Origin of the sequence: Pedobacter sp. MC2016-14, from assembly GCF_020991475.1 — a bacterium.
Classification (GTDB): Bacteria; Bacteroidota; Bacteroidia; order Sphingobacteriales; family Sphingobacteriaceae; genus Pedobacter.
Genome location: NZ_JAJMPA010000001.1, coordinates 519,043 through 576,713, shown reverse-complemented (window position 1 = coordinate 576,713; position 57,671 = coordinate 519,043). Strand labels below are relative to the sequence as shown.

Annotated in this window: 48 protein-coding genes and 1 pseudogene (2 of these 49 only partly in view); 21 read left to right on the top strand and 28 right to left on the bottom strand. The window is 40.5% G+C overall.

Annotation, left to right across the window (positions count from 1 at the left end; genetic code table 11):
• From LPB86_RS02350 to LPB86_RS02320, 7 genes are all read right to left on the bottom strand, one after another.
• On the bottom strand, positions 1-75 hold the beginning of the coding sequence (locus LPB86_RS02350) for a DUF47 domain-containing protein (protein ID WP_230640937.1). The gene continues 567 nt to the left of window position 1, outside the view; 75 of the gene's 642 nt are visible here — the first part of the coding sequence; the start codon lies at positions 73-75; the stop codon falls past the left edge of the window.
• An 84-nt stretch (positions 76-159) separates the two neighbouring features.
• Positions 160-1,185, bottom strand: a complete 1,026-nt coding sequence (locus LPB86_RS02345; RefSeq protein WP_230640936.1) for a cell wall metabolism sensor histidine kinase WalK — start codon at positions 1,183-1,185, stop codon at positions 160-162.
• Positions 1,186-1,206: 21 nt separating this feature from the next.
• A complete protein-coding gene (locus LPB86_RS02340; protein ID WP_230640935.1) occupies positions 1,207-1,977 on the bottom strand; it encodes a TIGR03915 family putative DNA repair protein in 771 nt (256 codons plus the stop codon).
• The gene (locus LPB86_RS02335) at positions 1,978-3,234 is read right to left on the bottom strand and encodes a putative DNA modification/repair radical SAM protein (RefSeq protein ID WP_230640934.1); all 1,257 of its coding nucleotides are present in this window, start codon (positions 3,232-3,234) and stop codon (positions 1,978-1,980) included.
• 51 nt (positions 3,235-3,285) lie between these two features.
• Positions 3,286-3,936, bottom strand: a complete 651-nt coding sequence (locus LPB86_RS02330) for an HD domain-containing protein (protein WP_230640933.1) — start codon at positions 3,934-3,936, stop codon at positions 3,286-3,288.
• Positions 3,914-4,189 (bottom strand): helix-turn-helix domain-containing protein, encoded by a 276-nt coding sequence (locus tag LPB86_RS02325; RefSeq protein WP_230640932.1) that lies wholly within the window; start codon positions 4,187-4,189, stop codon positions 3,914-3,916. The genes LPB86_RS02330 and LPB86_RS02325 overlap by 23 nt, the downstream gene beginning before the upstream one ends.
• Positions 4,190-4,376: 187 nt before the next feature.
• Entirely contained in the window at positions 4,377-5,573 is a 1,197-nt protein-coding gene (locus LPB86_RS02320; RefSeq protein ID WP_230640931.1) for a class I SAM-dependent RNA methyltransferase, read from the bottom strand.
• A 68-nt stretch (positions 5,574-5,641) separates the two neighbouring features.
• Here LPB86_RS02320 and LPB86_RS02315 point away from each other — a divergent pair, with 68 nt between their 5' ends.
• The 4 genes from LPB86_RS02315 (at position 5,642) to LPB86_RS02300 (ending at position 11,098) form a co-directional block, all read left to right on the top strand.
• On the top strand, positions 5,642-6,010 hold the full coding sequence (locus tag LPB86_RS02315; RefSeq protein ID WP_230640930.1) for a DUF3127 domain-containing protein: 369 nt from the start codon (positions 5,642-5,644) through the stop codon (positions 6,008-6,010).
• 249 nt (positions 6,011-6,259) lie between these two features.
• Complete coding sequence (locus tag LPB86_RS02310) at positions 6,260-8,086, top strand: HAMP domain-containing sensor histidine kinase (protein ID WP_230640929.1); 1,827 nt, start codon at positions 6,260-6,262, stop codon at positions 8,084-8,086.
• A complete protein-coding gene (locus LPB86_RS02305) occupies positions 8,086-8,781 on the top strand; it encodes a response regulator transcription factor (protein ID WP_230640928.1) in 696 nt (231 codons plus the stop codon). The genes LPB86_RS02310 and LPB86_RS02305 overlap by 1 nt, the downstream gene beginning before the upstream one ends.
• Before the next feature lie 49 nt (positions 8,782-8,830).
• Positions 8,831-11,098, top strand: a complete 2,268-nt coding sequence (locus LPB86_RS02300) for a helix-turn-helix domain-containing protein (protein ID WP_230640927.1) — start codon at positions 8,831-8,833, stop codon at positions 11,096-11,098.
• Here the strand turns inward: LPB86_RS02300 and dapF are convergent, their stop codons facing one another.
• Complete coding sequence (gene dapF / locus LPB86_RS02295) at positions 11,099-11,884, bottom strand: diaminopimelate epimerase (protein ID WP_230640926.1); 786 nt, start codon at positions 11,882-11,884, stop codon at positions 11,099-11,101.
• A 160-nt stretch (positions 11,885-12,044) separates the two neighbouring features.
• Between dapF and LPB86_RS02290 the strand changes: the two genes are divergently transcribed.
• The 4 genes from LPB86_RS02290 (at position 12,045) to LPB86_RS02275 (ending at position 17,263) form a co-directional block, all read left to right on the top strand.
• Positions 12,045-13,574 carry a trypsin-like peptidase domain-containing protein gene (locus tag LPB86_RS02290; protein WP_230640925.1) on the top strand — a complete coding sequence of 510 codons (1,530 nt, stop codon included), beginning with the start codon at positions 12,045-12,047 and terminating at the stop codon, positions 13,572-13,574.
• A gap of 206 nt (positions 13,575-13,780) precedes the next feature.
• Complete coding sequence (locus LPB86_RS02285; RefSeq protein ID WP_230640924.1) at positions 13,781-14,461, top strand: succinate dehydrogenase cytochrome b subunit; 681 nt, start codon at positions 13,781-13,783, stop codon at positions 14,459-14,461.
• A gap of 25 nt (positions 14,462-14,486) precedes the next feature.
• Positions 14,487-16,466 (top strand): fumarate reductase/succinate dehydrogenase flavoprotein subunit, encoded by a 1,980-nt coding sequence (locus LPB86_RS02280; protein ID WP_230640923.1) that lies wholly within the window; start codon positions 14,487-14,489, stop codon positions 16,464-16,466.
• Between the two features lie 26 nt (positions 16,467-16,492).
• Positions 16,493-17,263, top strand: a complete 771-nt coding sequence (locus tag LPB86_RS02275; protein ID WP_230640922.1) for a succinate dehydrogenase/fumarate reductase iron-sulfur subunit — start codon at positions 16,493-16,495, stop codon at positions 17,261-17,263.
• Between the two features lie 514 nt (positions 17,264-17,777).
• Here the strand turns inward: LPB86_RS02275 and LPB86_RS02270 are convergent.
• Positions 17,778-17,954: a hypothetical protein gene (locus LPB86_RS02270; RefSeq protein WP_230640921.1), complete on the bottom strand. Its 177-nt coding sequence runs from the start codon at positions 17,952-17,954 to the stop codon at positions 17,778-17,780.
• A 234-nt stretch (positions 17,955-18,188) separates the two neighbouring features.
• On the opposite strand from LPB86_RS02270, the gene LPB86_RS02265 reads away from it, so the two are divergent.
• Both LPB86_RS02265 and LPB86_RS02260 read left to right on the top strand, forming a co-directional pair.
• The gene (locus tag LPB86_RS02265; RefSeq protein ID WP_230640920.1) at positions 18,189-19,223 is read left to right on the top strand and encodes a sensor histidine kinase; all 1,035 of its coding nucleotides are present in this window, start codon (positions 18,189-18,191) and stop codon (positions 19,221-19,223) included.
• Positions 19,220-19,969, top strand: coding sequence for a LytTR family DNA-binding domain-containing protein (locus LPB86_RS02260; RefSeq protein ID WP_230640919.1), 750 nt, complete (start codon positions 19,220-19,222; stop codon positions 19,967-19,969). Before LPB86_RS02265 ends, LPB86_RS02260 begins: the two co-directional genes overlap by 4 nt.
• 15 nt (positions 19,970-19,984) lie before the next feature.
• Here the strand turns inward: LPB86_RS02260 and LPB86_RS02255 are convergent, their stop codons facing one another.
• The 4 genes from LPB86_RS02255 to LPB86_RS02240 all read right to left on the bottom strand — a co-directional run bounded on the left by LPB86_RS02255 (position 19,985) and on the right by LPB86_RS02240 (position 26,100).
• Positions 19,985-20,746, bottom strand: coding sequence for a 1-acyl-sn-glycerol-3-phosphate acyltransferase (locus tag LPB86_RS02255; RefSeq protein WP_230640918.1), 762 nt, complete (start codon positions 20,744-20,746; stop codon positions 19,985-19,987).
• A gap of 28 nt (positions 20,747-20,774) precedes the next feature.
• Complete coding sequence (locus LPB86_RS02250) at positions 20,775-23,192, bottom strand: outer membrane beta-barrel family protein (protein WP_230640917.1); 2,418 nt, start codon at positions 23,190-23,192, stop codon at positions 20,775-20,777.
• A gap of 22 nt (positions 23,193-23,214) precedes the next feature.
• Complete coding sequence (locus LPB86_RS02245) at positions 23,215-25,749, bottom strand: TonB-dependent receptor domain-containing protein (protein ID WP_230640916.1); 2,535 nt, start codon at positions 25,747-25,749, stop codon at positions 23,215-23,217.
• A gap of 69 nt (positions 25,750-25,818) precedes the next feature.
• On the bottom strand, positions 25,819-26,100 hold the full coding sequence (locus LPB86_RS02240) for an ATP-dependent Clp protease adaptor ClpS (RefSeq protein ID WP_230640915.1): 282 nt from the start codon (positions 26,098-26,100) through the stop codon (positions 25,819-25,821).
• A 158-nt stretch (positions 26,101-26,258) separates the two neighbouring features.
• On the opposite strand from LPB86_RS02240, the gene LPB86_RS02235 reads away from it, so the two are divergent.
• Complete coding sequence (locus tag LPB86_RS02235) at positions 26,259-27,311, top strand: 3-oxoacyl-ACP synthase III family protein (RefSeq protein ID WP_230640914.1); 1,053 nt, start codon at positions 26,259-26,261, stop codon at positions 27,309-27,311.
• A 12-nt stretch (positions 27,312-27,323) separates the two neighbouring features.
• Here the strand turns inward: LPB86_RS02235 and LPB86_RS02230 are convergent, their stop codons facing one another.
• From LPB86_RS02230 to dcd, 4 genes are all read right to left on the bottom strand, one after another.
• Complete coding sequence (locus tag LPB86_RS02230) at positions 27,324-28,199, bottom strand: SDR family oxidoreductase (RefSeq protein WP_230640913.1); 876 nt, start codon at positions 28,197-28,199, stop codon at positions 27,324-27,326.
• Between the two features lie 4 nt (positions 28,200-28,203).
• Entirely contained in the window at positions 28,204-28,965 is a 762-nt protein-coding gene (locus tag LPB86_RS02225; RefSeq protein ID WP_230640912.1) for an enoyl-CoA hydratase/isomerase family protein, read from the bottom strand.
• A gap of 11 nt (positions 28,966-28,976) precedes the next feature.
• A complete protein-coding gene (locus tag LPB86_RS02220) occupies positions 28,977-31,682 on the bottom strand; it encodes a carboxypeptidase-like regulatory domain-containing protein (RefSeq protein WP_230640911.1) in 2,706 nt (901 codons plus the stop codon).
• Between the two features lie 208 nt (positions 31,683-31,890).
• Positions 31,891-32,427 carry a dCTP deaminase gene (gene dcd / locus LPB86_RS02215; protein WP_230640910.1) on the bottom strand — a complete coding sequence of 179 codons (537 nt, stop codon included), beginning with the start codon at positions 32,425-32,427 and terminating at the stop codon, positions 31,891-31,893.
• Between the two features lie 65 nt (positions 32,428-32,492).
• On the opposite strand from dcd, the gene LPB86_RS02210 reads away from it, so the two are divergent.
• From LPB86_RS02210 to LPB86_RS02200, 3 genes and pseudogenes are all read left to right on the top strand, one after another.
• Entirely contained in the window at positions 32,493-33,131 is a 639-nt protein-coding gene (locus tag LPB86_RS02210) for a 4'-phosphopantetheinyl transferase superfamily protein (RefSeq protein WP_230640909.1), read from the top strand.
• Between the two features lie 9 nt (positions 33,132-33,140).
• Positions 33,141-33,830: pseudogene (gene lipB, locus LPB86_RS02205) on the top strand (lipoyl(octanoyl) transferase LipB); the annotation flags it as partial.
• Positions 33,822-34,463, top strand: coding sequence for a GDSL-type esterase/lipase family protein (locus LPB86_RS02200; RefSeq protein WP_230644275.1), 642 nt, complete (start codon positions 33,822-33,824; stop codon positions 34,461-34,463). The pseudogene lipB and the gene LPB86_RS02200, both read left to right, overlap by 9 nt.
• On the opposite strand, the gene LPB86_RS02195 is transcribed toward LPB86_RS02200, so the two are convergent.
• Positions 34,447-35,166, bottom strand: coding sequence for an RDD family protein (locus LPB86_RS02195; RefSeq protein WP_230640908.1), 720 nt, complete (start codon positions 35,164-35,166; stop codon positions 34,447-34,449). The two genes, LPB86_RS02200 and LPB86_RS02195, sit on opposite strands and share 17 nt — an antisense overlap.
• Positions 35,167-35,281: 115 nt before the next feature.
• On the opposite strand from LPB86_RS02195, the gene LPB86_RS02190 reads away from it, so the two are divergent.
• Genes LPB86_RS02190 through LPB86_RS02165 form a run of 6 tightly spaced genes read left to right on the top strand, consistent with a single transcriptional unit; the run spans position 35,282 to position 41,371 of the window.
• A complete protein-coding gene (locus tag LPB86_RS02190; RefSeq protein WP_230640907.1) occupies positions 35,282-36,220 on the top strand; it encodes a stage II sporulation protein M in 939 nt (312 codons plus the stop codon).
• Positions 36,221-36,224: 4 nt separating this feature from the next.
• On the top strand, positions 36,225-37,100 hold the full coding sequence (locus LPB86_RS02185) for a hypothetical protein (RefSeq protein ID WP_230640906.1): 876 nt from the start codon (positions 36,225-36,227) through the stop codon (positions 37,098-37,100).
• Complete coding sequence (locus tag LPB86_RS02180; protein WP_230640905.1) at positions 37,100-37,855, top strand: DUF4129 domain-containing protein; 756 nt, start codon at positions 37,100-37,102, stop codon at positions 37,853-37,855. Before LPB86_RS02185 ends, LPB86_RS02180 begins: the two co-directional genes overlap by 1 nt.
• A complete protein-coding gene (locus LPB86_RS02175) occupies positions 37,855-39,036 on the top strand; it encodes a DUF4350 domain-containing protein (protein ID WP_230640904.1) in 1,182 nt (393 codons plus the stop codon). The genes LPB86_RS02180 and LPB86_RS02175 overlap by 1 nt, the downstream gene beginning before the upstream one ends.
• A 1-nt stretch (position 39,037) precedes the next feature.
• Positions 39,038-40,015 carry a MoxR family ATPase gene (locus LPB86_RS02170; protein WP_230640903.1) on the top strand — a complete coding sequence of 326 codons (978 nt, stop codon included), beginning with the start codon at positions 39,038-39,040 and terminating at the stop codon, positions 40,013-40,015.
• A 9-nt stretch (positions 40,016-40,024) separates the two neighbouring features.
• The gene (locus LPB86_RS02165; RefSeq protein WP_230640902.1) at positions 40,025-41,371 is read left to right on the top strand and encodes a DUF58 domain-containing protein; all 1,347 of its coding nucleotides are present in this window, start codon (positions 40,025-40,027) and stop codon (positions 41,369-41,371) included.
• On the opposite strand, the gene LPB86_RS02160 is transcribed toward LPB86_RS02165, so the two are convergent.
• The 10 genes from LPB86_RS02160 to miaB all read right to left on the bottom strand — a co-directional run bounded on the left by LPB86_RS02160 (position 41,368) and on the right by miaB (position 56,356).
• Entirely contained in the window at positions 41,368-42,795 is a 1,428-nt protein-coding gene (locus LPB86_RS02160; RefSeq protein WP_230640901.1) for an L-serine ammonia-lyase, read from the bottom strand. The two genes, LPB86_RS02165 and LPB86_RS02160, sit on opposite strands and share 4 nt — an antisense overlap.
• A 15-nt stretch (positions 42,796-42,810) precedes the next feature.
• The gene (locus LPB86_RS02155; protein WP_230640900.1) at positions 42,811-43,818 is read right to left on the bottom strand and encodes a PorP/SprF family type IX secretion system membrane protein; all 1,008 of its coding nucleotides are present in this window, start codon (positions 43,816-43,818) and stop codon (positions 42,811-42,813) included.
• Between the two features lie 44 nt (positions 43,819-43,862).
• Positions 43,863-49,328: a PKD domain-containing protein gene (locus LPB86_RS02150; protein ID WP_230640899.1), complete on the bottom strand. Its 5,466-nt coding sequence runs from the start codon at positions 49,326-49,328 to the stop codon at positions 43,863-43,865.
• Between the two features lie 122 nt (positions 49,329-49,450).
• Positions 49,451-51,085, bottom strand: a complete 1,635-nt coding sequence (gene groL, locus LPB86_RS02145) for a chaperonin GroEL (RefSeq protein WP_230640898.1) — start codon at positions 51,083-51,085, stop codon at positions 49,451-49,453.
• A gap of 51 nt (positions 51,086-51,136) precedes the next feature.
• A complete protein-coding gene (gene groES / locus LPB86_RS02140) occupies positions 51,137-51,430 on the bottom strand; it encodes a co-chaperone GroES (RefSeq protein WP_230640897.1) in 294 nt (97 codons plus the stop codon).
• 221 nt (positions 51,431-51,651) lie between these two features.
• Positions 51,652-51,984, bottom strand: a complete 333-nt coding sequence (gene secG / locus LPB86_RS02135) for a preprotein translocase subunit SecG (RefSeq protein WP_230640896.1) — start codon at positions 51,982-51,984, stop codon at positions 51,652-51,654.
• Between the two features lie 14 nt (positions 51,985-51,998).
• Positions 51,999-53,123, bottom strand: a complete 1,125-nt coding sequence (locus LPB86_RS02130) for a hypothetical protein (protein ID WP_230640895.1) — start codon at positions 53,121-53,123, stop codon at positions 51,999-52,001.
• A complete protein-coding gene (locus LPB86_RS02125) occupies positions 53,117-53,629 on the bottom strand; it encodes an LptE family protein (RefSeq protein ID WP_370632791.1) in 513 nt (170 codons plus the stop codon). The genes LPB86_RS02130 and LPB86_RS02125 overlap by 7 nt, the downstream gene beginning before the upstream one ends.
• Complete coding sequence (locus LPB86_RS02120) at positions 53,629-54,858, bottom strand: sigma-54-dependent Fis family transcriptional regulator (protein ID WP_230640894.1); 1,230 nt, start codon at positions 54,856-54,858, stop codon at positions 53,629-53,631. Before LPB86_RS02120 ends, LPB86_RS02125 begins: the two co-directional genes overlap by 1 nt.
• A gap of 16 nt (positions 54,859-54,874) precedes the next feature.
• Entirely contained in the window at positions 54,875-56,356 is a 1,482-nt protein-coding gene (gene miaB / locus LPB86_RS02115; protein ID WP_230640893.1) for a tRNA (N6-isopentenyl adenosine(37)-C2)-methylthiotransferase MiaB, read from the bottom strand.
• A 97-nt stretch (positions 56,357-56,453) separates the two neighbouring features.
• Between miaB and LPB86_RS02110 the strand changes: the two genes are divergently transcribed.
• On the top strand, positions 56,454-57,671 hold the 5' portion of the coding sequence (locus tag LPB86_RS02110) for a hypothetical protein (RefSeq protein WP_230640892.1). 600 nt of this gene lie beyond the right edge of the window; only the first 1,218 of its 1,818 coding nucleotides appear in the window; its start codon is at positions 56,454-56,456; the stop codon falls past the right edge of the window.

Below are 57,671 nucleotides of genomic sequence, written 5' to 3'. Positions count from 1 at the left end.
GTTACTGCCTGCTTGTTCAAAAAGAGGCTGGAATTTTTTATCCTTAGGTGTAAAGAACTTAAAAATATTGTTCATGTTGACATTTTAATAGTGTACAAAAGTAGAACTACAATGTTAAGTTAGTGTTAAGTATTTGAATTATTTTCCTGTTTTCTTAATTTAACCTACCTTTTCAAGTGTAAAAGCGAAGGTGGTGCCTATTTGCTGAGTGCTTCTAACAGAGATAATTTGCTGATGAGCTTCCAGGATATGTTTCACAATCGCCAGACCCAAGCCAGTTCCTCCTACTTCACGGCTGCGGTGAGAGTCTACCCTGTAGAATCTTTCAAATAGACGAGGCAGATGTTTTTCGTCTATTCCTATTCCATCATCAGTTACCTCAATTAAATACTGATCATGTAATTCAAAGATTTTAATAGCCGTAGAACCATGATCTTTACCATATTTAATAGAATTTGTAATCAGATTGATCATTACCTGACGTATTTTTTCACGATCTGCCATTACAAATGCAGGGTACATGTATTTTTCTTTGAAGAATAGCGTGATGTTTTTCTTCCTGGATTTGTCTTCCAGTCCTTCCATAACCTCTTTGGCTAAGACTACAAAATCAAATTTTTCAAAATTAATCGGTATTTCTCCTGATTCAAGTTTAGAGATGGAATCCAAATCCGTGATCAGGTAACTTAGCCGTTCCACATTTTTTTCCGCTTTCTTTAAAAACTTTTCTGCCATCTCAGGATCGTCTGTAATACAATCCTGTAAAGTTTCTATATAGCCCTGAATGGCAAAAAGTGGCGTTTTAAATTCGTGAGATACATTTGCCAGAAATTCTTTTCTGAACTGTTCTTGTTTTTTTAGGATGTCAATTTCTTGTTTTTTTGCACCTGCCCATTCTTTAACTTCATGTTCCACATCATTTATTGGATCGGAGCTTACATATTCACCCAGCGCATCTTTAAGGTCTTTGCCTAATTTGAGATTATGAATCAGCTTATATATAAGCTTGATTTTAGAGTAGATATATTTTTCCAGCAGGTAGTAAAATACAATGAAACTAGTGATAAACGATACACCGAAAGAGATCAGCATGTAGTACCAGCTTTGCTGGAAATAGAAATTGACGAGGCCAATGGAGAGTCCTACTGCCATGGCCGTAATGAATACGAGTACACTTAGTTTCATAAAGGCAATTTACAAGAAAATTTAAGATCCCAATTGCTTTTCTGTTAGATATTTCCAATATCTTTTTGGAACATGTTGTAAATGAAGTTTGGTGTTTTTTCTGGATGTTATATTTGTGCTTTTAAAGTAATCTTTCCATAATATAGAGTAGAGCGATTCTTTTTCTGAATCCCTATTGGCAGATGGCTTATTCAGGTTTCTCTCTTCGCTAATTTCCATACGGATTTCTTCAACTAAATCAAGGTTATAATAAAGCCCATAATGTCTTTTCAGATCGTAAATAATCCATCGCTGATCTGCATATCTTTTTTGAAAGTGATTTAGTATTAGTGGTAAAACATTAAAGTCGGGCTCAATACCACAATAAAATATTCCATCTGCAGAATGCTGAAACCTGATAAAAGCTTCCATTCTATGTTTTTCACGTTCCACTTTTCGGGCCATTTTAGCTACTGCCAGCACGTAAGTATTTCCATAATTAGAAGTTGAACCTTCCGGACTACTGAAAACGTAACAGATAAATTCAAATAGGTTATTTAGCGCTTCATTTTGTTCTGATAAGAAGCAGCAGTAGCATCGCCTTAGCCAAATTTTATCTAGCTTTTTCTGCAAACCTTTCCAGACCCGGTCTGCTTTTTTGGTATCGTTGAATATTTCTAACGTATCGGAAAAGGCATCAGGCTGATAATTTTTTTTATCAATGAGCTTTATTTTTCCCGGTTTGCGTTCAAACCATTCAAAAACAGCGCATAATATGCCTTCGAGGCTGCCGTCTATACGATAAATTACCATTTAGAAAAGGCTGATTTGGTTAAAGTCATTTTTTAGGTACTTGCTTTTGCTCTCTGCCAGAATAAAGGATTTTATTTGAGTGCCTTGATAATCTTTTAATTGATAAGGAGTATCTGCACATTTGATAAAATGCCGGGCACGATTATAAGCTACACCTATTTTTTTAAGCTGATCTATCCTGAGCTTTCCAAACTTACGGGCTTCTACGATTTTCTTAGCTGAACCGAGGCCAATACCTGGTATTCGTAAAATTAGCTGGTAAGGCGCAACATTTATATCTACCGGAAAATGTTGTAGATTTCTTAATGCCCAACTCAGTTTAGGGTCGATGTCAATATCCAGGTGCGGATTGGCATCATTCAGGAGTTCATTAACATTGAATCCATAGAACCTCATCAGCCAATCTGTTTGGTATAACCGGTTCTCCCTTATTAATGGAGGCTGAGTTCCAAGTATAGGTAGCCTGTTGTCATTGCTTATAGGGATGTAACCTGAATAGTAGACCCGCTTAAGAGAAAAGTTTTTGTAAAAAGTATCAGCAGTATGCATAATTTCCTTATCCGTTTCGGGTGTGGCACCAATTACCATCTGCGTACTTTGACCGGCAGGTACAAATTTTGGGACTTTTTTAATGAGTTTTCGCTCTTCCTTAAACTGGATAATATGATTTTGAACCATGCCTAATGGTTTAATAACATCATTGTGGCTTTTATCAGGTGCTAATAATTTCAGGCCCTGTTCTGTAGGCATTTCTAAATTTATACTCATCCTGTCGGCATACATGCCTGCTTCCCTTATTAAATCATCACTTGCACCAGGGATGGTTTTTAAATGGATATAGCCGTTAAATCGTTCTTCCAGACGCAGCTTTTTAACTACCCGTAATAACCTTTCCATAGTAAAATCTGCATTTTTGAAAATCCCGGAACTTAGAAATAATCCTTCTATATAATTTCTCCGGTAAAAATTCATGGTCAAAGAAACAACTTCCTCAACACTGAATGCCGCTCGCTCTATGTCATTACTTTTACGTGATACGCAATAAGCGCAGTCAAAAATGCAATGGTTTGTAAGCAATATTTTAAGCAGGGAAACACAGCGCCCATCTTCAGTATAGGTATGGCATATGCCAGAAGCGTGACTATCGCCTAATCCCTTATTGTCGTTTTTCCTTGTTCCACCGCTAGAGGAACAGGATACATCGTATTTAGCCGCATCGGCCAGGATGTTTAATTTTTCTCTAATCCGTTCTGACATAAAAGCTACATTTGCTAACAAATGTAGCTAATAAAACTAATTTTATTAGTTTTATTTTTCTCCAGACCATTCTCCGTAAAACTGTTCCAGGTACAATTCCATGAATTGATGCCGTTGCGCTGCCATCTGCTTTCCTGTACTTGTTTTCATCAGGTCTTTTAGTAGCAAGAGCTTCTCATAAAAGTGATTAATGGTAGGCGCTTCTGATTTTTTATAGGACTCTTTATCAATATGTTTTACAGGAGGTTGTGCCGGATCGTACATCAGCCTGTTTTTATATCCTCCATAAGTGAAAGCGCGCGCAATACCAATTGCCCCAATAGCATCCAGCCTGTCTGCATCCTGTACGATGTCTAGTTCTTTAGATTGAAATGTTACCTGGTCAAGACTGGCTTTATAACTTAAATTCCTGATAATGTTTTGTACATGAAGAATAAAATCAGGAGCTAAGCCCAGGCTTTTTAAAAAGTTACCCGCTATAACCGGCCCTAACTCTTCATCGCCATTGTGGAATTTGCTATCCGCAATATCGTGAAGCAAAGCAGCCATTATAACGGTTAACTCATCTCCTTCTTCCTGTGCGTTTATAGTGAGCGCAGTTTTGTAAACTCTTTCAATATGAAACCAGTCATGTCCGGCTTCAGCACCATCTAGCTTCTCTTTTACGAATTGAATCGTTTTATTTAGAAGAAGTGTCTTCATCGGGGAAAAGGATATCTAGGATGTCTCTTTTTTCGAAGTAAAGAAGTTTTAACGGATCGATTTCCATTACCATAGAAACTTTAAACAGCCTGTCTAAAGTTAACTTGCTATATCCAAGTTCAATTTTACTATATGCATTTTGAGAGATACCTAATTTGGCAGCCAGATAGTCTTGAGTATAATTTCTAAACTCTCTAACTTTTCTAATGTTTGCTGCTACAACTTTTGTTCGCGAATCCAGGGGATCTTTCATACGATTTAAATTTAAATTTATAATATATTAAGAAGTACAAACGAAAAAAAAGAGCTTGTAGATTTTAATACTTCTTTTTTTAAGTACCTTAATATTCTATTGCAAAATAGTGTAAATACACCATAAATCACAACATCAAAGAATAATGATGTTATATTGACAATTGAATTCTGATTGCGATAGATACCTAATTCGTTTTCTTTTCAAAAGGTACTTCTCTTCTTGTGCCCTCGTACAATTCGTACTCAAGCATCCGGCAATCCAATTTTCCATTGTAAAATTCAATCTTTCTGGAAGCCTTTAAGCCTATTTTTTTTGCGAGGTCTGGATTTCCGGTAAAGATGTATCCCGTATACCCTTTACATTCTTTTTTTAGAAAGTCTCCAACTCTTTTGTAGGTTTCTTCCAGTTTAGAATGTACGCCCAAGCGTTCTCCGTATTCGGGATTAAATACTACTATCGCTTTCCCGCCAGGGATGGTTTCTGGCACCATGGTTTCTGCAAAATCGCATACCTCAAAAGTAATGAGGGAATCTACCCCGGCAGTTTTGGCATTTTTACGACTAACATCAACCGCGTCTTCAGAGAGGTCGGTTGCCACAATTTTCAAGTCAATATTTTTGATCACCTGATCTTTTAGAATTCTTCTTTCGGCAAAGAAAATTTCCTCGTCGTATCCTAAAATATGCATAAAGCCATAGTTCATTCTATATAAACCAGGGCGTCGGTTGGTGGCAATCATTGCGGCTTCAATAGCCAAAGTACCGGATCCGCACATTGGATTTACAAAAGGAGATTTTTGATCCCATTGCGTGCTAAATATAGTTGAAGCGGCCAGGGCTTCCAACATTGGCGCTTTACCCGGAATTTTACGATAGCCATGCTTTGCCAGTGTTTCTCCGGAGCTGTCTATAAAAATGTCGGCTTCGTCGTCTTTCCAATATAAATGTACAACAGCTTTGTTTGCGTCAGAGCCCGAATTAGGACGAATTCCTTTTTTGTCTTTAATGCGGTCTACTATTGCATCCTTAACTTTTAAGTTGGCGAATAAGGGCGTGGTAATGGTGGCATTATCAACATTGGAGCTTACCGAAAAATAACCGGAAAAATCAATAAGCTCTTCCCATGCCATGTCTGCCAGTTCTCGGTAAAGCTCTTCCGGATTGTTTGCTTTAAAGCTCTTTAAGCAATATAAAATTTGACTTGCACACCTAAGGTTCAGATTTAACCTGATACATTCTGTTAGTGTAATATTTAACTCTACACCGGTAGGAAAATCTCTTATAATGGTGTAACCAAGAGCCTTAACTTCCTGAGCCAGGTAGTCTGACAGCCTTTTGTTGCAGGTAATAATAACCTTGCTTTTTGTGTGGAAAACTTGCATAATTATTGTGCGAAGTTATCAATAAAAATATTGAGATTTGAGGTTGATACAATAAAAGAGTATTTGTTATGGAATTAAAAGGAAAAGTGCATGAAATTGGTGCATTACAACAGGTGAGTGAGACTTTTAAAAAACGCGATTTAATCATAGAATATGCAGAGAATCCTACTTATCCTGAATTCATCAGGTTTGAGGCACTGCAAGATAAAACTGCTTTGTTTGATAGTTTGAAAGTAGGTGACGATGTGGAAGTTGCTTTTAACTTACGTGGCCGTCCCTGGACTGACAAAACCGGAAAAGTATCTTATTTTAACAGTTTAGTAGTTTGGCGCATCAATGCATTGGCAAACAATGCGGCCGCCGCAGCTACACCAGCATATGCTCCACCTGTAGATTTAAACAGCGCACCGGGTGAAGATGATGACCTTCCTTTCTAGGACGGCATTAAAAGATCTTTTTTAAGAAAACAAGTTAGAACCATGGATGCCGGGGAGTTATTTCCCGGCATTTTTTATGGATTAAACCATTATTTGCATGTAAACCTGCATGTTAAAAAGTGTTAAAATCACTTTTTTATATTATTCCTTCTTTATTTTTGATCTTTACATAAAGGATGGTCCAGATTATACTGGCTGCATTGAACAGTTAATCGCTTCATATCGGCTCTCCCTAAAATTTATGCACCTATGAAAAAGAGGAGCTTCTGGTTTATTACAGCTTTGATGACTATTGCGTTATTGGGTGTTGTTGTAATGCAATTGTATTACATCAGGGAAGCTTATCGGTTAAATTCGCAGTTGTTTGAGCAAAATGTAAACCATGCGCTAACGGCTGTGGTCAATAAAATTCAGCGCATAGATGCCGCTGATCACATTAATAATAAGGATTTTGAAATCGGGATCAAGCGTAGGCAAGAACTGCGAAATCAGGATATCTTAGTTTCCAGACTTCTCGAAAGTCAAAAAACAGAGGAGAGAAAAAGAAAACAAAGACAACAGAAAATGATCAGCGATAACCTGAATACTCAGGACAGCATTATCCGATCTAACTTTTTCAATCCAAGTCTGCTTTCCGAATCGGAATTTGTTGCCATTGGCGATCAGTCTACTACCCCACTAAACGTAGACGTAAGTATTGGTGTGGATGCGGAGTTTCACATGACTGGTGGCACTGTGCGTAAAACCATCAGATTGATTAAAACCAAAACCTTTAATGTACGTCCTGATAAAATGCCTGACAGCATTCGTTATCTTGCCTATAGTATGGCGGACGGGCGGCCGGTTAAAATTTCTGTTGCAACGGTAGATGCTGATCTGGCGGCTAAATTTAAGCGGGAAGATGAGCTCAGTAAAAGGAGGAATGAACAAGCTTTAAAGCAATTGCAGACTGATACTTTAGGGCGTTTTGATGCTGGAAATCTCAATGTTGTTGAAGAGGTTTTTAAGGAAATGAGGCAGGCAAAAGTTCCACTTGCCCAAAGGATATCTCCCGGAGCCCTGGATGGCTTGATTAAAGAGGAGTTAATGAATAAGAACATTAACCTGAAATATGATTTTTGGGTAAAACTTGCCAATAGTGACTCTTTATTATTCAAAAAGGTATTTAACCCTAATGCTGAGGTTTTACCCGCTAATGTTTTTAAAACCCGGTTATTCAACAATTCAATAGTCCGTGATCCTGGTATGATTTACATCAGTTTCCCGGATAAAAATGCCGCTATCTTTGGCGGTCTCAGCGTTACGCTGGCCTCATCAGCGGGGCTGTTGCTGGTTCTTGTTTTCATATTTTCCTACACGCTGTATACGATACTGCAACAAAAGAAAATTTCTGAAATGAAGACGGATTTTATCAACAACATGACCCATGAATTTAAGACCCCGGTATCCACCATTATGATTGCCAGCGAGGCATTAAAGGATCCTGAAATATCAGAAGATAAAGCCCGTATAACAAGACTTGCCGGAATAATCTATGATGAAAATGTACGCCTTGGGAACCATATAGAACGTGTTTTGAGTATTGCCCGTCTGGAGAAAAAGGAATTACAACTGGAACATAACCCGGTAGATATTAATGAACTGGTTTTGGCAGTCGTGGATAGCATGCAATTACAACTGCAAAAGAAGGATGCTGTAATTGCTCTTGAACTGGATGCGGAGAACCCCGTGATATGGGGTGACGAACTGCATCTTTCTAACGTAATCTATAACCTGGTTGATAATGCAAATAAATATAGTCCGGGTCAACCTGTCATAAAAGTAAGTACCAGGGTTGTGGGTAAAAAGTTGGTCATTGAAGTTGCAGATCAGGGTATAGGGATGACTAAAGATCAAACTAAACGTATTTTTGATCAGTTTTATCGCGTGCCAACTGGTAATTTACATGATGTTAAAGGTTTTGGATTGGGACTAAATTACGTACAGGACATTGTTATTCAGATGAATGGCGTAGTAAAAGTACATAGCGAAAAAGATAAAGGAACAGTATTTGAAATAACCTTAGCCCTAAAATAATGAAGAAGATTCTATTGGTTGAAGATGATCCAAACCTCGGACTTTTATTGCAGGATTACTTGCAATTAAAGGGTAAGTTTGATGTAGTATTGTGCACAGATGGAGAAGAAGGGTTGAAAGCCTTTAGTAAGCACAGCTTTGATCTGTGTATTTTTGATGTGATGATGCCAAAAAAAGATGGCTTTACATTGGGTAAAGAGGTTAGGCGAATCAATAGCGATGTGCCTATAATTTTCGCTACTGCAAAAGCGATGATGGAAGACAAGGCTTTAGCATATGACCTTGGGGGAGATGACTATATCACCAAACCATTTAGAATTGAAGAATTGTTATTGCGCATTAATGCATTGCTTAAGCGAATAGCTGTAAAAGAGGTCCCGGAGCACGCACCTGTTCAAACTCATTTTCATATTGGTAAGTATACGTTTGATTATACCACTCAGCTGATTCATTTTGAAGACCGTCAACAAAAGTTATCCACTAAAGAGGCAGAATTATTGCAGCTGCTTTGTCTCAAAAAGAATGCGGTGTTGACCCGGGAAGAAGCACTAATAAGCATCTGGCACGACGATAATTATTTTAACGGACGTAGTATGGACGTATTTCTAAGTAAGCTTCGAAAATATTTGAAAGAGGATCCAAATGTGGAGATTTTAAATGTGCATGGTAAGGGATATAAGCTGCTGGTTAATTAGGCGATTTATTATCTTAAAATCTTAGTATATTTGCGAACGTACTTAAAATATGCCTGAGATTAATCCTGCTGAACTTGCTGCTAAATTTATTAACTATACCTCCAGGCATATTTTCTTGACTGGAAAGGCTGGAACAGGAAAGACTACTTTTTTACATAATCTAATTGCGCTAACACATAAGAAAGCTGTAATTGTTGCTCCTACGGGTATTGCTGCAATTAACGCTTCGGGAGTAACTATTCATTCACTTTTCCAATTGCCATTTGGTACTTATTTGCCAAAGCAGCCTGATCAGGGAGAAAGTCATTTTAACCAGCATTACAATACACCCAAATCTATTGTACGTCATTTACAGATGAACAGCACAAAGAGGCGGATTTTTCAGGACCTTGAATTACTGATTATTGATGAGGTGAGTATGCTGCGCGCGGATTTGCTGGATGCCATAGATATGGTACTTCGTTATGTGCGGAAGAACAATTTAAATTTTGGTGGGGTACAGGTTTTATTCATTGGAGATTTGCATCAGTTACCTCCTGTTGTAAAAAGCAGCGAATGGTCACTTTTGTCTGTGTTTTATAAAAGCGTTTACTTTTTTGACGCACTTGCTTTGCAACAAAACCCACCAGTATATATAGAACTGGAGAAGATTTACCGTCAGGCAGATGATGTCTTTATCTCTTTGCTGAATAACCTGAGAAATAACACTGTTACAGATCAGGATGTTCAACTTCTAAAAAAATATTATCGGGAAAACTTTGTTCCCGGCATGAATGATAAATATATTACCTTAACCACGCACAATCAAAAGGCTGATATTTTAAATAAAACGAGCCTTGATGAATTACCAACTCGTTCCTGGTTTTACAATGCACAGGTTGAAGGCGACTTTAGCGATTCTTCTTACCCTGCAGATTATGCTCTGGAGCTAAAAATTGGGGCTCAAGTGATGTTTATTAAAAATGATCCAACTGGTGAGCGTCGGTTTTTTAATGGTAAGATCGCTACGGTCACCAATTTGAGTACTACTGAAATTGAAGTGAGGGCAGATGGCTCTTCTGAGAAGATTGTGCTGGAAAAGTATACCTGGAAAAACATTAGGTATACAACGGATAAAACTACACATGAAATAAAAGAGGAAGAGATTGGGAAATTCATTCAGTATCCGGTAAAACTTGCCTGGGCAATTACCGTACATAAAAGTCAGGGATTGACTTTTGATAAGGCCATTATTGACATTGGGAGTGCTTTTGCACCGGGTCAAATTTACGTCGCTCTTTCCAGGTTAAGGTCACTTGATGGTTTAATATTAACATCCCTTATATCAGGAACCGGCATTCGTCAGGATCCAAATGTGTCGCTTTTTTCGCGTAATAAACAAAAGTATGAGGTTTTGGATGAGCAGATAAAATTTGAAAGCGACCTCTTTTTACAGGCATACCTGCTAAAGTGCTTTGACCTTACTGCATTAGACAATTTCATGTACGAGCATGTACATTCTTATACTAAAGACCTGAATAAATCTGCCAAGCAAAAGCACTTAAAATGGGCACAGGCACTTTTAAAGGAATTGAGCGAATTGCGTGCAAGTTCTAAAAAATTCCAGGGACAAATTCATCGCCTTTCACAGGATAAAACAGAAGAAGGTTTGAATACATTGTTAGATCGTGTTACTGCTGCCGAAAATTACTTTAATCCTTTGCTGCAGAAGATGTCCAGGACTATTTTTGAGCGGATGGAGCTTGTAAAACAGGATAAACAGGTTGTCGCATTTCTTACAGAATTGCTGGAGCTGGAGTCTTTGTTCTATGAGCAATATAAAAATATCCGGAAAGCTACTGCTTTGCTTGTGGCTACAATTAACGGGAAGGATTTTACCCGCAAGGATGTAAATGAACTTTTGAATGAAGCAGATAGGGCTTTTCAGATGCAAAAAGTATATGCAATGCCCAATACCCTGGATTTTACAGCAAAGAAAGCTAAGGGTACCAAGGGGACTAAAAAGCCTGCGGCACCAAAGGTTGATACCAAAGACCTTTCTTTACAATTGCTCAAATCAGGCAAAACCATCATGGAAATTGCAGCTGAACGAAAAATGGCCATTGGTACAATTGAGGGTCATATGGCACATTATGTAGCAACGCTGGAAGTTGGTGCCAAAGAAATCATTGGATCCAGAAAACTGGATACGATTTTAGCAGCAATAGATACATTGAAATCCATTCAAATGAACGTTATCAGAGAGCATCTGGGACGAGACTATTCTTTCGGTGAAATCAAAATAGGTATTGCTGCTCATTTAGCAGAGCGTGGCTAGTTAGAGATTGATATGACCTTCAAAAACCTGTTCTGCTGGTCCACATAAAAATACATTGCTGAAATTATGCCCATTGTAATCAAATTCGACCCTCAAGTCGCCCCCCAATACTTTAATTGGCGTAATTACATGTCCTTGCTGTTCATTTTGTTTGGCCATGGATAGCGCTACGGCGGTAACACCAGTACCACAAGCGTAGGTCTCATCCTCTACGCCCCGCTCAAATGTGCGTACAAAAAGATGATCTCCTTTATTCTCGATAAAATTGACATTAATACCTTCAGTTTTATAAGTATCGTTGTTACGGATATTTTTACCTGCTGTATATACATCCATATCGTTAAGCGCAGTAACTTCTTTTACATAATGTGGGGAGCCTGTATTCAAAACAAAGGCTGTCCCATCTTTGCTAATCTCTTCCACATCTATCATTTGCAGTTCAATCCAGTTGCCTTCTTCTGAAATTTTGGCATAATGCGGGCCATCTACTGCCAAAAAGTTAGTTTCTGACTGGATGATTCCCAGAAACTTAGCAAAGGCTACAATGCATCTGCCCCCATTTCCGCACATGCTTCCCGGTTTTCCATCTGCGTTAAAGTACAGCATCTCAAAATCATAATCTTCATGGTCTTTTAAAAACATCAGCCCATCTCCGCCAACACCAAATCTTCTATTGCAAATCTTCTCAATTTGGTTGTAATCAATGTTTTTTGAAGAAAGTTCACGCTGATCAATTAATATGAAATCATTGCCGGCACCCTGATATTTGTAAAATTTAATGTCCATTATAGTAATGCTGATTAAAGCTAGCGCAAGCAAAAATAGTTAAAGTCTTAGCATTTAACATTTTTTAACTATTTTCATGACGCTGTAAAGATGCAAATATTGGCATTATGGTCTTAAATTTGAATAAAAGATTCAAAAAGAACTTAAATATACACGCAATATGAAAAGAATAGGATTAATAGCATTGGCCGCATTTGTAGGTGGAGTGTCCGCAATTGGCGCCTATAAGTTGCTGGACCATAACAGTGACGCATTGTCTTTAACAGAAAAGCAGAATGTGCTTTTTGCAAGTAACCCTTCAAAAATTGCTTCTACAGGAGCGATAGATTTTGTGCAGGCTGCTGCTGCTGTTTCGCCTGCAGTAGTTCACATTAAAACTACTTTTTCTGGAACTTCAAGTAGTGGTGGAAACTCTCCAATGGACATGATGGAACAACTATTTGGCGGTGGCGGGCGCAGGCAACAACGCGCACCAAGGGCGGCTTCAGGCTCTGGGGTAATTTTAACGCCAGATGGTTATATTGTAACCAATAACCATGTGGTTGAGAATGCTGAAAAGGTTGAAGTTGTGCTTTCAGACCGACGTAAGGTTGTGGCTAAGGTGATTGGTACAGACCCCAATACAGACCTTGCGCTGATTAAAGTAGAGGCTTCCAATTTGCCGATCGTAAAAATGGGAAATTCAGACAACGTACAAATTGGAGAATGGGTATTGGCTGTGGGCTTTCCTTTAAACCTGCAAACTACTGTTACTGCCGGAATTGTTAGTGCTAAAGGACGTGCTATAGGTATTTTAGGAAGAGAGCAGCAGCTGCCAACAGAAGAAGAATATGAAGAGTATCAAAGAACAGGCAGAGCGCCGGCTCCAAAAGCGAACAGTTCTATAGAATCTTATATTCAAACTGATGCGGCCATAAATCCTGGTAACAGTGGAGGTGCATTGGTAAATGCTAATGGAGAGTTGGTGGGTATCAACGCCGCTATTGCCTCACAAACAGGAACCAATGAAGGTTATGGTTTTGCCATTCCGGTAAATCTTGCAAAGAAGATTTTGGAAGACTTTAAGAAATATGGTGCTGTAAAACGTGGATTTATCGGTGTAAGCTTCCAACCATTGGATGCTGATGCTGCAGAAAGGTTAAACATTAAAGACATCAATGGTCTTTATGTAAACGACGTAGTTGCAGGCGGAGCAGCCGAGGCTGCAGGTATTAAAAAAGGCGATATCATTAAAAAAATAGGAGAGACAGATATCTATGATTCTCCAGACCTTCAGGAAAAAATTGGTCGTATGAGTCCTGGGGATAAAGTACAGCTCACTATTTTAAGAGAAGGAAAACTTAAAGCGTTAAGTGTTACCTTAAAAGGAGATAGCAATGTAGCATCAACCAAAACAGCTTCAGCTGTTAAAACTGGCAGCACTATGGGTAAGTTAGGTGCTTCATTTGCACCTGCGCCTGCAGAGCTAAAAGCAAGGTACCGTGTTAAAAGTGGGGTAGTTGTTACCGGAGTTGAGCCAGGCAAACTATTTGATACTTTAGATTTGTCTAAAGGACTGCTGATTACTTCGGTAAACGGCAAGCCGGTAAACAGTGAAAAAGAAGTACAGGATGCGCTTCCATTTTCGAGGAACGGTATGACGGTTATTTCGGGTGTGGGACCTAACGGAAGTTTCACTTTCACCTTCTAAAATCCGCCTTATTTTATTACTTAAAAAATCATTTGCCCTAAAAAGCAGATGATTTTTTTTTGCTTTCATTTCTGACGGGCTAAGTATGCTAATTCACTAGAATGTTTCTAAATAGCTCTTTTGTCTGGATTTTGTCAGGAACACTTACAAACTAATTCTTTTATTAAATACTTTTGCATACTGAATTAAAAAAAAATATAAACATAATGGCTAGTTTCGGAAACGCTTTTTCCTCTTCTATAGGAAAAAAACTAATAATGGGTATCACGGGCCTGTTTCTAATTTTATTTCTTGTTGTACACTGCTTTATCAATGCCTTAATTTTTGTAAATGACGGCGGGGTAACCTTTAACATGGGTGCTCACTTTATGGGTACCAACTGGATCATTCGCGCAAGTGAAGTTATCCTGTTTGCAGGCTTGTTACTTCACATTTTTCAAGGTTTAAAATTAACTTTTGAAAATCAAAAAGCACGACCTGTAAAATATGCTTATCATGATGGTAAAGCGAACAGTAAATGGTATTCACGTTCAATGGGCCTGTTAGGCACATTATTGCTGATCTTTCTTATTGTTCACATTTCTAAATTTTGGGTGGCTTCAAGGTTCACCGGTATCCCTACAGAAGATATCAACGGAAACCATGATCTTTTTGCATTAATGGTTGAAACTTTTAAAAATCCATTCATTGTGATACTTTATGTATTGGCAATGGTTTCATTAGCTTATCATTTGCTACACGGCTTTGCTTCGGCGTTTCAAACATTGGGCTGGAACCATAAAAAATACAATGGCATCATTAAAGGCTTTGGTGTATGGTATTCTATCATCATCTCTTTAATTTTTGCAGCGATGCCAGTGGCGATGTACCTGGGTCTTATTAAATAATTTTTGATCTTAAAGTTTTAACAACATGGCAGAAATAAATGCTAATATACCCGAAGGAGAATTGACAGAAAAGTGGACTAAATTCAAGTCCTCTGTGCCTTTGGTTAACCCATCAAATAAAAGAACTATCGAAGTAATCATTGTAGGTTCAGGACTAGCGGGTGCTTCGGCTGCGGCTACTCTGGCTGAGATGGGCTACAAGGTAAAATGCTTTTGTTTTCAGGATTCTCCAAGAAGGGCGCACTCTATTGCCGCTCAGGGAGGTATCAATGCAGCAAAAAATTATCAGAATGATGGTGATAGCACATACCGTTTGTTCTACGATACGATAAAAGGTGGTGACTATCGTGCCCGTGAAGCCAACGTTCACCGCTTGGCAGAGGTAAGTACAAATATTATTGACCAGTGCGTAGCGCAAGGCGTACCATTGGCAAGGGAATATGGCGGTTTATTAGATAACCGTTCTTTTGGTGGTACACAAGTACAACGTACTTTTTATGCTGCCGGACAAACTGGTCAGCAGTTGTTATTGGGTGCCTACTCTGCTTTAGAGCGCCAGATTGGAATGGGTAAAGTAGAAATGTTTACCCGCCATGAAATGCTTGAAGTGGTTAAAATTGACGGTAAAGCACGTGGTATTATTGCACGTAACTTAATTACCGGCGAAATAGAACGTCATTTTGGACATGCGGTGGTATTGGGTACAGGTGGTTACGGAAACGTATTTTACCTTTCTACCAATGCAATGGGAAGTAACGTTACTGCTGCCTGGAAAGCACATAAACAGGGAGCTTATTTCGCAAACCCTTGTTATACGCAAATTCACCCCACTTGTATTCCGGTATCAGGAGATCATCAAAGTAAACTGACACTAATGTCAGAGTCCTTGCGTAATGACGGTCGTATTTGGGTGCCTAAAAAGAAAGATGATACCCGTAAAGCTTCGGAGATTCCTGAAGATGAAAGAGATTATTATCTGGAACGCCGTTACCCTGCGTTTGGTAATCTTGTGCCACGTGACGTTGCGTCACGTGCGGCTAAGGAGCGTTGTGATGCCGGTTATGGCGTAGGTGCATCCAAGCTTGCTGTTTATTTGGATTTTAAAGCCAATACAGAGCGTTATGGTAAAATAGAAGCCTCTAAGGCGGGTAATCATAACCCAGATAAAGAAACTTGTATGCGCTTAGGTACTGAGGTCATCAAAGCAAAATATGGTAACTTGTTTGATATGTATGCGCAGATTACAGGAGAAAATCCTTACGATACCCCAATGCGTATTTATCCTGCTGTTCACTATACTATGGGCGGCCTTTGGGTAGATTATAACTTAATGACCAGTGTACCCGGTTTATACTGTACAGGAGAAGCTAACTTTTCAGATCATGGTGCCAACCGTTTAGGTGCTTCTGCTTTAATGCAGGGTTTGGCCGATGGCTACTTTGTTCTTCCTTATACTATAGGTCAATACTTATCCAAAGAAATTTCAGTAAAAGCTATTCCTACAGATCATCCGGCGTTTGTTGAGGCTGAGGCCAGGGCAGTAGGCATTCTAAATACACTGATCAATATTAAAGGAACCAAGTCGGTTGATTATTTCCACAAGAAACTAGGCCACATTATGTGGGAAAAATGTGGAATGGCCCGTAATGAAAAAGGACTGAATGAAGCTATCCAGGAAATTAGGGCTTTACGTGCTGACTTCTGGAGTAATGTTCGTGTTCCCGGAGCCAGTAACGAGATGAACCCAGAGCTTGAAAAGGCGGGAAGAGTGGCCGATTTTATTGAATTAGGAGAACTGATGTGTATTGATGCTTTAAACCGTAACGAAAGCTGCGGTGGTCACTTTAGAGAGGAGTATCAAACTGAAGAAGGTGAGGCGCTTCGTGATGATGTAAACTACGCTTACGTAGCTGCATGGGAGTTCAAAGAAGGTGTAAACTTTGAACTACACAAAGAAGAACTGAAGTTTGAAAACATCAAGGTTGCACAAAGAAGTTATAAATAATAGCTAAGTACTAAAATCTCAATATCATGAGTACAGGAAATATGAACTTAACGCTTAAAGTTTGGCGTCAAAAAAATAACAAGACCAAAGGTGCTTTGGTGGATTATAAACTGTCGGAGATTTCGCCTGATATGTCTTTCTTAGAGATGTTCGACGTTTTAAACGAGGAACTTGTTAATAAAGGTGATGAGCCAGTTGTATTTGATCACGACTGTCGCGAAGGTATTTGCGGTGCATGCTCAATGTTCATCAACGGACGCCCGCATGGACCAAAAGACCTGGTTACAACTTGCCAGTTGCACATGCGCTCTTTCAAAGATGGAGATACTATTGTAGTAGAGCCATGGAGAGCGGCTGCTTTTCCGGTAGTTAAAGATTTAATGGTAGATCGTACTGCATTCGATAGAATTATTGCTTCTGGAGGCTTTATTTCTGTTAATACAGGTAATGCTCAGGATGCTAATGCACTTCCAATTCCAAAGAGCCAGGCAGATGCCGCTTTTGAAGCAGCAGCTTGTATTGGCTGCGGTGCTTGTGTGGCAACTTGTAAAAATGCTTCTGCAATGTTGTTTACTTCTGCTAAAATCTCTCAGTTGGCATTATTGCCTCAGGGACAGCCGGAACGTTACCGCCGAGCACAAAGTATGGTTGCGCAAATGGATGCAGAGGGCTTTGGGAACTGTACCAATACTGGTGCCTGCGAAGCAGAATGTCCTAAAGGCATCTCTCTTGAGAATATTGCAAGAATGAATAGGGATTTTTATTCCGCAAAATTTGTTTCTGAGGAGGAAGTTTAATAAATTTATAGCTCGAGACAAGGATATAAGCAAAAAGCCCGGTTGATTTTTTCAACCGGGCTTTTGCGTTTAAATTACCTGAATAAATATAAATTGACACAGAAAAAATAGACATTCAATAAATATAGAAATGTGTTTTAGGGGAGGTCAAGGGGAGTTAAGATGCGATAAAAGTATAAAAAAAGGTGTCCAGCCGAGGGAATCAAGTACTATGGGGACTAGTAAAGACTAAGTCAAACCATTGTTAAGCCAGTTAGCTAGCTGGCCATACCCTAGCTGAACCCCGGTAGAAGGCTGGTTAAACCCCGGTTTATACTACTATGATTCCTGAACGAATCTCTGGGTATAGTCTGGCAAGCCCCCGTTATGATACCTTAGTGATAGGCTAATCATAATGTAGTCAGTGCTGCAACAAGACACAAATTTTAGTACAGCAGGTATGATAAAGTTTTGCTTACATAAGGGCATAAAAAAAGCCCTTGGCGGGCTTTCAGTTCGGTACAGCTTGTAATCGCTATTTAACGATAGCTGCGGTTATTTTTGATAGGGAAGGCGCCTGAAAGCTGGTCTTCATTGCGTTCTCTTCTGTGCTGTTATGCTGTTGAATGCTACTTGTAAATGTAAAGATCATCATAACAAATACTGGTATCAATAAAAGTATAAATGGCGAAATGTTGGATAACCTTTTCATATTTTTTGTTTTTAATTACTATATTTTTTTCTAGAAAGCTCGCTCTGCGCTGCTTCATGATACAAATAGAACGAATACTATTATTATGCTAAACTATTTTAGACCAAGCACAAATAATTGTAGATAAACGCCCCAAAATCTATAGTTTTGTGTAGTGGAAACAGTTGGTAGAAGAAAAATGCCCGTTCGTCGAAATGCCGCTGCCGCTAAAATTGAATCTGCGTAATTTTCATAATGAAGAGTAAAGCCCCTTTTGTCGTACACTTTATATTTTGGTTGTTCATCTTTATCATTTGCGCAATCAGCATCTTTAATTCTAAATTTAGTTGGACAGGATACGATCTTTTCGTGCTATTTGGGTATTATGGTCTCATTAATATCTCCATCTTTTACATCAATTACACGCTTTTAGTACCACAGCTCATTAAAGAGCAAAAAAAGTACGGGCTATATGTTGCTTCGATTAGCATGCTCATCGTGAGTATGACAGTAGTTAAAACCGTACTTGCAAGTTTAAATAGTGAATTGGTGCTGCTGGATTATATGCCAGACAGCAAAAGCCTTGTGCCGGTAAATATTGTCTCTTATGTATTGAGGGCTATATTTATGTCCGGATTTTTTGTGGTTGTAAGTACGCTTATCCGATTTGCCGTAGATTGGTTTAGTAATGATCGTGTACAGCGGGATCTGGAGAGTGAAAAAAAGGACATGGAATTGCAGTTCCTTAAATCTCAGCTTAATCCTCATTTTCTTTTCAACTCGCTTAATAACATCTATTCACTGGCTTATCAAAAATCAGATAAAACCGCTGATGCGATCCTTAAGCTTTCAGAAATTATGCGGTATATGATCTATGAAAGTAACGATAGGTGGGTGTCTTTGAGTAAAGAAATAGAATATGTTCAGAGTTATATAGAATTGCAAAAACTGCGTTTTAAAGATGGTGCTGCAATCATTATGAACTTAAATGGAGAGATAGATAATCAGCAAATTGTGCCATTGATTTTGATATCATTTGTTGAGAATGCATTTAAACATGGTGTGGCTAACGACCCTTCTGATCCTATTCAGATCAACTTGATTGCCAATCAGAAAATACTGCATTTCAGCATCCGCAATAAAAAGAAAGAAAGTAATAAAGATATGGTAGGGGGCGTTGGCCTCAATAATGTTGAACGAAGGTTACAGCTGCTCTATCCTGAAAGGTATAAATTAAATATTGTAAATTCGCAAACACATTACACCAGCGAACTGATGATTGACATATGATAAAGTTAAAATGCATAGCCGTAGATGATGAACCTTTGGCATTGGATATCATTGAAGATTACATAAGTAAAGTGCCCTTTTTAGAATTGGTTAAACGTACAGAAAACCCAATTGAGGCCTTACAATTGGTTCAGGCCGGCGGTATTGACCTGGTATTTCTGGATGTGCAAATGTCTGAGCTAACCGGTATTCAATTTTTAAAAATAGCAGGTGACAAAGCGTGTTACATATTAACCACTGCGTATTCTGAATATGCACTGGAAAGCTATGACCTCAATGTATCTGATTATTTATTAAAACCAATTGCTTTTGATCGTTTTTATAAAGCAGCAGAGAAGGTCAATAATAAGTTAAAAGTTGCAGAGCCAGCAGAAGCGCCTCAGCAAATCCTTAGCTCTGCTCCATTCTCTTCCACTTCACAACCAATTCAGGATTTTATTTTTGTAAAAACTGAACATAAGATTCAAAAGATACAGCTTGAAGACGTTTTATATATTGAAGGATTAAAAGATTACATTTCAATTTTTACCAAAACGGAGCGGATCATTACCCTGCAAAACATGAAAAAGATGGAAGAAACGCTGCCATCAGCGCAGTTTATCCGTGTTCATAAATCTTATATTATTGCCTTTGACAAAATAGAAAGCATAGAGCGCAGCAGAATTACAATTTGCGGCAAGGTTATTCCCGTAGGTGACACCTACAGAGAAGAGTTTTTTAAGCGTATTGAGCAGAAAAATATTTAATTGTTATATCGATAACTAGTTCTTGGGTTCTGGAACCCGTAGCGGTTGTTTTAATACTGTGCAAATTGCATGCTCAGCTTCCAGTGTAATTTCTTCTGCGTTTTTCCCGGTTTTATCTATTGCGGGAAGTACCGTCCAGCGCAGTTTCTCGCCACAGCTTAATGGAAACATTCCATGCCTGACTAATTGCCAGGAATTTTCAATAGCAATAGGTACAATAAGGGCATCCGGGACGGATTTCAACAACGTAGCGATTCCGCCAACCTGAAATGGTTTTATCTTTCCATCTTTAGCACGTGTACCTTCGGGAAATATCGCAGCACCCCAATTGTTTTCCTTCATTCTTCTGCCTAATTTCAAGATCTCTACCACAGCCTGTTTGCTGTCCTTCCGGTCTATGTTAGCGCCACCACCATATTTTAAATTAAAAGAAATAGAAGGAATTCCCTTTGTCAATTCAATTTTTGAAATAAATTTTACATGATGTTTTCTTAAAAACCAGATAATTCCCGGAATGTCGTACATGCTTTGGTGGTTAGCGACAAATATGATGGGTTTACCTGCCGGCAAATGATGTTCGTTAATAAAAGTGACAGAACTGCCTAAAAACAGGTCGCAATAGGTTAAAAAGAAATTCAGCAAATCAACAGAAACCTTGTGCGCTTTATAGCCCAAAAACCGATAGCAAATCCATTGTATAGGCTGGAAAACGATCAGTGTCAAAAAAAAGAAGAAATAAAATATAGGCGTAAAAAAATACCCGAAAAACTTTTTCATAGCTAATCCAAAGATATAAATTCTTAGTCTACTTTGGTGGTGGAACTACGAGCTTCTTGATCTTTGTAAACCTGTAGTTTAAGCTGAAGGTAACGTTACTGGTATTGCTGGTAGAATAGTTGTCCTGTCTAAAGTTAATACCTTCACTAAATATACGGTTGTTTCTGCGTCCAAAAGGGTCACTAATATTAACCCGGGCATTAAGGCGGTTTTTAAGGAACATTTTTCTTGCAGCAAAGCCTGTGGTCATATTCCCCTTGCTGCGTCCCTGTGCATTGATGTTGTTGGCATAATTTAAGTTAGCCTCAAAAGCTGTCTTTAAGGGAAGTTGCATGGACAAACCTGCTTTTCCACGTAAACTTATGCCATTCCTATTTAATGCGGCGTTTAATTTAGAGGTGTAATCGGTTTGGATTACACTGAAATTTCCATTCGCAGAAATGGTTTTAGTAGGTCGGTAATTACCAATTAAAATTAAAGAAAGAGAGTTATTGGTGCCTACGTTGTCATAGGTCGTTTCTGAAATTTCGCCAACTACGGTTCTGAACCGTTCTATCACACCACGACTGGTGGAATAGGAAAGGCGCGGGGTAAAAGACCATTTCTCTCCAAAAACTCCAAAACTCAGGTCCATCTGATGCGTATACGCCGGAGAAAGGTTTGGGTTTCCAAAGGAAATATTCAAGGAGTCTGTATTGTTAATTTGCGGATTTAAAGTGTTTTCTCTTGGCCTGTTAATGCGAATACTGTAAGTAGCGCCAATAGTATATCGTTTCCTGAAAAACCTGTTCAAAGAAATATTTGGAAACAAACTTAAGTAGGGCTTTACATTGTAGGCGTCACCTGTGCTAAGATCAAACGTTACATCTGTCAATTCTGCCCTTATACCTGTTTTTACACCCCAGCCGTCTTTCTTGTAATTGTAAGATCCGTATCCCGAAAAGATATGCTCATTGTACAAAAATTGATTAGTTAGGCCAGGGTCTATCAAGTAGGCCTGTTCTGAAAAGTCATATTTCTGCACCAGCATGTCATTGTCGTTCCTTCTAAAATTATACTGTAGGCCCAGCTCTATTAAATCTCTCTTTTTAAAAACACGCTTATCAAAATCAAGGTTAAAAGTTAAACCTGTATTGCCTACATCGTTGTTGTTTTCTTGTAAAAAAGGGCTTGATACAGTGGGATAGGTATATGCACGGTCAAGTAAGCGGTAACTTTGGTTTCCTCCTGTGTTAAAAGTAATACCCATAGCTAGTTTTGCGCCACCGGTATCTAGCTGCACCTCATAATCGGCATTAAATACAAAGCTTTTACTGCTGCCATTTCCGGTATTTACCTGTTCACGAATTCTGGATAGTTCTTTTGCTTCGTTTAAAAAATTAAAGGTATTTTCGGAATGATTGTTACTATTGTTGTTGTTAAAGTTGGTAGAGACCCGAAGATTCTTTTTTGGTGTGATATCCCAGTCCAGCGCCGCTCTATAATTACCTCCGGTACTTTCATTTTTACTTGTGGTATACTGATCGTTGTAAGAAGTGGTATCTGCAGAAAAGTTCTCCCTAAGTGAAGAATTGGTGCTCCGGTTTACGTTTCTTTTGAAAGCGGCACTTCCATTTAGAGAATAGGTCCTGGCCTTATAAGACATATTGGTATTGGCATTGGCATTTCCCTGAATGCCCGAAGTGATACCTGCATTACCGTTAAAACCGATCTTGAAACCTTTTTTTAAAACGATGTTGATGATGCCCTCACCATCACCCGAGTATTTGCTCGGTGGGTTGGTCATGACTTCAATTTTCTCAATAGCATCTGATGGGAGCACGCTTAGTAAATCTGAGATATTAGAAGTCATGTAATCAGATGGTTTTCCATCAATAAAAATGCGCGTACTCCTTTTTCCGGCAATGGTTGCATTTCCCTCAATATCCACCTGCACCATTGGTACCTCTTTAAGCAAGTCTGCCGCTGTGCTGCCCTCTGCCAGTATAGACTGCCCAACGTTGTAAGTAATCATATCTGCACCAAATTCTATGATCGGTTTGGCCACGGTAATGGTAACTTCCGATAAATTGTTTTGATCACTACTAAGTTTTAAACTGCCAAGCCCTCTTTCCATGGTCTTGGCATTCAATAGAATCTCGTTTACAATCAGAGGAACAAATCCAACGTAGCTTACCTTAATTCTATACAGACCTGGTTTTAATGCATTAAATTTAAAATCGCCATTCTCGTCCGTTGCTGTCGTAAAAAGCGGTTGCTCTGCATTTTGAACATACAATGCAACTACAGCAGAGGGCACTGGTAATGCGCCAACTTCTTCTACCACTTTACCAGAAATTACTCCTTTTTCCAATAGTGGGGCAGCTAAAGCGGCAAAACTGCGCTCTGCGGTTTTAAGGCAGAAAAGAAAGTTGAGGACGATAAAAAAGATGAGTTTTGGCTTCAATTTAGTTTTAGTTTATAAACGCTTAGAAAGCACCCTCGTCTGACCTCATCTCCGGCGCCTCCTGCTTCTTAGGTTTTTTCATAAAGGTAGTCTTTCCAAAGCGATATGAAAAGGTTAAATTTCCAGAAGTTCCCTGCATATATCTTTGAAAATCAGTGCTGGAGAAGTTGTCGTCAATCGTCATACCGAATTTTTTGGTGTTAAAAATATCCCTTACGTTTAAGCTTAATGATGCTTTTTTATTAGGGAAATCGTATTTAGCACCCGCATCAATACCATACATCGCTTTGCGTTTGCCCTGTGCCATGATTTCAGAAGAGGTATACTCTCCTTTAATCTGTAACGTAATGCCGTAAGGCAGTACGAAATTATTGGTCAGGTTGGCATTATAGCTAAAGCCAGAATTTTCTGGAATTTCTTCGGGCACGAGTTCATTTGCTGGTATGGCATCAACTTTTCGTTGGTACAGGTTTACGTTACCAGTAAAATTCCAGGCTTTAACTACTTCTACCTTACTAATCAATTCCAATCCGTTATTAATACCTGTTGTTAAATTGTACGGCATCATGATAATTACGCCATTTGCATCCGGACGGGAGCGGATCCGTTGCACCAAATCATTGGTTTGCCGTCTGTAAGCACTTCCAATAAAGGAGATTTTTTTCCAAAATTTGCTATAGCTCAACTCCAGTGAATGCGTGTCTTCAGGTAACAGACTTGGATTTCCCTGACGCCAGCTGTAAGGATCAGAATAATCTGTGAAAGGGTTGGTATCCCAGGGACGTGGACGGTTCACCCTGCGGGTATAACTCAGTTGAAGCTGCTGCTCCGCTTCAAATTTCTGTGTCAGGAAAATGCTTGGGTAAATGCGGTCGTAGGCAATTCTGCCCGGTGTATAAACCAATTGGTTTGCTCTGTTATATGCGCCTGAAATTGTATTTAAAGATGCCGATTCCCCACGCAGACCTATTTGGTAACCAAAATTCTTGATCTGATTTTGGTAATTTAAATAAATGGCATGCACCTGGTCTTTACTGCTGAAGGTATTGGACTGCAAAAAATCCTGATCAAGTACATTTGTTGTGGTGTTAAACGTTTGTGCTAAAACGTAACTGTTGGAATACTTTATCTGACTGCGATATCCGCTTTCCAGCTTGCCCAATTTGCCCATTGGCATGGTATAATCTGCCTGAATGTTATAGTTATGGTTATCGCTCTGGTTAGCATTGGTTAGCAGTTCAGGGACAGAATTGGATGCTATTCCATTGTCAACGTAAATGCTTGTGTTGTACTCCTGATAATTGTCATTAATGCCATCAGAATATCCGAAGTTCAGGGTAAGCTCCTGCTGAGGTTTAAACTTATGGCTATAGTCTAAATTAAGGTCGTAACTATTACCGCTCCGGTTATTGCTATTTATCCGGTTACTTAATTGTAGTGCAGCGCCTTGGGCATTATACCTATTGATCTCTAATAAATCCCTGCCATTGCTGTTTCTACTGTTAAAACCCGCAGAAAGGCTTACAATATCTTTCGTGGTTACATAGTAATCAATTCCTGCTTTTGCATTGTGGTTTTTGTCCAAATTTGAAGCTGTTGTGAGCTGCTCGGTAAAGGCCGAAGAACCAGTTGGTACGTTCTTATAAGTGATATTGTTAAAACCTCCACCAGGTCTGTTGCCATATTTGTAACCATAATTTCCGTAGATATTAACCTTACTATTTTGAAAACTCAAATTGGTATTCCCATTATAGTTCTCCCTGTTTCCAGCGGTTAAAGCTACAGAACCATTTAACCCAAGTTTTTTATTTCTTTTGAGTACGATATTGATGATTCCGGATTGTCCTTCTGCATCATATTTGGAAGAGGGGTTGGTAATTACTTCTACAGATTCAATTGAACTGGCAGGGATAGACTGAAGAATTTGAGCCACATCGCCCCCCGCAATTAAGGAGGCCTTGCCATCTATTAGCACTTTTACGCCGGTGGATCCCCGTAAGCTCACGTTTCCGTCCATATCCATTTGCAAAGAAGGTACATTTTGTAAAAGATCAGAAGCAGATCCACCTTCACTTACTAAACTCTGGTCTACAGAGAAAATCTTTTTATCAATACCCAGTTGCATGGTGCTTTTTGGCGCTGTAATGGTTACCTCATTTAAGGCTGTTCCCTTTGCGGCTTTCATCTTTACAGTCCCAAAATTTACATTTTGTACAGTAGCAGATATGGAGACAGAATCTCTAACCATAGTTTGGTAGCCCACATAGCTAATTTTAAACGTAAAAACACCATTGGGCAGGCCTGTCATCACCAGGTTCCCATTTGCATCTGTTTGCCCAACCTTTACAGTCGCTTTTGTTCTTCTGTTCAGAAGGAGCGCTGTAGCAAAAGGGATCGTTTGGTTATTTTGCGCATCGCTGATGACGGCGGTAATTTTACCAGTTCCTGCAGGTAATGTTGTTTGTGCAGTCAATGTAAAGGCAAAAAGTAAAATAGGAAAAAAGAAGAACAAGGCTTTGTACAACCTTTCCTTCATTAATCTAGACAGTATATTCATAGTGCAAAGAAACAACCAGAAAACCAAACTATTGAGGCGTAACTACATTATTACCTTTTAGAATAATTATTACTCAACAGAAACGGTGAGTCCTTCCTGTTGCAGGATCTTCCGATAAATTTCCATTTCAGTGTAAGAGCCTTCCAGTATAGCGCATTTACCTTTGTTGTGCACTTCCCAGGCAATTTTCTCTGCTTGTTGCTCACTGTAATCCAGATATTTCATCATACAGTATATCACATGATCAAAAGTATTCACATCGTCGTTCCATAAAATTAAACGATGGACAGTCTTTAATGAAGTTAAAATCTCCTCAAGAGTGAACGTTTCTTCCTTTGTTTCTGTTGACATTCCACAAAAATAAGCTAATTTTAAAATAATCTTGTAGTTAAGGCAACTTTTGCTTAAAATTCACCAACCAAGTTAAACCATTATAATTTTTCAATTACAGTAGTGCAGGGAATACAAAATCAAAATAGCTTCATCACCTTTAAAAACAATTTGTAAACATGGAAATGCAGCGTTCAAAAATAGCAGGTGTAGGACATTATGTTCCTAAAAATATATATACCAATGATGATCTTTCACAGTTTATGGAAACCAGTGATAGCTGGATCCAGGAGCGTACAGGTATAAAAGAGCGGAGATTCGCCGACCGTCTTGGAGAAACAACGACGACAATGGGCGTTGAAGCTGCTAAGATAGCGATTGAGCGTGCAGGGATTACGGCTCAGGAGGTGGACTTTATCATCTTCGCTACCTTAAGTCCTGATTACTACTTTCCTGGTTGTGGGGTTTTGCTCCAACGGGAGATGAAAATGAAAGAAGTAGGGGCACTAGATATTAGAAATCAATGCTCCGGATTCATCTACGCATTGTCTGTTGCAGACCAGTTCATTAAAACGGGTATGTACAAAAATATCCTGGTGGTGGGTAGTGAAAAACATTCTTTCGCAATGGATTTTGAAACCCGGAGCCGTAATGTATCGGTAATTTTTGGAGATGGTGCTGGTGCTGTAATTCTGCAACCTGCGCAAAAGGAGGGGCAGGGAATCATGAGTACGCATTTACATAGCGACGGAGCCGAAGCAGAACTGCTGGCGATGTTTTATCCTGGAGCTCATGCCAATAAATGGATGCCCGAAAAGCCAGGTTATCCGGATCAGGAGCTTGGCGGTTTGTTTATGACTAGCGAACAGCTGGAAGGTGGTGCTGCACTGCCCTACATGGACGGACCTGCAGTATTTAAAAAAGCTGTGGTCAAATTTCCAGAAGTGATCAGGGAAGCTTTACAGGCCAACAATCTGGGGCCGCAGGATATCGATCTCCTGGTGCCGCATCAGGCCAACCTGCGCATTAGTCAATATGTTCAACAATTGCTGTCGCTGCCAGATGAGAAGGTATTCAATAACATTCAAAAGTATGGGAATACTACTGCTGCCTCGGTACCCATAGCTTTGTCTGAGGCCTGGGAAGCGGGAAAAATTAAGGATGGTGATTTAATTTGTCTGGCTGCTTTTGGTTCGGGCTTTACCTGGGGTAGCGCATTGATCCGCTGGTAAGGAACTAAGATTTTAGGAGCCCTTTGCGGCCTTTGTCATCTGGGCAAAGGCATCCCACATCTCGTCAGATACGGCTTCTAGTCCATTAAATTGCCCTGCACCCTGGAGCCATTCGCCCCCATCAATGGTAATGACCTCGCCATTAATATAGCCTGAAAAATCGCTTACCAAAAAGGCCGCTAAATTTGCGAGTTCCTGGTGGTCACCAACCCTTTTTAAAGGTACCCGGTTTTTGAAGTCGAATTTTTCTGCCAGTTCTCCTGGTAATAAACGTTCCCATGCACCTTTTGTAGGGAATGGACCTGGAGCTATGGCATTGGTACGGATGCCGTATTTTCCCCACTCCACCGCCAAAGAACGTGTCATTGCCAATACACCGCCTTTCGCACAGGCAGAGGGTACTACATAGGCAGAGCCGGTAAATGCATATGTAGTTACAATATTTAATACACTTGCCGCTTGTTGCTCCTTAATCCAATGCTTACCAAATGCAAGCGTACAGTTTACAGAACCTTTGAGTACAATATCAATAATGGATGAAAAGGCATTTGCAGACAAACGCTCCGTGGGCGAAATGAAATTCCCAGCTGCATTATTTAATAGGCTGTCTACCTTTCCAAAAACACGGAGACTTTCTGCCAGTACATGCTCAACCTGGTCGTATTCGCGTACGTCACATGCTACGGCAAGGACTTTACCTCCTGTTAATTCCTCCATCTCCAAAGCGGTTTTTTGAATAACTTCCAGCTTACGGCTAGTGATGACCAGATTGGCTCCCAACTTTAAAAAGTACGTTCCCATCGCTTTGCCAAGACCAGTACCGCCACCAGTTATAACTATCGTTTTCCCTTTTAGGGCATCCTCTCTTAACATTGGCTGATTGTACATATACTTACTTTTTTTGCAGGTTATCAATAATGGTTTTAAGGATATTTCTAGTAGCGGGAGACCACCATTGTTTTAACATCAGTTCCAGCGCCTCACTTTGGTCGGCAGAGGTAATGTTAATCAAATCCTGACGAATATTTTGCTTGCTTTGCTGCCAGGTTACCGGAGAAAGTGCCATATACTTTCTAATTTTTCGCTCTGCAGCCGTCATAATACTTTCTGGCTTCACCAACTCATCTACCAACCCAACCTTTAAAGCTTCTTCAGGTGTAAACAATTTTCCCTCCAGCAAGCTCCGTGCCGCTTGGGCCTGGCCAATCCAGAAGGAATACAATGCAAATACGGCATGCGGAACAATGATGCCTACCGGCACTTCGTTGAGTCCAATAATATATTGTCCTTCGGCCATAATGCGTACATCGCAAGCCAAAGCAATTACGCATCCACCAGCAGGGGCATGACCGTTGATAGCGGCCACCATTGGCTTGCTAAAAGCAGTGAGGTTGGCGGTAAACTTTAAAAACAATTCCCAAAAGGATTTGGCCTCTGGCTCATTGTAGCTGTACAATTCAATCAGGTCTAATCCGGCCGAAAAAAAGTGTTCCTTCCCTGTAATCACAACCCCGCCAATTAGCGGGTCTGCCGCAATGTTACGCAGCATGTCGTCCAGTTCAGTAATCATTTCCCTGTTCAGCGCGTTAGATTTGCCACGGTTTAGTGTGACAATAGCCAGGTGGTCTTTTACAGTTACATTAATGGTGTTCATCGGCTTTCTGCTTAGTTGACAATGTAAGTATACACATTTCTTGCCAGCTTACCATCTGAGTTTATTCCCTCCACTACTACCCTGTATGTACCAGGTAAATCGGTATTGAAATAAGTGAAAGTACCTTTTCCTGTAGGGTCTGTTACCACATGTGGATTCCAGTATACCGTGGTTCTCAAGTCCGGTCTGTTGTCTGTTTCTCCAGGAGTATGTTTAGGGGAATAGAATTGCCTGATTTGATGATAGCCTTTCGGTGCATAGGTAACAATTCCCGGAGCATAGGTATTGTAGCTGTAGTTGCCCCCACCTCTTTTTGTGGTAATGATGAGTACACCACCTCCGCCTCTTGACCCATACATTGCCGTATAACCAATACTTTTTAGTACTTCAATGGTTTCGATGTCTTGTATGTTAATATTGTCAATAAAATCGGATTCCACATTCACGCCATCTACTACAACCTGCATTGGTGTTTGCATACTACGCATTAAATAGGGAACGCCATTTTGGAAAATTAGGCCAGCTACCCTTCCCTGCAGGCATTGTGAAAGTGTAACACAGGTGCCCAATTGGTCGGCTTTAATCACTGCATCTGCATTACCGGCACCATTCAGGTTGTTAGAATTGGGTGCCTGGTTTTTGGTTTGCACAATATCAACTTGTTTTAATTGTATGGTACGTTCAAGCATACCACGGCGGGTCAATTCGTCAAAATAGCTCTCGCTTTTTTTAATATAAGCTGATAATGCTTCATTTACATTGATTTCTACATCACCGGTGTTTTTGTTTGTAGTTACAAACTGTCCGGGTGTATTGTCCAGTTTAATTTCCACCCACTTCTTGTTTTTTGCCGTTCTTGCCTGTACTACAAATTTGGTGCTGTCGTTAAAAATCATGTCATCAAAACTAAAGCGTCCGTTAACATCTGTTACGGTATCAATTGCGAAAAAACCACCTGAAGAAGAGAATAAGGATACCTTGCCCAGCGGAATAGGTTTGCCTCCCTCTGTAGTTATTGTACCACTAATTTTTAAATACTTTTCTGGTTCAAAAGTCTTCACCGGCGGCACGTTTCCAATGATGTTTTTCCATAAAAACCTACGCCATCCTTGTGTAAGCATCAGGTTGTCCAATTCCTGATCCGCTTCAGGGTTTTCATTTAAAAAGTAGTGGTTGGGTTTTTCCACGTAACCAGCCAGATCGGATGTAAGCAGAAGCGAGGTGTAAATATTACTTTCATTATCCAGGTCTGGACTTACTGTCGAGGTATTGGTTACTGAAACGGAAAAACTACCTTGCGTTGGAAGGCCGTTTGCCAGTGAGGTGATGGTAAAATCTGCACTTTCGCGTTTGGCATAGGTCTTTTTGTTACTGCTTACAGTTGTATTCATCATCACCACTGGGTTATCGTTGAATACCAGGCGCTCGGCAGCAGGTAAATTGTCAGGGCCAAATAGCGTAAATTGTACAATTCCGGCAGGCAAGTCCTTTTTAGGGATTGTGGCCGATACAATTTGTTTCTCAGTTTTTGCTTTTGAAACAAAGTAAATATTCCCGTTACTCTGGGCCACCAGTCTGAGTTCTCCCTTACTTAGCAAGCCCGGACTAATTAAGATTTTTACATTTACCTTGCTGGTGTCTCTATTGTTAATGGAAACTACATAGCCATTGGGCTGTGCTTTAGGTAAGGCCACTTTTTGTTCAGAGCCGTCAGGATAACTAATTACGGCAGTATATGTCTTTTCAGGCTGCGGGTTCAGGATAAAATTGCCCATCCCAAGATAAGTTGAATTGAACCGGGTAATTTCGGTGCCTTCATTGTCCAGCACTGTACCCTTTACGGTTACACCAAGGCCATCTGCTCCAACAGCTTTAAAAGCTACTTTTGAAGGAAGGTTTTCTACCAGATTGCCCCCTTCAGGAAAAAATTGTGTGTCGGATGTTGCTGAAGTAGATTTTAATGGGATTGTTTTTGTTACCTTCTGCTTGTCAGGCAATGTAATAACGGCCAGGACTTTGCCAGAAAGGGGTTCCGGCTGGCTGGCATTGGTAAAGTTAAAGGCAATTTCACCATTATTACCCGTCTTTCCCTTGCCTTTGAAGGTAGATTTTGCAGGTGTTTTTGAATTGAGCTGCACTTCATAACTAACATCATTCCCAATAAAAGGAAGGCCTCTTTTATCTGTAAATTTTATAGTGGCATTTACCTTATCTGTTGTGTTTTCTTTGCTAAACTGATAAGTCGTATTGGTGAATACTTTATTCGCCCAGGAATTGCCAATCTTTATGGTCTTGTCAAAAAAGAACTCCGGGCCTGCATTTCTCATCAGCTGGGTATATGCCCTGATGCGGTAATTTCCCTCATTTAAGGAATCTGTGAGTTTGAAATCACCCCAGGTAACCCCACCCATTAAAGGCAGCTTAAGCTGTTTTTTTAAAGAATCTCTTTCGTTAATCAGCTCCACGTATAAAATTCCACTCAGTAAAGAAGGCTTGGAATCTCTTGTGTCTATCACATAAGCTTTAAACCAAATGTCATCTCCTACAGCGTAATAAGGCTTATCGAGGTGCAGGTGAACTTTCTCCTGCAAATTGGCATTGGTATACGTCTCGAGTTTTTTTAATAAGGCCGCAAGCGGGTCATCATCTATTTTAAACGCTGCAAATGCAGTGGTAAGTAACAATATACACAGGTAGAGGGTTATTTTTGGTTTCATTAGGTTGGCGCTTAAATTGCGCGGTTAAGGTATAGATTATCAAGCTATAAAACAATAATGGAATTAACTGAAATGTAACTTTTACACTATGTAGTGGTAAGTAAATTACAAGGCATAGCTTTAAATAAATTTTACAGCAGGTAAGTATTTAAAATGCTTCCTCCTTCTTGCCACCTGCACTGAAATGTATACTACTAACTTAAAAAGATTAGAATTTATTCTTCCACATCATGCTTTCTACAGGTTTAGTGGTTTTATTGCTGTATTTAGCGTCTTTTTTAGTGTTGTATAAATTTGCGATGTCACCTTCTACCATAAAGTAAATCAGCTGACCAATGGGCATGCCCGCATAAATCCGAACTGGTTGTGCACAGGAAATTTCAAGCGTCCAGGTATTACAAAATCCTACGTCGCCTTTACCGGCAGTGGCATGAATATCAATACCCAATCTTCCGGTACTGGATTTTCCTTCCAAAAAAGGAATATGGGCATGTGTTTCGGTATATTCCAGTGTAACACCCAGGTATAAAGTACCCGGCTGCAATACAAAACCTTCCTTCGGGATTTCAAAATGTGTAATGGTATTGTGTGCTTTTGCATCAAGCACCCTGTCTTTATAGGTAGCCAAATACTTGCCCAAATGAACATCATAAGAGTTTGTGCCTAAACAATCAGCATTAAATGGTTCTATAATGATGGTGCCTTTTTCAATCTCGGCCAGTATTCGCTTGTCAGAAAGTATCATTTTTAAGTATTTGGGCTAAATTATGATTAATTTAAGATACTTTTGCATTGATTTTTAAAATAGGCATGCCTGTAGTTTTTAATAAAAATATTGATAACCACACCATACTCTCTGTATGGAAAATCGAAGAAAGTGAAGAACTTTTACTGGCAGGATTACAACTAAAACAGCACGAGCTTGATTACCTGGCTTCTTTAAATAACGGGAAGCGCATGCTGCACTGGCTAAGTACCCGTTTACTGCTAAGAACCATGCTCAATACAGCAGATTATATAGACTGCAGGATGGACGAACATGGCAAGCCGTACCTGGTAAATAGTCCTTTAAAAATTTCTTTAAGTCATTCTTATGATTATGCCGCGGTGATGATTGGACAAGAAGATGTTGGGGTAGATATAGAACAGGTTAAAACTAAAATTCACCGGATACAACAAAAGTTCCTTTCGCCTCCCGAACTCGCTTTGCCAAATGTAAAAGACAATACACAAGGATTGTATGCCTGCTGGTGTGCCAAAGAGGCGGTATATAAATGGTATGGAAAAAAAGGGTTGGAATTTAAAAGGGATATCCATATCCAGGAGTTTGAATTGAGCAATGAAGGTTATATGCAGGTGTTGGTTGATTTGCCGGAGGGTACAAAAAGTCTGAATGTAAATTATTTTAATACAATAGAAGGGTACATGCTTGGCTATGTAGCCGGTTAAATGGTAATCATGAACAAACGCGTTGAATTTATAGATTGGGGGTTGATAGATTACCAGCAGGCATGGGATCAGCAGGATACTGTATTTAACAGTACTGTGGCTTTAAAAATCCAAAATCGCACCGATGGAAGCAACCTTGCTACGCCCAACTATCTTATTTTTTGTGAGCACCCCCATGTTTATACACTTGGCAAGAGTGGTCACCAGGATAATCTCCTGCTAAATGAGGAAGGGCTTAGAGAAAAGGGAGCAACTTACCACAAAATAAACCGTGGGGGCGATATTACCTATCATGGGCCTGGGCAATTGGTTGGCTATCCTATATTGGATCTCGATAACTTTTTTACAGATATTCATTTATACCTGCGTACACTGGAAGAAGCAGTAATCTTAACACTTAAAGATTTCGGTATCCAGGCTGGTCGTTATCCGGGATTTACTGGTGTTTGGCTTGATGCTGATAACGTGAATGCACGTAAAATCTGTGCTTTGGGTGTGCGTTGCAGCAGATGGGTTACCATGCATGGTTTTGCACTTAATGTAAATGCCAATCTGGAGTATTTTAAAAATATAGTGCCTTGCGGCATCGACGATAAAGACGTGACTACCATGGAGCGCGAGCTTGGGTATGCTGTGGATATGGACCAGGTTAAAGAGAAGTTAAAGAACCATATTGCCGTGCTGTTTAATATGGAACTGGAACTACCTGAGCCGCTTTCGGAGCCAGTGCACAGCTATCTTGCATTGGGAGATTCTTATACTATTGGAGAGGCGGTGGACCAGGAACTTAGTTTTCCTTATCAACTGGCCACAGTACTAAAAACCAATGGTATTCGTGTTGCTGAACCCAGGGTTATTGCAAAAACAGGCTGGACCACAGATGAGTTAAAGGTTGCTGTTTCTGAGGCTCAAATTTCTGGAAATTATAGTTTTGTGACCTTGCTTATTGGTGTAAATAACCAATACCGCGGTTACTCTCCGGATGTATACCGTAAAGAATTTAAGGAGTTGTTGTCGGCTGCCATTGGTTTCGCCGGGGGGCATACAAACAGGGTGTTTGTAGTGTCTATACCCGACTGGGGTGCTACTTCTTTTGGAAAGGAAAGTGGTAAGGATGTTCATTTGATCGCAGAAGAAATAGATCAGTTTAATGCGATAAATAAAGAAGAAACGCTTTCTGCGGGTGTACATTATACAGACATTACACCGGCATCAAGACTGGCGGCCACAGATGCTGCATTAACTGCTATTGATGGTTTACATCCTTCTGGAAAAATGTATAGCAATTGGGTTGATGCGCTGGTTGGTCCTGTGGCTAAGCTCTTGAAGTAATGTAATTATAGTCTTTAATAACCGTTTGTAAAAAAGCAAGTTCATTCATTCCTTCGGGCAATTCGGTACTTAGTAGCTCAGCAACTCTGGCCGCAGTAACGTAAATCAAATCTGGGTTTCGCGTTTTATAATAGGTAAACAGAACTTCATGTACCAGCGAAATATCCTGATCGTTCAAGACATCCGGGTTGCTAAATACAGGAATATAGTTTTCGTCGGTATGGAAAGCAATGTGTTCTATTTTAGTTTGAGGCACAGTTTTAATGAGTGTTGTGCCGGCTACAATGTCTCCTACACGTTGCTTTTTATCCGTCATTACTATAGTTGTTATGCCAATAACCCCGGTAGTATATACATCTAATATTCTGAACAACCAGCGTATTGCAAATTGACCCAGGCCCGGTTGCCCGCCGTCAAGACTAATTACTTTAATTTTAAGGATCTTTTTTCCAACACTCTGCCCATTCATAAAGATTTCGCAAAGCAAACTGTAAAAAATAAAACAGGAGGCATAGATAACTACCAATACTATGATTACCGTTTCGTCTTTTTGCCCTATGCTTAGCGCGATTAATACGCCCAGGAAGTATAAAATCCAGAATATGCCAAGGTCAATAGAGCTTGCGGCCAGGCGTTCTCCAATTCCGGCAACAGGATAATTTATTGCCACATGCTGACTAGTATTTACGGTTACGGTTTCCATTGTTGGTAAATATAGCACAGATGATTAGTTTTTTATTGTAAAATTGTTTTTTGTTCCTATTTTAACGGAAATTTTGTTAACGCCCTATGAAATTAAGTTTAACGGCTATCCTTTTATGAGAGAATCATTGTTTGTGAAACAAAATTCTGCAAAATGGAAGGAGTTTGAGCAATTGCAGACCAGCAATCCTGATGAACTGGCTGATCGTTTCATCGATATTACAAATGATTTGGCCTATGCCAAAACATTCTATCCCGATTCTAAAACCACCTCATACCTTAATGGTATCGCTTCTCTTTTGCATCAAAGCATTTATAAGAATAAAAAAGAAAGCAGTGGCCGTTTTGTAGATTTCTGGGCAGCGGAATTGCCTTTGCTCTTTTGCCGATATCGAAAACAACTTTTATATTCTTTTTTGTTCTTCAGCATATTTGCGGCTATAGGCGTTATTTCAGCAAAATATAACGATGCTTTTGTGCGCCTGATTATGGGGAATGAATACGTGAACATGACCAATCAAAACATTGCAAAAGGAGATCCTTTTGGCGTTTACAAAAGGCAAAATGAATTGCAGATGTTTCTGAGGATTGCTTTTAATAACATCATGGTTACTTTCATTTTGTTTATGAGTGGCGTTTTCTTTGCTGTGGGGCCAGTTTTTTACCTCATGAAGAATGCCATTATGTTGGGCTCATTTCAATATTATTTTTTTAGTAAAGGATTGGGGATGCAGTCTGTCCTGGTCATCTGGATCCATGGTACATTAGAAATTTCTGCCATTATTATTGCCGGGGCTGCAGGATTAGTATTGGGTCATGGCATGCTTTTCCCCCGTACGTATACGCGAATGCAAGCTTTTAGAAACAGTGCAAAGGACGGAACAAAAATCGCATTTGGAGTAGTGCCTTTTCTTATTGTCGCCGCCTTTTTTGAGGGCTTTGTAACCCGTCATACAGAAATGCCGGTTTGGCTAAGTGTAACTATCCTGGCCTCCTCCCTTGCGTTTGTAATTTGGTATGTAATTCTTTATCCGCAAAAATTTAAAACACGATAACCTTATGGCTGTGCTGCTTGAATTTAGAAAAATCAGAGAGTTTGGAGAGATCATTGATGATTCTTTCGCTTTCCTTAAACAAAACTTTAAACCGCTGATGAAAGCTTTGGTCTATCTATGTGGATTTTTTATTCTGGCAGGAATAGTGATCAGTGTAATGAGCGAGCTGGCAGTGGTAAATGAAATTGCTAAAAATACCGAGTACAGTGAACGTTCTGTGGCGCTTACAACCATCAATAAGGTACTGACCTGCGTGCTTACGCTTCTAACTTACACCGCAGTTACCGCATGCGTAATGAGTTATATTGCCTTATATGTAGAAAAAGGTAATGTGCCCCCGGCTATTGACGAGGTTTGGGCTTATTTTAAATATTATTATTTGAGAGTACTTGTAGCCGCTTTGCTGGTTGGATTCTTTATGGTGGTTTGTTTTGTATTTCTGCTCCTCCCGGGAATCTATGTTTTTCCTGTAATGTCCCTGTTTTTTCCTGTTATGATTTTTGAAAATGCAAGTGCCGGATATAGTTTTAGCAGGGCTTTCAAGTTAATAAAGGATCAATGGTGGATTACCGCAGGTACTATTCTTGTCATGTATGTGATTACCTATCTGTTTACTTTACTTGCTGTGCTGCCTGCCATATTGGTTGGTTTTATGAGCGGGTTTATGCAGGCCGAGAGCGCAAAAACCATAGTGGTTGTGGTTACTGCCATTGCGCAGTACTTATGTTTCTTAATGTACGTCTTGCCTTTAATAGGCGCTTCCTTTTGTTATTTTAACCTGCAGGAGCGTCTGGAAAGTACAGGGTTATTACAACGAATAGCTGATATGGGTAAGCATACTGGGGCAGTACGATCTAATTCAATTCAGGAAGAGTATTGATGAGGTATTTGCTCCGCATATTTTTTACGCTGTTTGTCTTTTTACCGGGTGCCATAAGCGCTGCCCAAAAGGATACTGCTGGTATCGTATTGCATTCCAAACCTGCAGTGCTAAAGCTGGACAGCACTGTGCTGGCACCAGCTAAATTTAATGCAGCAGCGTTAGAAAGGTATAGCAAGGATAAAGCATTTATTTATGATGATGTAGTTGCTCCGCAGGTTAGCTGGTGGGATAAATTCTGGGCAACCATTTGGGCGATCATCAGAAGTATATTTGGTGATGGCCCTACAGAAATGCCTCATAAAGATACCCGTCCACTAAGGTATATCTTAATGGGTGTTCTTATCGTTGCTGTTGTTTTTATTGTAATGAAGTTTAAAGGGATAGATTTTAGACTTTTTGCAGGTCGCTCTGCAGCTGTTGCCGTTCCCTACTATGAAAATGCAGAAGATATTCATGCACTAAGTTTTGATGATGAAATTGCGCTTGCCCTGGAGCAAAAGAATTACAGGCTGGCGGTAAGGTTATTGTATTTGCAAACCTTAAAATATTTAAATGATCAGGGAATGATTCACTGGCAGCCAGAAAAAACGAATGAAATGTACGTAAACGAGGTTCAGGATGTGCAGCGGAAAACTGTGTTTAAAAGGCTGACCAGGCAATTTGAATACATTTGGTATGGTGATTTTGCCATTGATGAAGAACGCTATGACAAGCTAAGCCGTTCTTTTAAACAGTTCAACGCCAGAAGCTGATGAAAGGATTTAAACTTTATCTTTGGATAAGCGGGCTCTTGCTGTTACTTTATGTGCTGGCACAGTACTATAAGCCTAAGCCTACCAACTGGCAACCAAGTTATTTAAAAGAGGATAAAATTCCTTTTGGTTTATATATACTACAGCAACAAATAAAGGACGTGCTGCCAGGTGTGCAAATTGAATATGCGGAAGAGAATATTTCCCATACCCTCAACGGACGTAAATTTACAAATGCCACTTATTTAATAGTAGGCGGCACAGTAGAGCTCAGTAATGCCGACTATGTGGAATTAAAGCGTTTTATGGAAGCTGGTAATAGCGTATTTATGGCCACATTTGACATTCAAGGGGTTTTAAAACGTAGTTTGAAATTGCGTTCAGGTGCGTATTACACTTCCCGGGATAAAAAAAGTGTTCCAATAAATTTTGTAAGCCCTTCAGCCCGTACAGAATATCCTTATACCTTTGGTAAAGGATTGGGAGATCAGTTTTTTGGAGAACTTGATACAGCCAAAGCCATTGTGCTTGGTAAAAATGAAAATGGCGAAACTAATTTTGTGAAATATCCTTTCGGTAAAGGTGCACTGTATGTTCTGCCTAATCCTCAACTGTTATGTAATTACAGCCTGCTCAATCCAGATGGAGCAGAATATGCTGCTAAGGCACTTTCTTACGTGTTGCCTTGCCAAAAGTTGATCTGGGATGAACACCATCTCAAAAATGAACAGGATACAAAAAGCCCCTTGTCGGTTATTTTTAAGTACGATGCCCTGCGATGGGCATACTACCTGGCCTTAGCAGGAATTTTGCTGTTTGTAGGATTTGAAATGAAAAGGAGGCAACGCATTATTCCTGTTCTGGAACCTTTACAAAATTCGTCTGTAGAATTTGTAAACGTTGTGGGTAGGGTATATTACCAACAGCGTAACAATACAGATATTTCCCTGAAGAAGATTAACTACTTCCTGGAATTCATAAGGGCCCGGTATCATCTAAAAACAACAGTAGTTGATAAAGAACTGGAAGCATTACTGGCTACCCGTTCTGGAATTCCGGCAAGCCAGATCAGCGCAGTTTTTTACAGCATTAAGACCATACAAAATACAGGGCAGGTAACCGATGCCCAGCTCATTGAACTGAATAAATTAATTGAACAATTTTATCAAAAAGCCCAATAATATGGACGAGGAAATATTTAACGAAAGAACAGACTTAAGCACACTTAATACTGCTGTTGAGCAGATCAGGGAAAGTTTGGGTAGCATCATAATTGGTCAGAAAGACCTGATTGATTTCCTGATTGCGGGCTTGCTGGCAGATGGACATATTTTGATTGAAGGACTGCCTGGCGTAGCCAAAACCTTAAGTGCGAAACTCGTTGCAAAAAGTATAGATGCTTCTTTTTCCAGGATCCAGTTTACCCCGGATTTAATGCCTTCGGATGTTTTAGGTACTTCTGTTTTTGACCCAAGAACTTCCAGCTTTGATTATAGGAAGGGCCCTATTTTTGGAAACATTGTTTTAATTGATGAGATTAACCGGGCACCGGCAAAAACACAAAGTGCTTTATTTGAGGTAATGGAAGAAAGGCAAATTACAGTGGATGGCCATACCTACACGATGGATGAGCCCTTTATGGTATTGGCTACTCAAAATCCGATAGAGCAGGAAGGTACATACCGACTGCCTGAAGCACAACTTGACCGTTTTCTTTTTAAAATTGAGGTAAAATATCCTACGTTAGAAGAAGAAACCACAATATTGCTGAACCAGCACCAGCAGCGTTTGGATGTGTCTTTGCAGGAGGTTAAACCTGTGCTCAGTGTAGATCAAATTAAGACTTGTCGTAAACTGATTAAGGCACTATATGTAGAGCCTAAACTGGTTGCTTATGTGGCGCAGATTGTTCATGAGACCAGAAATAATAAATCTTTGTATTTGGGTGCTTCTCCGAGGGCATCATTGGCAATTTTGAATGCTTCAAAAGCTTTTGCCGCAATGCAGGGACGTGATTTTGTTACGCCCGAAGATGTAATTAAAGTTGCGGTTCCGGTACTGGCCCACCGTATTATGCTTACACCGGATAAAGAAATGGAAGGAGCCACAGCAAGTGATGTGGTGGCCCAGATTTTACAAAAAATCGAAATACCAAGATAGTTTATATCAATGGCAAAATTAATAGACAAAATCTATATAGATGTTTTTCCGGGTAAGTGGCTGTTCATTGCCATTGCATTTTGTGCAGTGCTGTTCCTGCTGTCCTTCTTTTTTACCTGGCTTGGCGATCTTCCTTACCTCGCTCTGGGTGCATTGATTTTGTTGGTTATGCTAGATCTTGTGTTGTTATATGGAACTAAAACCGGTATTTTCCTTAGGCGTCATCTCCCTGAGCGCTTAAGTAATGGAGATGATAATGAGCTAAGTATTTATATTGAAAATTTCTATAATTTTCCGGTTTCTGTAGGGATTATCGATGAAATTCCTTTTCAGTTTCAACGGCGTGACATTTGGTTTAAAACAGCCCTGCCTTCCAGAAGAAATAAAACGATCAGCTATACCTTGCGGCCAGTTAAAAGAGGCGAGTATAATTTTGGGCAAGTACGTGTTTACATCAATTCTCCTCTGGGTTTAGTTGCCAGACGTTTCAATTTTGAAGGCCAAAAAATGGTGAAGGTCTATCCCTCATTTTTGCATTTGCGTAAGTATGAGCTAATGGCCATTTCAAACCGGATTAATGAAATTGGCATAAAAAAAATCAGACGTATAGGTCACAGTATGGAATTTGATCAGGTAAAGAATTATGTTCCGGGCGATGATTACCGTACGCTAAACTGGAAAGCTACTGCCAGGAGAGGCGAACTGATGGTCAATTCTTATACGGATGAGAAGGCGCAACATGTTTATTGTGTAATAGACAAATCAAGAGTAATGAAAATGCCTTTTGAGGGAATGAGTTTGCTGGATTATGCAATTAATGCAAGTTTGGTGCTCAGCAATATTGCATTGGTTAAAGATGATAAAGCAGGACTAATTACAGTTGCAGAAACGATTGGAAGTATCCTGCCTTCAGATAGAAAGCCCGCTCAGCTGGGAAAAATGGCAGAGCTGCTGTACAAAGAAAAGACGAGGTATCTGGAAACAAATATGGAAGCCTTATACCTCAGCATCAGAAGCACTTTAAAGCAGAGAAGCCTTGTGGTGTTCTTCACTAATTTTGAAAGTATGTCTGCCTTAAACCGTCAACTTCCATTTTTAAAGCGCATTGCTAAATTCCACTTGCTACTGCTGGTATTCTTTGAAAATACTGAACTCAAAACATTAACAGAAACCCCTGCCGCTGATGTTGAAGGCATTTACGTTAAAACTATAGCAGAGAAATTTGCCTACGAAAAGAAATTAATGGTAAAGGAACTGGCTAAACATGGAATAATGAGTGTATTAAGTCCACCGGATCAGTTAAATGTAAACGTCATTAACCGTTACCTTGCCATTAAAGCCCAGCAAAAAATCTAGCACTCTGGTAAACTGATTGGGATATTGGTTGCCAGACCACCGTCAGAAGTTTCTTTATATTTAGAGTTCATGTCCAGCGCTGTTTCCCACATGGTATTTACCACCGCACCCAAACTTACTTTTGCCTTATCGGGATTGCTCTGCAGGGCAAGTTGGGAGGCCGTAATGGCTTTAATGGCGCCCATCGTATTTCTTTCGATACATGGGATTTGCACAAGGCCACCAATAGGGTCGCAGGTTAAACCAAGGTGATGTTCCATAGCAATCTCAGCCGCCATCATTACCTGTCTTTGAGAGCCGCCTAGGCATTCGGTAAGCGCCGCCGCAGCCATTGCAGATGATACACCTATTTCTGCCTGACAGCCCCCCATGGCCGCAGAGATGGTTGCGCCCTTTTTAAAAATGCTGCCAATTTCAGATGCGCATGCTACAAATTGAATGATCTTATCCTCTGTAAATCCATCACAAAAGGCAATGTAATATTGCAATACCGCAGGAATTACCCCCGCTGCGCCATTTGTTGGCGCCGTTACTACCCTTCCAAAAGAAGCATTTTCCTCATTTACGGCTAGCGCAAAGCAACTTACCCAGTCTAGTGTGTAATTAAAGCTATTGCCGCCTTCTCTGATGGCTTCGATCCAGCTTTTATAATCGCTATAGGTCCTTGAACCTATTAGCCTTTTATTTAATGCTGCTGCCCTTCGGGCAACATTTAAACCTCCCGGCAAAAACCCACCTTCATGACAACCTCTAAAAGTGCAGTCCTGCATCACTTTAAAGTGCTGCATAATCCCACTTCTTGTTAAAGCTTCAGGTCGCCATGCCAGTTCATTCTCCATCACTACTTCAGATACCTTAAGACCAGTAGTAAGGCACCAATGTAGTAAATCACCGGCAACTTCTACTGGGAAGGGTAGTTCAACCTGTACTTTGTCATTATCCGTATCTCCCTCTTTTACCACAAAACCACCTCCAATAGAATAATAAGTTTCAGAAAAAGCATGGCCAGTACTTAAAAAGGCCTGAAAGGTAACTGCATTTGGGTGAAAGGGGAGACTTTCATTGTATAAGAAGATCAGGTCTTCAGAAAAATTAAAGCTGATGTTATTTGTACCAGCCAACACGAGTTGCTGCTCAGTTTTGATATTGGCAATGGTGCTGTCTATGCTGTTCACGTCAAATGTTACGGGGTCAGCACCTGTCATTCCAAGTAAAATGGCAATGTCTGTACCATGTCCAACGCCTGTTTTTGCCAATGAGCCATACAAAAGGATCTTCACTTGCCGCACATCATTTATTAGCCCGTTTTTTTGAAGCGATGCAGTAAATTGCTGTGCAGCCCTCCACGGACCTAAAGTATGTGAGCTTGAAGGGCCAATGCCGATCTTAAATATATCAAATACGGAGATTTGTTCCCTATGCATTGCACAAAGCTACAATTAATAGAAATGATAACACCGCAGCCCATTAAATTTTTCATAGTTATCACTATTTCTAAAGAACTTTTGGTAGCCTATGCTCGCTTCTGTTGTGCCGCTTGTATTGGTATAGTTTAATTTAGAGGTAGTGGCATCGTGACTTAAGCCTAAGCGTAGTTTTTCTCCGCTCCTGCTGCCGCCAAAAAGGTCAAAGATTACAGAAAGGACAATGGCATCAGGAGTATTTTGTCCCGCAGTCCGATACCATAACCCGGTGTTAACCCCACGGTATTTAAATTGCAGTCCGGCACTCACAGAGTGATATTGGTCCTGGCGGTAATAAACTACGGAAGGTATTAGGTAGGGACCGTCATCATCATTACCGTAGCCATAACTGTTGTAGCTTAAAGGGATGCGATAACTGGCATTGGTGGTAATGCGCATGGGTAGTTTGGCTTCTGCACCACTAAATGATTCGTTTGGTTTATTGATATGGTATACCGAAGCACCAATCATAAATGATCTGTATACCATATTGATGCCAGCTGCGGCATCGAAGAAATATTTGCTGCTTAAATTTGGATTTTCCGCTACAGAAATGCTTCCCGGAATGTAGCCTAATCGTGGGTCTATCTGATCAGCAAAAATAAGTTTATTCCAGTCTATATTGCGGTTGGTCATACCTGCCTGAACCCCGAATGATGTTACAAAATCATCATTCCCCACACTATATGAATAGGTTGCTGCAATGTTATTTTTTACAAGGTATGCTGTACCTTCACTGCTGCGGTTAAAAATAAGTCCAACCCCACCGCCAAAACTCGGGATGTTGATGTCGGCAGAGGCACTCATATAGTTGAGGTTTTCTCCAAGGCCCGACCATTGGTTTCGGTAAATGAGGTTCATTCTGATGTCGCCTTCAAACTGGCCGGTGAGCGAAGGGTTAAGGTAAAGTGGCTCATTAAAAAATTGTGAATAGATATGATCCTGCGCCCTGGCCTGTAACAGGAACAGGCAGGTTATCATCATCGATGGGAAGCTCCATCTTTTAACTCTTTTTAAGGCGCCCATCATTACCGTATTAAATTAATTATGCCCGTACGTTTGGGTGCCGAACCATTAAAACTCATTCCTGTCCAGGGAATGCCATTTTCCATTTGTACGTCTATTTTCCAATAATAAACGCCTTGTTGTACTGGCGTACCCCTAAAGGTTCCGTCCCAGCCTTCGGCAGGGCGGCCATTTTCCAGTTTGGTGGTCTCCCAAAGTACCTCGCCCCATTTGTTAAATATAGTCATTCTCCAGGATGAAATACCAGAACCTTTTGCTTTAAATTCCCTCAAAGCTGGTGTAGAACTGGCAGGAATAAAGGAATTTGGCACAAAAACATAACCGGGTATACCTGTAATACGTACAGTTTTAGTAACGGTAGCTGTGCAGCCTGTAGCATTCTCCACTTTTAATTTTACCTGATAACTTCCCGTATCTGCATACGTATGCGCCGGGTTTTTTAAGACTGAGGTTACACTGCCATCTCCAAAATCCCATTCCCATTTTGTAGGGGTATTGGTACTCTCATCCTGGAAATTGAAAGTATAATTTGGGATGTTGATGACCGTGCCAGGAAGCACATTAAACTGTGCCAATGGGGCCGGCTGTATGCGGATGAGCTGAGAACGCTGAAGTACAGCAGGACAATTTTGATTATTTACCGCAGTAAGTGTTACCGTATAAAATTCTTGTGTACCGCTATACACATGCGGAGGTGGGTTTCTCAGTGTAGATTGTGTACCATCTCCAAAATCCCAGGTGTAAGCTGCCGCTCCTGTAGTGTTGTTGGTAAAACGAACGGTTAAACCAGGGCAGCCACTGGTCAAATCCGGTTCAAAAGCAACATTTGGCTGCGCATATACGGTAACGCCCAGCGTTTTGGAAATACCGGTAGGTGTACAGGAATTAAAGGCTGTAACTGTAATGGTATAATTACCCCCGCTGGTGTAAGTATGTGGTGGTGGAGGAAGTGATGTGGGTCCAATGACCTCGCTGCCATCCCCAAAATCATAAGTATATTGGGTAGCGCCAAAAGAGTTGTTGCGCAGATTTACCACGTGCGGTGCGCAGCCCTGCAGTTCCGGGCCATCTACAGCCATTTGCACATTAATGGTTTGTGGGGAAACTAAAATGGTAGCCTGGTTAGACGCCGGATTGCCGCCGCAGGAATTGCTGGCCGACATCGACACTATAAATGAGCGGTTGGTAGTGCCATTGTTAAAATAAGTGTGTTGCACGGTATCTTTTGTAGTTACAGTTCTTAAAGCTGAGCCATCCCCAAAGTTAATCACATAGGTATTTGTTTCTCCTGCCGTAGTGTTGGTAAAAGTAACCAGCATTGGTGCGCAGCCAGTGGTTCTGTCCGGTGTTAAACGCGGCACAGGTTTTACCTTAATGCTGATGTTCTGTTCTGGAGTTGTACTGGTTCCACAAATGGTAGTTACGGTAAGTTTAACTTTGTAAATAAGGTCATTTCCGGCAGGATCTGCAGGATAGGGATGAGGAGCTGGGTTCCTTTGCGTTGACGCTGGACTTCCGTCACCAAAATCCCAGGAATAGGTTGCGCCTGCTATATCAGGTGTGGTATTTGTAAAAGTTACCGTTGTTGCGCCACAGCCCGAAGTTGTACTGGGTGTAAAGGAAGCTACAATATTTTGGCGGGTTGTAAAATCACGGCTGAGTTCGGCAATAGCACAACCCAGACTGCTGGTTACCTGTAATTTAATACTTACGGTTCTATTGTTGTCGGTAATTGTATATCCTGGGAAGGCTACTCCTGTGCCAATTGATACCCCATTTGCGTACCAGGTGTAGGTGTCATTGCGGTCTGGATAAGCAGTTGCCGTAATATTTTGGGCGTCTAGTGTAAAAGGTGCGCAGCTGATGTAAGTTGAAGCAGTAAACTCAGCACGCGCATCTGGGTTCACCGTGATGACAATATTGTTACTGATGCTTTGCAGCCCTCCGGCGCATTGTGCACTGCTTACCAATCTTCGGTAGGTCGTAGTAGTGCTTAATGCAGGCGGGGCAAAGTTAATGGCGGTAGCCCCGTCAATATTTACCCAGGTAATTCCATTATCCATACTCCGTTGCCATTGATAAATGAAATTGCCATCAGCTCCCGCAGGTACACTTCCGGTAAAAGCCACAGGTGTGTTACCTGTACAAATTGTTTGTGCATCGTTAATGCTGTTGTTACTAATAGCAGGTAATATGGTTATGGTTGTTGGTGTTGAAGGTACAGCCGCACAGTTTCCACTTTTTACAATCGCGCGAAATTGGGTACTCACAGTCAAGTTGCTATAAGCATAACTACTGGTCATTGCCGCAATACTTTGCCAGGTAAGACCATTGTCTACAGAGCTTTCCCAGCTGATCACAGCACCGGTTTGTCCGCTCAGGTCAATCACGCCCGCATTACTTCCGGCGCATAGGGTAGTGGCCCCTGTGGTAGTGCCTCCTATACTGGCCTGACTTACTGTAATGGTTACATCATCAACTGAAGCGGTACAGCCAAAAGCACTGCTAATCGTCCACCTAAAGGTATAAGACTGTCCGGCTTGCAATCCGCTTACCTGTGTATTATACTGTATATCATCCCCAAAAGTAATACCACTTTGTCCGGAGATCAGTGTCCATTTTCCTGTGCCTACTGTTGGGTTGTTTCCATTCAAGATGTAGGTAGAAGAAATACAAATACTTTCATCAAGCCCGGCATTCGCTACCGTTACAGAGGGCACTATGGTAATGGTAGTACTAACTGCTGTGCCAGTACAATTATTTGCAGATATCGGGGTGATGGTATAGGTTACTGTACCTGCCGTTGTCCCACTGTTAAAAAGCACGTCATTAATTGCGCTGGTCACCGTGGGTAGTGTTCCAGTACTGTTCCCGGTGATGCTGCCAGTTATGGTACTTGTCCAGGTGTACCTGATATTGCTCAGGTTAGCACTTAAGGCAATGGCTGTAGATTGATTGTTACAAATTGTACTGTTTGCTGGTGTTACGGTTACTACCGGATTTGGTGTAACGGTAACTACAAGCGTAAATGGAGCGCCAGTACAACCATCATTGGCCGGGGTAATTACATAAGTTACGGTAGCATTGTTCAGTGCATTTGTATTGGTTAGCATCTCAGTAATCATGTCGCCGCTACCAGAGCTGGCATAGCCACTGGCATTCGCAGTGCCAGTAGCGGTCCAGCTGTAGGTAGTTCCAACTACGCTGGATGTTATGGAATAGTTTAATGCCGTTCCGGTACAAATACTGACCATGTTGGGACTGGTAATGGCAATTTTGGGTTTAATGTTGATGCTAACGTCTTTATTGATCACATTACAAGGTTCTGCTAAAGAGGTCGTAACCCTGAGGGTTAAGGTAAGCATTCCGGCTTCACGTTCTGCAAGGGTAGGGGTATATATAGGGTTCAGCACATTTCTATTGGGATTAAATGTGCCGTTCCCGCCAATCCAGGCGGTGCTTGTTACCGTACCGGTAACGCTGCCGTTCAATTGTACCTGATCAGTAAAACAAATGGGCTGATTTGATGAAACGGTTACCTCAGGTGCTACGGTAAACTTTAATTCCTGACTATCGGTTGAGGTACCGCAATTGTTTTTATGGAATACGGTTACGGTATAGCTGTTATATTCCGTAAACTCTATCTCAGGATATTTTGAATTTGCATTGGTGCCACCTGTAAAAGCATAATTACCTCCTGTAACTGTCCAGGTATAGCTGTCTGCTAAATCCTGTTGCGTGCCGGTCAATATGGTTTTTGTAGAGGTAGCCGTCGGGTTAAAACTGTAAACTCCTTTGTTACACAATTCAATATCTGGAGCTAAAGTAGCTACCGGTGGGCCATTAATGACTATCGTTTGCTCTTCGGTACTCCGCATTCCGCAAGAGGCAGTAGTCACGGATAATTTTACCTTATAAATTCCAGGGCTATTAAAGTTGAATTCTGGTTCAGCACTGCTGGCACTTGTTCCTCCTGTATAGGTTACCGTGCCGCCTGTAACTGTCCACAGGTATGTATTATTTGGATTGCAATTGGCATCTATAATAGAGGTGTTGGTTGGTTTAATCATTCCCGGGGCGCAGGCGGTAATATCCGGATTACCAATAAAATTAAAGGAGGGCTGCGGTGCTGCCTGGATACAAATCTCTCTAAAGTCTTCACTTGGCTGGCAAATGTTGTCGATGTCGTTTTTTGAGACCAGCCTAATGGTGTGGATGCCGGGAGTAGAAAATCCAGGATGGGTGTAAGATTGTGCTGTACTTACTCTTACACCATCTATGTACCATTCATAAATCATTGATAGGGAACAATCGGCATTTGTTCCGGAGGTAGATTTGTTGGTGAAATTAATTGGCGTGTTGAGACATGCTGGCCTAATGGTTACAGGATCTATCAAGGCTACCGGCATGGTATAAATCTTGGGATAAATACTTACAGCAGCTGGTGCACTCTGGCAAAATGGATTGATGGATGTTGCAGACACATTGTAAGAGTTGGTAATGGTATTGCCATTGCCAAGATTTATGGGGGGCCTGCCACAAGAAGTTTGCTGATATGTATGATTTAAGATGCCATCGTTATTTAAAAGGGCACAATGGGTAATGATATCCGTTTTGTTATCCCCCCAGGTTATTCTGTAGGTTGTCCCTGGATAGTTTTCCTGAATCCCGCTTTCACCTGTTGTATTAATTTTATAGGCGATATCTGCCCCAAGCGTACTCCTGGGATCTATACAGCCAAAAGGTGAACCAAAGGATTGAATGTTAATTTTGGACTGGATATTTAACAACAAATAAGATTTGCTGGATTTGATAGTTGTTCCATTAACCAGTCGCTCTCCAGTAACGGTAACGGTATAATAGGTCTGGTCTATGCCTGTTAAGGCGTAAGTGCCATCGCCCAGAAGGGGATATTCTTGTGTTGTACCTGTTTTTTCATTTTTTAAGAACAGTTTTTGAACAGTAGGCGAAGAACTGTTGTTGACTAAATCCATGGATTTGTTATCACTTACCGCACTTCCGCACCAGCCAAAAACGGCACCAGCGGATAACACCTGACTTGGAGCAGAAGGATTTACGCCCACAAAAGGACCAGTTCCACTTACAAAATTGATGGTGCCTGGGTATTCGTAAACATTTGCAGGATTGGTGGTTCTAACCTGCAGTTTATAATTACTGCTCACTGCTGTTACAAGCTCAAAGCTTCCATTAATATGGGTAGAAAAAAAGCCGCTTAACGTTCCAATTCTGCGCTGGCCGGTGGTAAAGCTACCATTAGGCGCAGATAGCCATAGTTCAAAGGTGTTGTTTGCGGCAAGACAGGTCGTGTTACTTACAGTGATAGGTACAGAGATGGTGCTTGAATTTGCATAAGGACCGGGATCCACGGTGCCAAAGGTTACCTGTCCTCTTACCTGAAAGGTAAGCAGCATACTTAATAGTATAGCCAGGACAAATAATTTCTTCATTTGGCAGAATACCGGGAATATATCGGTTACTAGCGGAACACTGTAAATGTGAAACTGTTTTGTTTTGGCAAAAAAAAAACCTGCCGCAACGGGCAGGTTTTTAGTGCTTTATACGGGTTGATTTACATCATTCCACCCATACCACCACCACCCATTGGTGGCATAGCAGGCGCATTTTCTTCAGGATCATCGGCCAATACAACTTCTGTTGTCAACAACATAGCCGCAATTGAAGCCGCATTTTCTAAAGCTACACGTCCAACTTTGGTTGGATCAATAACACCTGCAGAAATTAGGTTTTCATAAACATCAGTACGGGCATTGTAACCGAAATCTGCTGTTCCTTCTTTAACCTTCTGTACTACAATAGAACCTTCAATTCCAGCGTTTTCACAAATCTGGCGAAGCGGCTCCTCAATAGCACGACGGATAATCTGGATACCAGTAGTTTCATCGTCATTGATGCCTTTCATTCCGTCTAATGCTTCAATAGCACGGATAAAAGCTACACCACCACCAGCAACAATACCTTCTTCAACCGCAGCGCGTGTTGCATGTAATGCATCATCAACACGGTCTTTTTTCTCTTTCATTTCTACTTCAGAAGCAGCACCTACGTAAAGAACAGCAACACCGCCAGCTAATTTAGCTAAACGCTCTTGTAATTTTTCTTTATCGTAATCAGATGTGGTGGTTTCTATTTGAGATTTGATCTGGTTAACACGGTTTTTGATGTCTTCAGACTGACCAGCACCATTGATTACGGTAGTGTTATCTTTATCAACAACAACTTTCTCAGCAGTACCAAGGTAAGTAAGGTCAGCATTTTCAAGTTTATAACCTCTTTCTTCAGAGATTACAGTACCACCAGTTAAAATTGCTAAATCTTCCAGCATCGCTTTTCTGCGGTCACCAAATCCAGGCGCTTTAACAGCTACCACTTTCAGTGAGCCACGGATTTTATTAACTACTAAAGTAGCTAATGCTTCACCATCTAAATCTTCAGCAATGATCAATAATGGTTTGCCTGTTTGAACCTGTTTCTCTAAAATCGGCAACAATTCTTTCATGTTGCTGATTTTTTTATCGTAAATTAAAATGTAAGGATTTTCTAATTCCGCTTCCATTTTATCCGCATTGGTTACAAAGTATGGAGACAAATAACCACGGTCAAATTGCATACCTTCAACTGTTTTTACTTCAGTTTCAGTTCCTTTTGCTTCTTCAACAGTGATCACGCCATCTTTACCTACTTTAGCCATTGCTTCAGCAATCAGTGAACCAATTACCTCATCATTGTTTGCAGAGATAGAGGCAACTTGTTTGATTTTGTTGTTGTCTTCGCCAACAGTTTGAGACTGTTTTTTCAGGTTTTCAACAACTGCAGTAACCGCTTTGTCAATACCACGTTTCAAATCCATTGGGTTTGCACCAGCAGCTACGTTTTTAATACCTGCAGTTACAATAGCCTGAGCCAATACTGTAGCCGTAGTTGTTCCGTCACCAGCAATATCCGCAGTTTTAGAAGCCACTTCTTTTACCATCTGTGCACCCATGTTTTCGATAGGATCTTTCAGGTCAATTTCTTTGGCAACAGAAACACCATCTTTAGTGATAGAAGGTGAACCGAATTTTTTATCGATAATTACATTACGTCCTTTAGGACCTAAAGTTACTTTTACAGCATTAGCCAAAATATCAACACCTTTTTTCAGGGCATCGCGGGCTTCTACATTATATTTTACTTGTTTTGACATTTCTAGTGTGATTTAATATTATTGAGTTTTTAAAGCTGGTTAAACAACCAATTACAATACTGCGTACAAGTCAGACTCGCGCATGATCAAATATTCTTTGCCTTCGTAAGTAATCTCAGTACCACCGTATTTGCCGTATAAAACAACATCGCCAACTTTTACGTTCAATGGAACCAGGTTACCTGTTAATTCAGCATATTTTCCAGGACCAACGGCAACGATTGTTCCTTGCTGAGGTTTTTCTTTTGCTGTGTCAGGGATATAGATACCCGAAGCTGTTTTTTCTTCGGCAGGAGCAGCTTCAACAACTACTCTGTCTGCAATGGGTTTAATGTTTAAAGACATAACTTATTTTTAATTATATTTTTTTTTAAGGTTTCTGTTATAAGCATCTTATAACACATCTGGCACATCAGTTTCTATGCCAAGAAGATTTTGGCTTGACAAATTTACACAGCCTGTCAGCAATCGCTTTTTATGCAAGAGTTTAAGGTGTCAGAGTGTCAGATACAGAAAAAGCCCGTCAGGATCTCCTAACGGGCTTTTCAATTTTTTAATCGCTACGCTTATTTTACAGGTGTAGTTGCCGGAGCGGATGGAGCTGGCAAACCGCCTATAGGTGATGGAGTAGGTGTTTTATCCAGTTGCTCCTGAATTTTAGAGTCAACCTGGCTACTTCCGCCTGTTTTAGCCATGGTAGTGATGGATAAAGTAACCACAACAACAAGGGCCAGTAAAATCCAGGTGCCTTTTTCTAATACATCTCCTGTACGCTGTACGCCAAACATATTACTGCCTGCACCACCAGTAGCAAGACCGCCACCTTTAGGATTTTGAATCAAAACAAACAGGCCTAAAGCGGCACAAATAATGATGAGTAAAATGGTTAAAAATATCATATCGGGTTATCGTGTTAAATCTTCTTTTTTATAGATTGGATAAGGTCGGCAAAGTAACGGCTTTTTTCTGGAAACTTCAAACTTAATTTTTCATAAGTCTCTAATGCCTTGTGATAAAGCATTTGTTCAATATAGATTTTAGCCAGCGTTTCAGAAACTACGTCATTATGGTCCTCAGCACTCTTACGCGCCTTGTTCTCATTGTCTATTTGTTCTGTCTTTAGCGTACCAATTTGAGGTGCATTTTTGATAAAGGTATCAATAAGCTCAACTTCTTTCGGATCTGCATGTGGTAGCTGTGCTGAATTATTTAAGATCTCCTCTGGATTGAATGGACTTTGAATATGGAAGATGTGTTCTACATATTGCTGCTGCAGGTCATGAGAAGGTTGCTTCTTCACCGTCACATAAGGCTGAAAACTTTGATATTCTTTCCTTGTTTTGGCAAGCCACCATAAGAAGGTGTAAGGCAATTTATCGTCATGATAATTACTTACCCTGTTTTCTTCTGCCGCTTGTACAGGCGCATCGTCCACAACATCTTCTTTGTCTTCGATAATGGGCTCGCTAATTTCTGTGTCCAGCTTTTGCTCAAAAGCAAAGAAGTCGCTGGATACAATGTTCTCCAGTACAAGTTCCTCTTCTTCTGCGGCAATTCGTAAATCTTCAGCTTCAGTTGGCACAGGCATTTCCTGAGCTACTTCTTCAACGGTGTTTTCAGTTTCAACACTGGTAAGGCTTTCTTCTGTATGATATAAATACAGCTCCCCAATTTCATCAAAAACTTCCTGCTCATCAGTTTCGGGACTCAAAAGTGCCTGTTCTGGTATGGTATCTTTTATTTCATCTTCAACTTCAAAAATATCCTCAGCAGGTTTTTTCTCTGCAGGAGCCGCTTCAGGATAGGCTATGATGTTAAATTCTTTGTCGCTGTGTTTAGTCTTGTCAAAAACAATGTTGTGCAGCAACTGTCCGTTGGTATATAAAGCTGCGGTAGCCAATGCTGTTTGCGCTTCCTCCATTCCCATCGTGGCTTTTGCCAGCATTAAATGCAAAGGCTGGTGATAGGGATAGCGCTCAATTAATGATTTTAAAAGAACCGGATCTTCCGTGCTGATGTTTGTAACTTGATTTACCATTGTGCAAAAGCGCGGTTAAAAACATCCTCTGTTAGCTGTGCATTGATATCTTTGATGAGTTGGGGCTGTTGTGCCTCCAGGTTACTTCCCGTAAGGGTAAAGTCTTTATAACGTGAAAATGATTCCTCAAAACTTTGTTTTTCATTGAGGTTATTGGTGTATTTTACGCTAATGGTAATGGTTAACCTACTTGCACCAGTATTCAGCTGTTGCCTGTTGTCTGCCAGGGAAACAGGTTTAATGTCATATCCGGTAATCCGGCCCTCCATTGTTGCGTCGGCATCAGTCTGGCTTAAGCTCAACCTGCTTTGATTCCGGATCCTTGTTTTAAGGTCTTCTGTAAACTGCTGACTTAAATAAGGGATAACCAGGGGTGCATTGTTTTCAAAAAACAGAATGTTAATGGTCTTCATTTCCGCAGGGATAGACGCGCCATTAAGTTTTACCGTACAGGAGTTAAAAAGCCCTGCTATCACTGCCAACAATACAACTATTTTCTTCATCATCAATTGAGGTTCAGTTCTTTAATTTTTCTATATAGCGTGCGTTCTGAAATTCCGAGCTCTTGTGCTGCAAATTTACGTTTACCCTTATGTTTTTTCAAGGCTTTTTTAATCAGGTCAGATTCCTTGTCAATTAAAGATAAGGATTCTTCTACCTCTTCCGCATCATGGGCATAATTATAATCTACAGGGCCACCCGGGGCAGGCTTTTTAATCGTCAGCGGACCATCACCAAAATTCTGGTCTACCTCCTGATAAAGCTGGTTGATGTAATGCGGGTTATCTTCCATAATGTGTGCGGTATTGCCACCGTTTTGAATAATTTCAGCCACCAGTTTTTTCAGTTCCATCATATCCTTTTTCATGTCAAACAACACTTTATAAAGGATATCACGCTCTGTAAAATCTTCTTTATTTGTCCCGTTGATGGCCATCGGTAAATTCGTAGCGCTTTCATTGGGAATGTAATTCAGTAAAGCTGCAGCAGTAACATTCCGGTCTTTTTCCAGTACACAAACCTGCTCTGCTATGTTTTTTAGCTGCCTTACATTTCCCGGCCAGCTGTAGTTACTCAGCATTTGGATTGCATCGGGCTCCAATTGTATTCCGGGGCTCCTGTACTTGTCACTAAAATCAGCAGAGAATTTTCTAAATAACAGATAAATATCTTCTTTGCGCTCATGCAGGGCAGGGATGCGCAAGGGAACTGTATTTAAACGGTAATATAAGTCTTCACGAAATTTACCAGATTTTACCCTGTTGTATACATCAACGTTGGTTGCAGCTACAATCCTCACATCGGTTTTTTGAACTTTAGATGAACCAACGCGAAGGTATTCGCCGCTTTCCAGGATACGCAATAAACGTGCTTGTGTACCCAATGGTAATTCTGCCACTTCATCTAAAAAGATAGTGCCTCCATTAGCCACCTCAAAATAACCTTTACGTGCTTCATGTGCACCGGTAAAAGAGCCCTTTTCATGGCCAAATAATTCAGAGTCTATGGTTCCTTCAGGAATGGCGCCACAGTTCACGGCAATAAAAGCGCCATGCTTACGCGTGCTCATCTGATGAATGATGTGGGAGAACACCTCTTTACCACTTCCGCTTTCGCCAGTAATCAGTACCGACATATCCGTCGGTGCAACCTGTCTTGCAGTATCTATCGCCCGGTTCAGCAGCGGAGAGCCGCCAATAATACCGAACCTGTTTTTTATGTCTTGTACGTCCAAAATAAGTTAAATTGAATTAAACATTAGCTGGTTCTTCAACTGCTACAACACCCAGTAGCGTAGCAGAAGTACAGCGGTCAATATAAACGTTTACGTATTGACCCGGCGCTATGCCTGCAGTTGCAGGAAATACAACCATCGCATTCTGATCGTTCCTTCCGCAATAATCCAGGTCTGATTTTTTTGAGGTTCCCTCCACCAGGATGCGCATAGTTTTTCCAACAAACTGTTGCAGCCTGTATAAAGAGGAGTTCTGCTGTTTTACCAAAATCTCTGCAAGTCTGCGTTTTTTCACCTCCTCAGGAATGTCGTCTGGAAGTTTTCTTGCGGCTAAAGTTCCCGGTCTTTCAGAATAGCTAAAGGTAAAAGCAAAATCATAACCTACGTAATCCATCATGCTCAATGTTTCCTGATGCTCTTCTTCTGTCTCCGAGCAAAAACCGGCAATAATATCTGATGAAATTGCGCAACCCGGAATAATCCTTCTAATGGCATCAATTCTGTTCATATACCATTCACGGGTATAAGTGCGGTTCATCAAATCCAGGATCCTGCTGCTGCCAGACTGTACAGGCAGATGTATGTAGTTGCAAATGTTATCGTATTTGGCGATGGTATACAATACCTCGTCAGTAATGTCTTTAGGGTGTGATGTAGAAAACCTGATCCTCAGGTCGGGACTAATTAAAGCTACTTTTTCCAGCAATTGGGCAAAGTTTACTTCTATTTCGCGTTTGTCTTCAGTTAAGGCAACAGCAGCTGTCTGCTCTGTAACCAAATCAGCACCTTTCCACTTGTAAGAGTCTACATTTTGACCAAGCAGGGTCACTTCTTTATATCCCATATCAAATAAGCCCTGTGCCTCTGCTAAAATAGAATGTGGATCACGACTCCTTTCGCGGCCTCTTGTAAAAGGAACCACACAAAAAGAACACATGTTATCACAACCCCGCATAATGGAAATAAAAGCCGTAATTCCATTACCGTTTAAACGAACAGGGCTAATGTCTGCATAGGTTTCTTCACGTGAAAGTAATACATTAATGGCCTTATGCCCGCTCTCAACCTCAGCTAATAATTGTGGCAATTCACGGTAAGCATCTGGTCCAACTACTACATCTACCAATTTCTCTTCATCCAGGAATTTAGATTTTAAACGCTCGGCCATACACCCTAATACGCCTACAATCAATTTCGGATTTCTTCGTTTCTCAGCACCAAATTGCGACAATCGGTTTCGCACGCGCTGCTCTGCATTTTCCCGGATAGAGCAGGTATTTATAAAAACAACATCTGCTTCTTTATAATCACCAGTAGTTTCAAAACCCTGGTCAAACAGGATAGAGGCTACAATTTCGCTGTCTGCAAAATTCATCTGGCAGCCATAACTTTCAATGTAAAGCTTTCTTCCATTGCGTTTTAGAGGTGCATCAGTCACTAAAGCCTCCCCCTGGCGTCCTTCATCGTGTGTCTTATCTGCTAGCTGTAGGTCAATCATATTTATACCGTTGTTACGAATTTCAAAAATACGGAAATAAATTTATAAATGACAAAGTGGCAGAATTATTGCAATTGATCCATATAAATCAAAACTTATGAGCTTGGAAAAATCTGTTAAAGGAAGTAAAAGAAAGATTTGGATATGGGTTGGATCTATTGTAGCCGTATTGCTGGTATTAGTTGGTGCTGCTGCACTTTATTTGAGCGCCAAATGGAAACCCTTGCTTACAGAAAAAATACAGACTGCCGTATATGAGGGCTCTAAGCATCTATACCGGATTGATTTTAAAGACATACACCTTAACCTGCTCACCGGAAGTGCCAGAATAGATAGTGTAAGGTTTATGCCAGATACTGCAGTATTCAACCGCTTAAAGCAAATTAAACAGGCGCCTACCCATTTGTTCCAGATAAAGCTTGCCCATTTACAGTTCAGCAGAATTGGGATTTTAAAGGCCTATTTCAAAAAGAGGGTAGAAATGAATGCGATAGTATTGGACCAGCCTTCTATCAATGTGATTTACAACAAGGTTTCCAAAAAGCCAGATACGGTTAAGGATAAGAAAACACTGTACGAGCAAATTTCCAAATCATTGAAATCTGTACATATAAAATCTATACAGATCCTGGATGCAGATTTTGACTACATTAACGGGGCGACTTCCAAAACACTCAATTCGGTGAAACACTTAAATGTGAATGTAAAAGACCTGCTGATAGATTCGCTCTCTCAATATGATACCAGCCGCTTTTACCTTACTAAAGACATTACGTTTGAACTTGCCGGCTACCGCTCTTTAAGTAAAAATAAAATGTATACCACAAAGGTGGATACGATTAAAGGCTCTGCTGCAGCTAAAAATCTGGAAATTACCGGACTTCAAATGATCCCCATGTATCCTGATTTGAAATTTAGCAGGATGCAGAAGGTGCAAAAGGACAGGTACGATTTGCTGTTTCGGAAAATAGAACTGAGCGGAGTAGACTTTATCCTGCTAAATACCGAAGGTAACCTGCATGCTTCTTCGCTTAAAATAGGCCCGGCAACGGTAAAGATTTTTATGAACAGGGAATTGCCGCCAACCACACAAAATAAGGGAAGTAACTTTCCGCATATGGCTTTAAGAAAATTGCCTTTACCGGCCATCATTGATACCTTAAAACTACAAAATGTAGACGTGGCTTATACAGAGTATGACCCTATTGCTCAAAAGAGAGGTACTATTGAATTTGATCAACTTTCCGGTAATATCCTGAATGTAACCAATGATTCTTTGAAGCTAAGCGTAAACAATCATGCGGTTGCTAACCTG

What these genes read in the sequence shown, in the direction of transcription:
- LPB86_RS02160 (WP_230640901.1), bottom strand. Translation starts at nt 42,795, where the DNA reads ATGCATAGGGAACAAATCTCCGTATTTGATATATTTAAGATCGGCATT.
- LPB86_RS02170 (WP_230640903.1), top strand. Translation starts at nt 39,038, where the DNA reads ATGGACGAGGAAATATTTAACGAAAGAACAGACTTAAGCACACTTAAT.
- LPB86_RS02255 (WP_230640918.1), bottom strand. Translation starts at nt 20,746, where the DNA reads ATGAAAAAGTTTTTCGGGTATTTTTTTACGCCTATATTTTATTTCTTC.
- LPB86_RS02185 (WP_230640906.1), top strand. Translation starts at nt 36,225, where the DNA reads ATGGCTGTGCTGCTTGAATTTAGAAAAATCAGAGAGTTTGGAGAGATC.
- dcd (WP_230640910.1), bottom strand. Translation starts at nt 32,427, where the DNA reads ATGATACTTTCTGACAAGCGAATACTGGCCGAGATTGAAAAAGGCACC.
- secG (WP_230640896.1), bottom strand. Translation starts at nt 51,984, where the DNA reads ATGATATTTTTAACCATTTTACTCATCATTATTTGTGCCGCTTTAGGC.
- groES (WP_230640897.1), bottom strand. Translation starts at nt 51,430, where the DNA reads ATGTCTTTAAACATTAAACCCATTGCAGACAGAGTAGTTGTTGAAGCT.
- LPB86_RS02180 (WP_230640905.1), top strand. Translation starts at nt 37,100, where the DNA reads ATGAGGTATTTGCTCCGCATATTTTTTACGCTGTTTGTCTTTTTACCG.
- LPB86_RS02265 (WP_230640920.1), top strand. Translation starts at nt 18,189, where the DNA reads ATGAAGAGTAAAGCCCCTTTTGTCGTACACTTTATATTTTGGTTGTTC.
- LPB86_RS02230 (WP_230640913.1), bottom strand. Translation starts at nt 28,199, where the DNA reads ATGTACAATCAGCCAATGTTAAGAGAGGATGCCCTAAAAGGGAAAACG.
- LPB86_RS02290 (WP_230640925.1), top strand. Translation starts at nt 12,045, where the DNA reads ATGAAAAGAATAGGATTAATAGCATTGGCCGCATTTGTAGGTGGAGTG.
- LPB86_RS02300 (WP_230640927.1), top strand. Translation starts at nt 8,831, where the DNA reads ATGCCTGAGATTAATCCTGCTGAACTTGCTGCTAAATTTATTAACTAT.
- groL (WP_230640898.1), bottom strand. Translation starts at nt 51,085, where the DNA reads ATGTCAAAACAAGTAAAATATAATGTAGAAGCCCGCGATGCCCTGAAA.
- dapF (WP_230640926.1), bottom strand. Translation starts at nt 11,884, where the DNA reads ATGGACATTAAATTTTACAAATATCAGGGTGCCGGCAATGATTTCATA.
- LPB86_RS02200 (WP_230644275.1), top strand. Translation starts at nt 33,822, where the DNA reads ATGGAACTGGAACTACCTGAGCCGCTTTCGGAGCCAGTGCACAGCTAT.
- LPB86_RS02125 (WP_370632791.1), bottom strand. Translation starts at nt 53,629, where the DNA reads ATGATGAAGAAAATAGTTGTATTGTTGGCAGTGATAGCAGGGCTTTTT.
- LPB86_RS02220 (WP_230640911.1), bottom strand. Translation starts at nt 31,682, where the DNA reads ATGAAACCAAAAATAACCCTCTACCTGTGTATATTGTTACTTACCACT.
- miaB (WP_230640893.1), bottom strand. Translation starts at nt 56,356, where the DNA reads ATGATTGACCTACAGCTAGCAGATAAGACACACGATGAAGGACGCCAG.
- LPB86_RS02235 (WP_230640914.1), top strand. Translation starts at nt 26,259, where the DNA reads ATGGAAATGCAGCGTTCAAAAATAGCAGGTGTAGGACATTATGTTCCT.
- LPB86_RS02280 (WP_230640923.1), top strand. Translation starts at nt 14,487, where the DNA reads ATGGCAGAAATAAATGCTAATATACCCGAAGGAGAATTGACAGAAAAG.
- LPB86_RS02270 (WP_230640921.1), bottom strand. Translation starts at nt 17,954, where the DNA reads ATGAAAAGGTTATCCAACATTTCGCCATTTATACTTTTATTGATACCA.
- LPB86_RS02325 (WP_230640932.1), bottom strand. Translation starts at nt 4,189, where the DNA reads ATGAAAGATCCCCTGGATTCGCGAACAAAAGTTGTAGCAGCAAACATT.
- LPB86_RS02225 (WP_230640912.1), bottom strand. Translation starts at nt 28,965, where the DNA reads ATGAACACCATTAATGTAACTGTAAAAGACCACCTGGCTATTGTCACA.
- LPB86_RS02275 (WP_230640922.1), top strand. Translation starts at nt 16,493, where the DNA reads ATGAGTACAGGAAATATGAACTTAACGCTTAAAGTTTGGCGTCAAAAA.
- LPB86_RS02345 (WP_230640936.1), bottom strand. Translation starts at nt 1,185, where the DNA reads ATGAAACTAAGTGTACTCGTATTCATTACGGCCATGGCAGTAGGACTC.
- LPB86_RS02190 (WP_230640907.1), top strand. Translation starts at nt 35,282, where the DNA reads ATGAGAGAATCATTGTTTGTGAAACAAAATTCTGCAAAATGGAAGGAG.
- LPB86_RS02310 (WP_230640929.1), top strand. Translation starts at nt 6,260, where the DNA reads ATGAAAAAGAGGAGCTTCTGGTTTATTACAGCTTTGATGACTATTGCG.
- LPB86_RS02340 (WP_230640935.1), bottom strand. Translation starts at nt 1,977, where the DNA reads ATGGTAATTTATCGTATAGACGGCAGCCTCGAAGGCATATTATGCGCT.
- LPB86_RS02195 (WP_230640908.1), bottom strand. Translation starts at nt 35,166, where the DNA reads ATGGAAACCGTAACCGTAAATACTAGTCAGCATGTGGCAATAAATTAT.
- LPB86_RS02175 (WP_230640904.1), top strand. Translation starts at nt 37,855, where the DNA reads ATGAAAGGATTTAAACTTTATCTTTGGATAAGCGGGCTCTTGCTGTTA.
- LPB86_RS02330 (WP_230640933.1), bottom strand. Translation starts at nt 3,936, where the DNA reads ATGAAGACACTTCTTCTAAATAAAACGATTCAATTCGTAAAAGAGAAG.
- LPB86_RS02155 (WP_230640900.1), bottom strand. Translation starts at nt 43,818, where the DNA reads ATGATGATAACCTGCCTGTTCCTGTTACAGGCCAGGGCGCAGGATCAT.
- LPB86_RS02245 (WP_230640916.1), bottom strand. Translation starts at nt 25,749, where the DNA reads ATGAATATACTGTCTAGATTAATGAAGGAAAGGTTGTACAAAGCCTTG.
- LPB86_RS02210 (WP_230640909.1), top strand. Translation starts at nt 32,493, where the DNA reads ATGCCTGTAGTTTTTAATAAAAATATTGATAACCACACCATACTCTCT.
- LPB86_RS02335 (WP_230640934.1), bottom strand. Translation starts at nt 3,234, where the DNA reads ATGTCAGAACGGATTAGAGAAAAATTAAACATCCTGGCCGATGCGGCT.
- LPB86_RS02150 (WP_230640899.1), bottom strand. Translation starts at nt 49,328, where the DNA reads ATGAAGAAATTATTTGTCCTGGCTATACTATTAAGTATGCTGCTTACC.
- LPB86_RS02130 (WP_230640895.1), bottom strand. Translation starts at nt 53,123, where the DNA reads ATGGTAAATCAAGTTACAAACATCAGCACGGAAGATCCGGTTCTTTTA.
- LPB86_RS02285 (WP_230640924.1), top strand. Translation starts at nt 13,781, where the DNA reads ATGGCTAGTTTCGGAAACGCTTTTTCCTCTTCTATAGGAAAAAAACTA.
- LPB86_RS02305 (WP_230640928.1), top strand. Translation starts at nt 8,086, where the DNA reads ATGAAGAAGATTCTATTGGTTGAAGATGATCCAAACCTCGGACTTTTA.
- LPB86_RS02240 (WP_230640915.1), bottom strand. Translation starts at nt 26,100, where the DNA reads ATGTCAACAGAAACAAAGGAAGAAACGTTCACTCTTGAGGAGATTTTA.
- LPB86_RS02165 (WP_230640902.1), top strand. Translation starts at nt 40,025, where the DNA reads ATGGCAAAATTAATAGACAAAATCTATATAGATGTTTTTCCGGGTAAG.
- LPB86_RS02260 (WP_230640919.1), top strand. Translation starts at nt 19,220, where the DNA reads ATGATAAAGTTAAAATGCATAGCCGTAGATGATGAACCTTTGGCATTG.
- LPB86_RS02320 (WP_230640931.1), bottom strand. Translation starts at nt 5,573, where the DNA reads ATGCAAGTTTTCCACACAAAAAGCAAGGTTATTATTACCTGCAACAAA.
- LPB86_RS02315 (WP_230640930.1), top strand. Translation starts at nt 5,642, where the DNA reads ATGGAATTAAAAGGAAAAGTGCATGAAATTGGTGCATTACAACAGGTG.